Consider the following 57,671-nt stretch of genomic DNA (forward strand, 5'->3'; position numbering starts at 1 on the left):
CAGGGGCCAGCGCGGGCCCTTGGCCGGCATCGTGGGGACGCCGGGCTGCGGTACCGGGTAGACCAGGCGCATGCCGTCCGCCGCGGCGAAGACGACGCCTTCGCCGTCGATCTGGAGGCACTCGTCCAGGGTGGAGATCCAGGCCGGGCCGAAACAGACGCCACCGCGGTAGGAGGACAGGTGCGTGCGCGTGAACTCCACAGGCAGGCTGCCCGGCAGGGACAGGTCCGTCTGCGTCATCAGCATGGCGCCGGTCGCCACGTCGATCGGCTCGCCCACACACGGAGTGCGCTCGGCGTTGCGGGCGGCCGGACCCAGCTCGACCAGGTCGGGGCGGAGCGAGGGCGGGCGCAGCAGCAGCGGGGTGGTGTCGGTCAGGCCGCCTTCCACGCTCGCCTTGAGCAGGCCGCCGCCCGCGCCCAGCGCACCGCCGAAGATCATGCCGTCCTTGGCGGCCTGGTTCACCTCGTCCAGGCTGAAGCCGTGTTGCAGGCCGGTCGCCATCTTCAGCGGCTGAGCCACGGCGAGGTCGACAGCGACCGACTCGACCCCGCCGAACGCTGCGGCGACCAGGGTGCCGGCGGCGATCTCGGCCACCGTCGTGGTGACCGCGACGCCCATGGTGGCGCCGAACTCGATGACCGCGTCCGCCGCCGCGACCGCGGCCCCGGAGGCCAGACCCGCGGTGAAGAAGGCCAGCGCCACCCCGCCCGCGATCACGGCCGCGTCGATACCGATCTGCGTCCACAGCTTGTTGACCGCGTCGTCGATGGCGTCGGCGAACTTCTCCAGCGCCTTGGCCATCTCCCGCGAGGACTTCGCCAGGTCGCTCAGCCAGCCGCCGTCCTGGTCCTTGGCGTAGCGGCCCCAGAACTTCTCGAACGCCTCGATCGACTCACCGGTGTTGTTGTGGATGATCGACGACGCGCTGCGGTGCACCGGAGCACGGACGCCGTCCACCGAGTCGGCGAAGACGGTCCACGCCTTCGCCGCCTCCCGCAGCTTCCCGGGATCGGCCTCCGGCCACCACAAGCCCAGCTTCAGCAGGATGTGCCGGGCCTTGTCCTCAACGCTCACCGGCACCGTCGCTCTGCTTGTCGGACTTCACCTTCGTGAACATCCCGGCGATGAGCTGGTCGTTGTCCACGTGCCCGTCCGAAAGGTCCACCATGGCCTCGTGGATGCTGGTCAGACCGAGCACCAGGATGCCCGCCGCGCTCTCCATCTTCTTCTGCCGCGGCTTGTAGGCACCGGCGAACTGCTCACCCTGCTCGTCATGGCCCCAGGGCTCGCCGAGCCCGTCCAGGGTGGTGACGAGAGCGGTCAGCGCCTTGCTCAGATCGATGGCCCCCTGGTGGAAGGCCGGTGCCGCCGCCTTGATGTCGGCGGTCTTGATGTCCAGCACCTTGCCGGGGACCTTGCCGTCACCCATCGCCGCCGTCTCCCCCCGGTCCGCAACCACGGGTTCCGACCCTAGGGGAGACGGTTAATCGAAATGCCATGTCAAGGCCACGCACAGGTAATGCACTGGCACTGGGGAAGTCAACCGGCGAGGGCCAGTTCGCGGCTTCACAGATTGGCAGGAGCGGCGGATGTGGAAATCGAGGAAGACGACCGGCCCCGCCTTCTCCTCCCCGCTCTCCGCCCTGCCGTCCTTCCCTTGGCGGCGTCAGCTCACCGCGCACGCGGCCCCGTTGAGGGTGAAGGCGGACGGTGTGCGGTTCGCGTCGCGCCAGGAGCCGATGAACCCGAAGGTCACGGTGCCGTGCGCGGCCACGGTTCTGTTGTAGTCGGCGGCGGTGGCCGTGACGCGGGAGCCGTCCTGGTGGACGGTGGCGTCCCACATGTTGCCGACCTGCTGGCCGTCGCGGAAGGACCAGGAGACCCGCCAGCCGGTGAGGGCCCGGTCGGTGGCGACGGTCACGGTGGCCTGGAAGCCGTCGGGCCACTGGCCGACGAGGTGGTAGGCGATCCGGCAGCCGGTGGTCCGCGGGGTGGCGGGGGCGCTCGTGCGGCGGGGCCGGGGGGTGGCGGAGGAGGTGCCCTGGGGTTCGGGGCCGGGTTCCTCCGGGGCGGGCGCGGTCGCGGTGCCGGCCCGGGAGGGAGGGGCGGACGGTGTGGCGGACGGCGGCACGGTCGTGGCCGGGCGGGCGGTGGTGTGGGGGGCGGTGGTGTGGGGGGCGCCGCGGTCGGCGGCCGGCTGCCGGTTGTCACGGGCTTCGGCGACGCCGTCGCCGGAGCCGCCGAACGGCATCATCGACACGCCGAGCGCGAGCGCCGACAGCAGGACCGCGGCGGCGAGCAGGCCGCCGCGCAGGACGCGGCTGCGGCCCGCGCCCTCCTCGGCGTCCCCCGTGCCGGGCCGGGGCGGCCCGGGGCGGCCCGCGCCGAGGCGGACCTCGGCGGCGCGGCGGCGGCGTTCCAGGTAGGCGAGGCCGCCCCAGCCGATCACCCCGCCGGCCAGCGCGGCGGGCAGGCCGCCGCCGTGCAGGCGCAGGCAGGCGGCGGCCTCGGCGCACTGCACGCAGGTCGCGAGGTGCCGGGAGAGGTCGGCGGGGGTCTCGGCGGCGGCCGAACGGGTGACCGCGTCCAGCAGGCGGGCGTAGGAGCGGCACTCCGCGTCCGTCAGGGAGTCGAGGTGGGCGCGGTGGCAGCGGTCCCGGAACAGGGTGCGGACCTGGTCGAGTTCGTCGGCGGCGGTGGCCGGGTCCAGGCCGAGCCGGCGGGCCACGGTGGGCAGGGGCAGCGCCTCCACCTCGGCCAGCCACAGCAGCGCGGCGTCGGCCTCCTGCATGTCCCGCAGGCCGCGCAGCGCGACCGGGCGGTGCGGCGGCGGTCCCGAGAAGCGGGCTGCGCCGGGCGAGTTGAGCCACAGTCTCAGGTCGGGGTCGAGCCGGTGTCCCTGGCCGCCCGCCTCCCAGGCCGCCGCGGTGTCGCGCACGGCGGTGAGCAGCGCCGGGATCGTGGGCAGCCGGGCGGTGCGGCGGCCGGCGCCGCGCACGTGGGGGGCGGCGGCGGCGCGGACCTCGCGCATGCCGAGCGTGAACGCCTCGGTCGCCAGCTGGTGGGCCGTCAATGACCCGGAGGTGCACAGGTCCGCGTACGAGAGCACCGCGTCCCAGCACTCCGCGAACAGCGCGGCCTCGGTGTCGTCCTGGGGGGTCGGCAGGTCGGGCATGGGACTCCTGCATCCACGTGCGAGTCAACTCACCAGAGGGGGAATGGAGTTGTAGGGGACCTCGCGGGAGGACACCGAGCCTTTCACGGCCTCGACACAACTGACAAGCTGCCTGTTCACATCCGGTTACCGAAGGTCATGACCCGGACGCGTGGCACGACGGCCCGTGGCTCCCGCCTCCGGTACGGACGCGGACGCGGCCCCGTTCACCGGCCACGCCCGCGCATCGCGGAACCCTCGTCCGCCGGGGTCAGACCCCGGCCGGCGTCTCCGTCTCCTCCGCCGGTTCCCGCGCGGGCAGGCTGTCCATGAAGGAGCTGACGGAGAACACCGCGCGGCCCGGTCCGGGCGGGCCGTAGCCGGGCGGGGAGGACAGGCCGAAGTCGTCCATCGTCTGCCGGTAGGCCTGGAGCAGCCGGATGTGGTACTCCAGCGGCGCGCCCTGCGGGTTGGCCTTGCCGAGCGGGGTGGTGGGTTCCGGGCACCAGGTGGTGAAGCGGGGCGTGATGCCGTGCGACATGAAGAACCGCAGGCCCTCGGTGGTGGAGGCGATCGCCTCGTCGACGGTGGTGAAGCCGAAGGGTTCGGCCATCTCCACCCCGGCCACGAAGTTGGGGATGACGTTGCGGGCGCCGAAGACGTCGGCGGAGTCGAGGATCCGCCGGTGCCACTCGTCGCGGCCGACGTAGCGCTCCTTGCCGGGGCAGTACAGCTCGAACAGCCGGCGGTCCCACACCTCGAAGTTGGGGTGGTAGATCTGCACGCCGTAGTCCTTGAACCGCTGCACGTCGTCCTTCGGCAGCGCCTGCGCCACGACCTTGCCGATCCACCGGCCCGGGAAGCGCTCCTCGATGGCCTTGGCGTAGTGGCCGTAGAAGTCGGCCTCGTCCCGGCCCGCCACGGTCCTGGTGATCGCGCCGCCGGTGAGGGTGTACGCGGTGGACGTCTTCTGGGTGTCGTACCGGTCGATGATCTCCAGCGCCTCGAGGACCTCCTCGACGTCCTTGACCCCGGTGTACGGCCGGCCGGCGGCCTTGTGCTGGCGCCAGTTGTGGTTGATGTCGCAGTACTGACACTCCTCCTTGGCGCCGAAGTACTGGCACACCCGGAAGACGGTCAGATAGATCAGATAGCCCCACTGGATGGTCGGGGCGACCTCCATCACGGACTTCCCGCTGGACAGGGTGTGCCGGTAGTACTCGGGCATCGGCGGCACGCCCACGTCGGCGATACGCCTGCCGTCCAGGTACAGCCCCAGCAGCCCTTCCTCGTCGGAGGCGACCCGGTAGGGGGAGGCGGGGTTCACCCGTACGGAGACGACCGTACGCCTGAGGTCGTAGGGGCCGCCCGTCAGGATGATCTCCTCCGGGGGCCGGCGCAGCGCGGCCTCGCCCAGCTCGGGCAGGGTGCCGTGGTCGAAGGAGAAGATGAAGTACGACTTCGGCTTGACGTCCCCGTCCTCGTTGTCGCTGAGGGCGGACGCGTCGAAGGCGACACCGCCCCGGAGCAGGTCCTCCTTGAAGACGGCCTCCCGGGGCACGTGCGGGAAGCGCTCCATCAGATCCTCGACCAGCGCGGTACGACTGCCCATGCGTCTGTCTCCTCCCGGCTCCGGCGTACATCCCTCACCGTATGCCCCCGCCTCCGGCCTCCCCGTGCCGGGTCCCCGCCGGACGCGCGCCGTGTCCCGGCCCGGACCGTCCGCGGCCCGCGCCGGTCAGGCCGTCCGCTCCAGCGCCGCCCGGTCGACGGCATGCAGGAGGCCGGCGCCCGACACCAGCCGCTCGGCCTCCTCCACGACCGTGCGGCCGAGACGGGCCACCTCGTTGCCCTGGGAGCCGGCCAGGTGCGGGGTGACGAAGGCGTTCGGCAGGTCGTACAGCGCGGAGCCGGCGGGCAGCGGTTCGGGATCGGTGACGTCCAGGACGGCACGGAGGCGTCCGGCGCACAGCTCCCCGACCAGTGCCTCGTGGTCGACCAGGGCGCCGCGCGCGGTGTTGATCAGCACCGCTCCCGTGGGCATGAGGGCGAGTTCCCGGGCGCCGATCAGATGACGGGTCTCGGCGGTCTCGGGGGCGTGCAGGGTGACGATGTCGCAGGTGCGCAGCAGCTCGTCCAGGGGCAGCAGCGGTACACCGAGGCGGCCGGCCTCCGCCGCGTCCACGTAGGGGTCGGCGAGCGCGACCCTGAGATCGTGCGGGCGGAGCAGTTCGATCAGGCGGCGGCCGACACGGGAGGCGCCGACGATCCCGACCCGCCGGCCGTGGTTGCCGATGCCGGGGACGATGCCCTCGTAGGGGAAGGCGCGCCGGGTGCGCAGCCGGTCGCGGAAGCCGAGGACGTCCTTGCCGGCGAGCAGGATCATGGCGAGCGTGTACTCGGCGACGGGCAGGGCGTTGGCGGCGGCGGCCGAGGAGACTTGGATGCCCCGCCGCCAGACCTCGGGGGTGGCGAACCCCTTGACCGAGCCGGCCGCGTGCAGCACCGCGCGCAGTCGTGGGGCGGCGTCCAGGGCGGCCGCGTCCAGGCGGGGGCAGCCCCAGCCGGTGACGAGGATCTCGGTGCGGGCCAGGACCCGGCGCACCCGCGGTCGGGTGAGGTCGTGCGCCACCAGGGCGGGATCGATCGCCACGCACGCCCGCAGCCGGGCGAGCAGCTCGGGCGGGAAGAGGTGCGGCAGGTTCTCGGCGGCCATCGCGAACAGTGCCTGGGGACGCTCGGGCACAAAAGTGACCTTCCGGCTCGGTGGCACGCGGACAGCAAGCGTTCTCTACGGTAGGTCGCGGCGGACAAGAGGGTCAACGGACACGCGAGTTCCCCGGAGGGACACGGAGATGACGGAGAGCGCAGGGGCGGCGGAACCGGCGACGGCGGGCGTGGGGGCGGGGACCGTGTCGCCGGGCCGGCGCGAGGACGCGCACGGGGTCACCAACTGGGCGCGCACCGTGCGGTACGCGGCGCGGGAGTTCCACCGGCCGCGCACGCCGGAGGAGCTTGCGGCGCTGGTGGCGGGCAGTACCCGGGTGCGGGTGCTGGGCAGCGGGCACTCCTTCAACCGGATCGCCGACCCGGGCCCGGACGGCGTCCTGCTGTCCACCGCCGGGCTGCCGCCGGTGACGGAGGTGGACACGGCGGCCCGTACGGTCCGGGTGTCCGGCGGCGTCCGGTACGCCGAACTGGCCCGCGCGGTCGCCGCGCACGGTCTGGCCCTGCCCAACATGGCTTCCCTGCCGCACATCTCGGTGGCCGGTTCCGTGGCGACGGGCACGCACGGCTCGGGTGTCGGCAACGGGCCGCTGGCATCGGCGGTCCGGGAGGTGGAGCTGGTCGTCGCGGACGGTACGGCGGTGACGATCGGCCGGGACGACTCCCGTTTCGACGGGGCCGTGACCTCCCTCGGCGCGCTGGGTGTCGTCACCGCGCTGACGCTCGCGCTGGAGCCGGCCTACGAGGTGGAGCAGCGGGTCTACACCGAACTGCCTCTGACGGGCCTGGACTTCGAGGCCGTGGCGGCGGCCGGGTACAGCGTGAGCCTGTTCACGGACTGGCGGGAGCCGGGGTTCCGGCAGGTGTGGGTCAAGCGGCGCACGGACCGGCCGGCGGTGGACTTCCCGTGGGCGGCGCCCGCGTCCGTGCCGCTCCACCCGGTGCCGGGGATGCCCGCGGCCCACTGCACCGGGCAGCTGGGCGTGCCGGGGCCGTGGCACGAGCGGCTGCCGCACTTCCGGGCGGAGTTCACGCCGAGCAGCGGGGAGGAGATCCAGTCGGAGTACCTGCTGCCGCGGTCGGCGGCGCTCGACGCGCTGCACGCGGTCGACGGGATACGGGGCACGGTCGCCGGTGTGCTCCAGGTCTGCGAGGTGCGTACGGTCGCCGCCGACCCGCAGTGGCTCAGCCCCGCCCACGGCCGGGACTCGGTGGCGCTGCACTTCACCTGGGTGCGTGACGAGGCGGCGGTCCTGCCGGTGGTGCGCCGGCTGGAGGAGGTGCTGGACCCGTTCGATCCGCGTCCGCACTGGGGCAAGGTGTACGAGATGCCGCCGGCCGTGGTCCGCCGGCGGTACGCGCGTCTGCCCGGCTTCCGGGCCCTGGTCCGTTCCCTGGACCCCGGCGGCACCTTCGGCAACGCCTTCGTACGGGACCTCCTCGACGACTGACCGGCCCCGCGGGAGCCGCCCGTCTCCCCCGCGGCCGCCTCCCTGCGCGGCCACCGGCAGCCTCTTCCCCGGGCCCTTGTCGGACGTCCGCCCCAGCCCATAGCCTGACGGCCGCGCCGGTGCCGATGCCGCACCGGCCCGGCCGGCACCGGAAGGACAGCCGCGTGAAGCCCACCTCACGTGACCTCCGTACCGCGCACCGCGACGAGGCGCCGCGCCGGATCACCGCCGGGACCCCCGCCTCCCGGCGGCCCCCGTGACCGCCCCGTCCCCGGTACGACGACGCAGGACGCACGTGTCCGGACCGCAACGAGGGCTGAGCCAGGAGACCGATGTCTTTGCGCACCCGCACCGTCGACCACGTCGAGGACGTCTCACCGGGTTCCGGGGCGCTGCCGCCCCGCGCCTGGTACGCCGCCTCGGACGCCAAGTCCCTCTCCCTGAACGGAAACTGGCGCTTCCGGCTGTCGCCGACGGCCGACGCCGAGGACGACTCCTTCGCGGCGCCGGGGTACGACGCCGGTGACTGGGCGGAGATCTCCGTCCCCGGCCACTGGGTGCTCCAGGGCCACGGCTCCCCCGTCTACACCAACCACCGCTACCCGTTCCCGGTGGACCCGCCCCGGGTGCCGACCGAGAACCCGACCGGCGACCACCTGCGCGTCTTCGACCTCCCGGCGGACTGGCCGGCACCGTCCGACGGCGGTGCCGTGCTGCGCTTCGACGGGGTGGAGTCCTGCGCCCGGGTCTGGCTGAACGGCACGGACCTCGGCGACTTCAAGGGCTCCCGGCTGCCGCACGAGTTCCCGGTCGGCCCCCTGCTGAGGGCCGCGGGGAACGTCCTGGCGGTCCGCGTCCACCAGTGGTCGGCCGGCTCCTACCTGGAGGACCAGGACCAGTGGTGGCTGCCGGGCGTCTTCCGTGACGTCACCCTGCTGCACCGGCCGGCCGGCGGTGTCGTGGACTTCTTCGTGCACGCCTCCTACGACCACACGGCCGGCGCGGGCACCCTGCGCGTCGACTCCGACGTGGCGGGCCGGGTGACCGTCCCGGAGCTGGACATCGACATCGCGACGGGCGAGCCGGCGACCGTGCCCGTCGCACCGTGGTCCGCCGAGTCACCCCGGCTCTACGACGGCGTCCTGGCCACCGCGGGCGAGCGGGTGCCGCTGCGTGTCGGCTTCCGCACCGTGGAGCTGTCGAACGGCCTGATCGAGGTCAACGGCCGCCCGCTGCTCTTCAAGGGCGTCAACCGGCACGAGTGGCATCCGGAGCGGGGCCGCGCCCTGGACCTGGAGACCATGCGTGCGGACGTGCTGCTGATGAAGCGGCACAACATCAACGCCGTCCGCACCTCCCACTACCCGCCGCACCCGGCGTTCCTCGACCTGTGCGACACGTACGGCCTGTGGGTGATCGACGAGTGCGACCTGGAGACGCACGGCTTCACCGAACAGGGCTGGCGGGACAACCCCGTCGACGACGACCGCTGGACCCCGGCGCTGCTCGACCGGGCGGCCCGCATGGTGGAGCGGGACAAGAACCATCCGTCGGTCGTCATCTGGTCGCTCGGCAACGAGGCGGGCACCGGCCGGGGCCTGACGGCGATGGCCGCGTGGATCCGGGCCCGGGACAGCTCCCGCCCCATCCACTACGAGGGTGACCACGACTGCCGGGACACGGACGTGTACGCACGGATGTACGTCGGCCACGCCGAGGTTGAGCGGATCGGCCGCGGCCTGGACGGCGGCCCCCGCAGGCGCCGCGCGCTCCCCTTCCTGCTCTGCGAGTACGCGCACGCCATGGGCAACGGCCCCGGCGGACTCGCCGACTACCAGCGGCTGTTCGAGGCCCACGGCCGGCTCCAGGGCGGTTTCGTCTGGGAGTGGATCGACCACGGCATCGCCCACCCCGAGCTGGGCTACGCGTACGGCGGTGACTTCGGCGAGGAGCTGCACGACGGCAACTTCGTCTGCGACGGCCTGCTGTTCCCCGACCGCCGCCCCTCCCCCGGCCTGGCCGAGTACAAGAAGGTGATCGAGCCGGTAGCCATCACCGCGTCACCCCCGCGCGAGCGGAGCCGGCGGCCCGGGACGGACGCGCACGGCACGGTGCGCATCACCAACCGGTACGACGTCACCGACCTGTCGGCGCTGGCGTTCACCTGGGCGTACGACGTGGAGGGCGCGACGGTGCGGTCCGGCACCCTGCCCGTGCCCGCGCTGGCCCCCGGGGAGAGTGCCGAGGTCGAGCTGCCCGCCGTGCCGGCCGGCGCACCGGCCGGAGAGGCCCACTGGACCGTCCGTGCGGTGCTCGCGTCCGGCACTGCGTGGGCGCCGCCCGGCCACGTCGTCGCGTGGGGCCAGATCCCGGCCTCGGCGCGCCGGGTCCCGTACGTCGCCGCGACCGCCCGGCCGGCGTACGGGGACGGCCTCCTCACTCTCGGCCCCGGTGTCTTCGACGCCCGCACCGGGGCGCCGCGGACGATCGGCGGGGTGGCCCTCACCGGTCTGCGCCTGGACGTGTGGCGGGCGACCACCGACAACGACGACGGCGCCGCCTGGCAGGGCGACCCGCGCCACGGGCCGCTGTGGCGCGGGCTCGGCCTGCACCGGATGCGGCACCGCCTGGACGCGGTCGAGGCCGGCGGCGACGCGCTGACGGTCCGTACCCGGGTGGCGCCGGCCGGCGGGGAGCTGGGCCTGTCGGCGGTGTACCGCTGGACGTCCGACGGGGACCGGCTACGGCTGACCGTGTCCACGGTCCCGGAGGGGCACTGGACCGTCCCGCTGCCCCGTCTCGGCATCCGCTTCGGACTGTCCGGGGCCGACCGAGTGCGCTGGTACGGCGGCGGCCCCGGCGAGGCGTACCCGGACACCAGGACGGCGTCCGCGGCCGGCCGCTGGGAGTCGGCCGTGGACGACATGCAGACCCCGTACGTCCGCCCCCAGGAGAACGGCGCGCGCATCGACGTCCGCTGGGCGGAGCTGGGCGGTCTGCGGGTGGAGGGTGACCCGGCGTTCTTCCTCACCGTGCGCCGCTGGACGACCGAGCAGCTGGACGCCGCCGCCCACCGCACCGACCTGGTCCCCGGCGGCACGGTCTGGGTCAACCTCGACCACGGCCAGCACGGCATCGGCTCCCAGTCCTGCGGCCCGGGCCCGTTGCCCCGCTACCACCTGCGCGCCGAACCGGCGGAGTTCTCCTTCGTCTTCTCCCCGCGGCCCTTCTCCCCGCCGCCCGGCACCCGCGCCTGAACCCGCCCCACCCGGCCTTCCGACTCCCTAGAGCCTCTAGGATGGCTCCTAGTAGACCAAGGGGAGGTGGGCGGATGGCCCGGGTGGGGCTCACCGCCGAACGGCTGGTGGCAGCCGCCGCGGACCTGGCGGACGAGGTCGGCTTCGAACACGTCGGCATCTCCGCGCTGGCCCGTCGTTTCGGCGTCAGGGACGCCAGCCTGTACTCGCACGTCCGCAACCTCCAGGACCTGCGGACACGGCTCGCGCTGCACGCGGGCGGCGAGCTGATCGACCGGATCGCGGTGGCCGTCGCCGGCCGCGCGGGCAAGGAGGCGCTGACCGCGTTCGCCGGCGCCTACCGGGCCTACGCCCTGGAGCACCCCGGCCGGTACGCGGCCACCCAGATCCAGCTCGACCAGACGCTGGTCGCGGGCTCTCCGGCGCTGCGCCGCACCACCGAGATCACCTACGGCATGCTGCGGGCCTACGGCCTGGACGAGCCCGACCTGACGGACGCGGTACGGCTGTTGCGCAGCACCTTCCACGGCTACTGCGTCCTGGAGGCGGCCGGGGGGTTCGGCGCGGCACGGCCCGTCGCCCGGTCCTGGGACAAGGCGGTCGACGCCCTGCACCTCACCCTCGAGCACTGGCCCCGGGAGCGGAAGAGCGATGGCTGACCGCCCGCACCACGACGTCACCGGCCGCGGCCCCGTCCTGCTGCTGATGCCGGGCGGGGCCGGGCACCCGATGGGTCTCGGCCCGCTGACCGGGCGGCTGGCGCGGCGTTTCACCGTGGTGACGTACGACCCGCTCGGCCTCGCCCACGGCCGGCTCGGGCTGCCGGTCGCCGAGCAGCGGGTGGCCGACTGGAGCGAAGGGGCGCACCGGGTGCTGGAGGAGGTCCTGCCGCCCGGCGGGCGGGCGTACGCCTTCGGGACCAGTTCGGGCGGCATCGCGGTCCTCGACCTGCTCGCCCGGCACCCGGAGCGGCTGGCGCACGTGGTCGCGCACGAACCGCCGTGCGTGACCCTGCTGCCGGACGGGGCGCGGCGCCGCCAGGAGCTGATCGACGGCCTCGACGGTCCCGGCCGGCCACCCGCCGAGGGGGAGTCGGCGACACCGATGGGCGTGTTCCTGGCCCACGTCCTGCGCCCGTTCACCGCCTGGACGCCCCGGTTCACGACCGACCGCCTCACGGTGGCCGCGGGAACCGCCTCGCGCGGTCAGCTCCTCCACGACACCGCCCGCCGCGTGGCCGAACACCTCGACAGCCCGTTCGTGGAGTACCCGGGCGGTCACCTGGGCGCCCTGGACCATCCCGACGCCCACGCCGCCCTGCTCGGCGACACGTTCCTCCCCGGCACCGCACGTCCCGGCCTCACTCCCCCACGCTGACGACCGCACCGGCGGCGTCCAGCCGTACCCGCAGCTGCGCCGGGGTGCCCGTGGCCCAGTGGACTTCCAGGGTGCCGGTGCCGTCCGCCCGTACGGTGACCAGGTCCGCGAGTGGCGCCGGGTCCGGCTCGGCGGTCAGTCTGGCCAGTGCGGCGAAGAGGGTGGGGCCCTCGCCGGTGGTGCCGGTGAGGGTGCCGGACAGGCCCACGGCGGGCAGGAGTTCGGCTCGTCGGCCGTTCCCGGCCGCCCATCCGGTGAGCCGTACCGGTGTGCCCGGTGCGGCACCGTCGACCAGGTGGCCGCGGACCTCCACCGCCCCGCGCGCCAGCACGACACTCGTCACCCGGGTTCCCCCGCCGCCCGTGTGCCGTGAGGCCGCCCAGCCGTCACCGACGCCCAGCGGTTCGATACCGGTACGGCTCGGATCCCCGCCGACGATCACGCTGTTGTCGTACGACGGTGCGGGCGCCGTCGCCGTCGAGTAGGCGAGCCGGGTGTAGTACGGGTCGTAGCGGACGTCCTCGCTGCCGTGATTGTGCAGCCGGACCAGCCCGTCCGAACGGGTGCTCTGGAGGAGCCAGTTGGGGGCGGACAGGGGGCGCACCACGTCCGCGCGGTCGGCCGGGGCGGGTTCCTCGCGTGCCGTCCACGCCTCGTGTGCGGGTGGCAGCAGCAGGCCCAGGAAGCCCTTGCTCGCCCAGTACGGGGAGGCGGGGCCCGAATACGCCTGGGCGAGCGACTCGTCGCGGCCGAGCCAGCCGAGCGGCAGCAGGCCCCGCCGGTCGACCGCGCCGCCGTCGAGGAAGTACCGCAGTGCGCCCGAGGCCAGGCGCCGGGTCTCGCCCGGGGGCAGGGGGGTGTGCCCGGTCAGGGCGCCGAGCCAGAGCGGGGCCGCCGTCGCGAAGCGGTAGGTCAGGGAGCGGCCCTGGTGCAGCGGGGCGCCGTCACCGCCGAACAGGTGGGCGTAGTCGGCGAGATGGCGTGACAGCCGGCCGCCGTACAGGGACAGCAGGGCGCGGTCGTCCGCCAGCCAGGCGTGCAGGACCGGGTACAGATGCAGGGCCCAGCCGTTGTAGTAGTCGAACTTCCGGCCGTCGCCGTCGGTGTACCAGCCGTCGCCGGCGTACCAGCCCTCGATCCGCTCCAGCCCCCGGTCGATCACCCTGCGCGCCGCCTGCTCCCGGTGGCCGGTCTCCGCGAGGAAACCGGCGACGGTGACCGGGAACAGCTCCCAGTTGCACGGCCAGGGTTGTGCGGTGAGCGCGTCCGAGAGCCAGGCGGCGGTCCGCTGGCGCACCGGGTCGTCCAGGCGGTCCCACAGCAGCGGCCGGGTCAGCCGCAGGGCGAGCGCGACGGACGCGGCCTCGACCAGCGGCTGGCTGCGGTCGGTGATCGCCGGCCAGACCCCGCCGGGTCCGGCCGCGAGGCCCTCGGCGTACCGGCCGAGCACGTTCTCGTCCCGCCGGAAGGCGGCCAGCAGCAGGGTGCGGGCGTACCCTTCGAGGCCGTCGGAGAGCCGGCCGGCGTGGCTCACATGGCCGCCGGGCAGCTGGTAGAGGGCGCGGCCGGCGGTGCCGTAGGGCTCGACGGCGGCGAGCAGGGCGTCGGCGGCGGCTTCCCAGTGGGCGCGGGTAAAGCCGGTGTACGGGCTCGACGCGCGGTCGTCGGCGGGCAGGTCCAGCACGGCGGTGACCTTCCTTCCTGGCGGGACCCGGAACGCCCCGGTTCCGGTCGGGGCGCCCCGGGAGTTCGTCTCATCCGTACCCAGCGGACGGGAGTCCCGGTTCGCCTGATCACGTACCGCGTGTCCAGTGCTGGTCGGTGCTCCCGGTGCACGGGTAGGTGATGACCGCGGCGGAGCCGGCGAGGTGCTCACTCCCTGGACACCGGGGGCCGCGCGGATTGCGCTGGACTAGCGTCGTGACATGACCAGCGACCTCTCCCCCGGCCTCGCCGACGCCCTCGCCGACGGCGGCACGGTCGTGCTCGACGGCGGCATGTCCAACCAGCTGGAATCGGCCGGGCACGACCTGAGCGACGAGCTGTGGTCGGCTCGGCTGCTCGCCGAACGGCCGGAGGCGGTGACCGAGGCCCACCTCGCCTACTTCCTCGCGGGCGCCGACGTCGCCATCACCGCCAGCTACCAGGCCACCTTCGAGGGCTTCGCGCAGCGCGGCACCGGTCAAGAGGAGGCCGCGCGGCTGCTCGCGCTCAGCGTGGAGCTGGCCCGTACGGCGGCCCGGCGGGCGGCGGGCACGGGCATCCGCCGGCCGCTGTGGGTGGCGGCGTCGGTCGGGCCGTACGGGGCGATGCGGGCGGACGGCTCCGAGTACCGGGGCCGGTACGGGCTGAGCGTGGCCGAACTGGAGCGGTTCCACCGGCCGCGGATCGAGGTGCTCGCCGCCGCCGCGCCCGACGTCCTGGCGCTGGAGACCGTCCCGGACGCCGACGAGGCCGCCGCCCTGCTGCGGGCGGTCCGCGGGCTGGGGGTGCCGGCGTGGCTGTCGTACACGGTCGACGGCCGGCGGACACGGGCCGGCCAGCCCCTGGAGGAGGCGTTCGCGCTCGCCGCCGACGCCGACGAGGTGATCGCGGTCGGCGTCAACTGCTGCGCGCCGCGGGACGTGGGACCCGCGGCGGAGATCGCGGCCCGCGTCACCGGCAAACCGGTCGTGGTCTACCCCAACAGCGGCGAGGCCTGGGACGCCGGGGCCCGCGCCTGGACAGGCCGTACGACGTTCACCGCCGAGCAGGTCACGGGGTGGCGGGAGGCCGGGGCGCGGCTGATCGGCGGGTGCTGCCGGGTGGGCCCGGACACGATCACGTCGATCGGGCGGGCGCTGGAGAGGGCGTGAGGTGACCACGCGGCACACCGAGCAAGACCCGGGCCGGCCGGCCGGCCGAACGCCGGGCACGCGGGCTCGGCACCCGGCGACCTCGGCACGGCCCGCACCGGGACGCCGCCCGCACCCGCCGCCGCGTCGAGGGCGGCGCCGGGCGGGGCGGTGACCACCCCGGAGGGCGTGAGCCGCATCAGCGGCGCAGCGTGTTCACCGAGCGGCGCAGGCGGCGCACGGTGGCGGCGAGTTCGGCGCCGGGGGGCGCGGGACGGCGGTCCGCGGGGGCTCCGGGTCGCTGTGCGCGGTCGGCCACAGGCCGATCTCCGCGTCCCGCGGCCCGTATGCCGTGTACGGCACCCCGTCACCGAAGACCCGTACGGGATGCGTGGCGTCCCACGCCGGCCACCCGGGATCGCCGCCCGCCACGAACCTGACCCACGCCCCGTGCATCGCGTCGCACAGTTCCCGCGGCGCGTCCTCGCCGACCAGCCGCTTCGACTCGGGCGCGTCCCCGGTGTCGAACACGAAGCCCAGTTCCAGCGCGTGGCAGGCCCCGAGGCCGGGGAGGCGGGACGGCCAGGCGAACTCGTAGAGGTACGAGGCGCCGGGGCGGGCGTCGGCGACGCGGTGCAGCGGGACGCGCAGCAGGTGGTCGGTGACCATCTGGCCGACGATCTCCGCGGTCCCGGTGCCGGGACGCAGGGTGCGGTAGCCGCGCGGCACCTCGTGGCCGGTGCGGCAGCGGGCCATGGCCCCGGCCAGGGCGACCGACCCGAGCCGGTCGACGCGTTCCCCCAGTCGGCCGGGCACGAACCACAGCCGGTACTCGTCCCGGGTCCAGCCCATCAGCAGCTCCACGCCGGGGGCGGCACCGGCGCCGGCCAGCGCCTTCAGCGGGTCCCGGGGCACCAGGTCGCCGTCCATGACGATGCCGAACGCGGGGCCGCCCAGCACCGGGCTGCTGAGCCGGCCGGCCTCGGCCTGGGTACGCAGCAGCAGGTCACGGTCGACGGCGGCGAACGCCTCGGCGGTCGCCGGGATCTTCAGCCGGGTGGCCATGCGGCGCACCATCCGCCGTACCTTGTCCCGGTCGCAGACCTCGGGCGCGCCGCTCTGGAGCACGGCCCGCCGGATGAGGCCCCGGGTCGCGGGTGCGGCCAGCAGGACGCCGGCACTGATCGCGCCGGCCGACTGCCCGCACAGCGTGATCCGGTCCGGGTCGCCGCCGAACGCCCCGATCGTCTCGTGCACCCAGCGCAGGGCGGCGAACTGGTCGCGCAGCCCGGGGTTCGGGGGCGCGTCCGGGAAGAGTCCGTAGCCCTCCACGCCCAGCCGGTAGTTGACCGAGACGCAGACGACCCCGTCCCGGGCGAAGGCGGTGCCGTCGTACACCGGCACGGCCGAGGAACCCCTGGTCAGGGCCCCGCCGTGGAGCCAGACCAGCACCGGGAGCCGGGCGCCGGGACCGGGTTCCGGGGTCCATACGTTCAGGTTGAGGCAGTCGTCCCCGGGGATCACCGGGTCGGACAGGTACGGGGTGAACGTTTCGGAGTACGGCGGTTTCGGCGCGGTCGGCCCGAAGGCTCCGGCGTCGCGCACCCCGTCCCAGGGCTCGGGCGGCGCGGGTGGGCGGAACCGCAGGGGGCCGAAGGGCGGGGCGGCGTACGGGATGCCCCGGAACACCGCGACTCCCCGCTCGTACCGGCCGCGTACGGCACCGTGAGGGGTCATGGCCACGGGGTCCGCCGGGTCTGCCGTCATCGCCCACCAGCCTTTCGCCGTCCCGCACCGGGCAGCGGCACGTGTGCGTCGTCCACCTCAGAGCATCACAGCACGCGAAAGCATTCCGCCGCACAGGCCCTGTGCTGGGCCGTTCGGCGTACGCCCGGCCGTGCCGGCGTACGTCCGCGTGCCGGAACCGGTCCGGTGCGGATCCGCGCACGCCCGTCGTCCTCCCGCCCTGGTCGCGGCACATCCCGGACAGCAGCACGTCACCACCGTGGCCTCGCCCACCGGCGCGCACGGACCGGAGGAGGACGCCGAGGTGGACGGGAACGGCCGCCCCGACCTCACGGAGGACCGAGCGCCTCCACCACGGCACCACCGGGAACGGTCACGGCCGGGCATCTCCCGCACGGGATGCCCGGCCGTCACCTGTGTCGCGTCGTCCCTCGGCGCAGCGCCTCCGAGGCGCCTTCGGCTCGGCTCGGCGGCTCAGTCCGATGGGTGGGCGCCGGTGCCGAAGAGGGCCTCCACCACGTCCACGGCGCTGCCGTCGTGGTCGCTGCCCGCGGTGCCGCTGCCGGTCTGGAGGTTGGCCGTGCGGTCGACCTCCAGGATCGAGTCGGCGTGGGAGTTGTCGATCACGGTGATCAGGCCCCCGGTCCCGGCGGCGACCACGGTGCCGGGACCGGCGCCGAGGAGTGCGGCGGCGACCGCCGCGATCGCGCCGAGCCGGGGTACGGCACCGGTCACACGCCCACTCCTTCGGGGGTGAGCCGCTCCGGGGCGATGTTGCGTTCCAGCAGGCTGGTGGCGGCCCGAACACCGACGCCGCTCGCGGGGTCCACCTCCGGCAGCCGGCCGTCGGCCGCCTTCAGACCGGAGAGCGCGGAGTCCACGGCCTCGTGCGCGGCGAACAGGCACGGGGTGCTGTAGATGGCCACGTCGACGCCCAGGTCGGACAGTTCACCGAGGGACAGCCGCGGCGACTTGCCGCCGGCGATCTGGTTGAACAGCAGCGGCTTGTCCCCGACGACCTCCCGGATCCGCCGGATCCACGCGACGCTGCGCACCCCGTCCACCAGGACCACGTCCGCGTCGGTGGCCGCCAGCCGCTCGGCACGGTGCAGGATGTCGTGCTCGTCGGTGGCGTCGGTGCGGGCGACGACTACCAGGTCCTTGCGGGTCTCCAGGACCCGGTGCAGCTTCTCCAGATACTCCTCCAGCGGCAGCACCTGCTTGCCGTCGGCGTGGCCGCAGCGGCGGGGCCGCTTCTGGTCCTCGAGGATCACACCGGAGGCGCCGATGCGTTCCAGGCCCTCGACGACGTGACAGGCGACCTCGGGGTCGACGTACCCGTCGTCGATGTCGACCAGCAGGTGATGATGGGGGAACGCGCCCCGCAGCCGCTGGACGAAGGCCACCATGTCGGGCCACGCGATGAAACCGATGTCCGGCAGCCCGTAGTACGAGGCCGCGAAGCCGAAGCCCGAGACGAACATCCCGTCGTAGTGCTTGGCCGCGATCGATGCGGAGTACATGTCATACACGCCGATCAGCGGGGTGGTCCCGGGCCCGGCGATGCGCTCGCGCAGCTTCTTACCGTAAGTCAAGGTCCGGCTCCTTGTGTGGGTGGGTGACGCGGGACGGGGAGGGCCGCCGCGTCTCTACGCCCTTTGCCAAGACAAGAGCATCTCTAGGAACTCACCTGACCTTCCGCCTACACGAGCTTTACTCACCCCGATGGCGGTACGGGTTCACCGCAGAAACGTCACTCGGCGAGCCGCCCCGCCCAGGTGAGCCCGCCGATGAGGTGGGCGAGGAAGACCGGGTCGCCGTAGGCCTCGGCCGTGTGACCGAGCGCCGTGTAGAACATGCGTCCGCCTGCCGGGTCCTGTTCCCGGCACCAGGCCAGCGGATGGTCCGCGCCCATCCCGCCGCCGTCGTACGAGGTCTCGTCGGCGCGCAGCAGCACCCGGGTCCGGCCGCGCGGCGGGTGGTCGAAGTCGTACCACTCGTCGGTGAACTCCCAGACGGGCGGCAGCCGCCGGGTCGCCGGGTGGCGGTGGTCCGCGACGAGGACGCGGCCGGGCTGGCAGGCGGGGTGCCGGGTGAAGCGCGCGCCGAGGAGTCCGCCGAACCACGGCCACCCGTACTCGGTGCAGGCCGCCGCGTGCACCCCGGCGAAGCCGCCGCCCGCCGCGACGTACCCCCGCAGCCGCTCGCGCCCGTCCGGAGTCAGCACATCACCGCTGGTGGAGAGGAAGACGACGGCCGCGAACCCGTCCAGCGGCCGTTCCAGGTCCGCGGGCTCCTCGGTGTGCTCGACCGCGAAAGGGCCGTGGGCCCGGACGGCGGCGACGGCGTACGGGATGGAGTCGTGGCGGTAGTCGGTGGTGCGGGTGCAGAGGAGGAGGCGGGGGGTCATCGGCCCATGGTGCCGCAGGGCTTCCCCGCCCCCGGTGGCCGGACGGTCAGTGGTCCCGGCGCGGGGTGTCGCCGTTGGTCCTGTGGACGTGGTGGGGGTTCTTGGCGTGGGTACGCAGGCGGGCCGTCACGTCCTCCGGGGGGAGGAAGCGGGACCAGCGCTCGGGGAACTCGGAGGGCATGTCGGGGTCGTCCGGGTCGGCGTCCAGGGCCGCCGCGGCGCGGGCGACGTACTCGGCGACCTGCGCCTCCCGCACCCGGTCGTTGGCCTCGCGGGCGGCGGCCGTGGCCGCGGCGGGCCAGACCCGGTCGATGGCCGCGTTCACGGCCGCGCCGACCAGTACGGCGAAGGCGGACACGCCGATCCACAGCAGGACGGCGACGGCGGCGGCCAGGGAGCCGTAGATCGTGGCGCCCTCGATGGTGCTGGTGAGGTAGATGCGCAGCAGGAAACTGCCGAGGACCCACATCGCGAGGGCGACCAGCGCGCCGGGCACGTCCTCGATCCACGGCGAACGGACCGGCACCGACACGTGGTAGAGGGTCGTCAGGAAGACGATGGAGAGGACGATCACGACCGGCCAGTACAGGACCTGCACGACCGTCGCCGACCAGGGCACGATCCGGACCACCGCGTCCGGTCCCGCCACCATCAGCGGCAGCGCCACCGAGCCGATCAGCAGCGCCACGACGAACAGCAGGAAGGCCATGATCCGGGTCTTGACGATGCCGCGGACGCCGTCGAGGCCGTACATGACGGTGATGGTGTCGATGAAGACGTTCACGGCGCGCGAGCCCGACCACAGGGCGAACAGGAACCCTATGGAGATGACGTCGGGCCGGCCGCCCCGCATCACGTCGTGCAGGATCGGCTGGGCGATCTCCTTGACGCCCTTGTCGGACAGCACCGTGCGGGAGGCCTCCAGGAGGTTGTTCTCCAGGCTGTGGATGGTGTCGGCGCCGGTCCAGTCGTCGACGTAGCCGAGCAGCCCGATGAGGCTCAGCAGCAGCGGCGGCACCGACAGCAGCGTGAAGAACGCCGCCTCGGCCGCGAGCCCCAGGATGCGGTACTCCATGCAGGAGTTGACGGTGTCCTTGAGCAACAGCCAGGCGGTCCTGCGCTTGGAGACGTTCCGGTAGAGGGCTCTGGCCCGGTGGAGCCGGCCGGCGGGCCGCTCGGGGGGTTCACTTGCTGGCTGCACGTCCTAACGGTATCCGCCGAGCCGGGCCCGCCTCACCTTTCGGGGGCGGTCACCGGTCCGGCGCACCGGGTTTCCGTTCCCGCGGTCCCGTTTTCCGCTCCGCCGGGCCGGTTCTCCCGCTCCGCCGGGCCGGCCCTCCGGCTCCAGTACGCCGGGCTTCCCGTTCCAGTACGCCGGGCTTCCCGGTCCGGCGCCCCGCGTCTCCGGCCCGGCGCGCCCCCTCTCCGTCGTCGTGCCCGGTTTCCGGCGACGTGCCACGGCGGGGGCCATCACGGCCGCCGTCCCGGGTAGGTTCCCGTCATGGCAGGCACCCCCACGCACACCGTGACGAACCAGCCGCCCCCGCTGGTCGGCTACGACCTCTTCACCGCCGACCGGGCCCTCGCCGAGGCCGTCGGCCGCCACACCGCCCCGGACCTCCTGGACGAGGTGCGCGCCGAGCTGACCGCGCTGGGCCGGGCCGCCGGCTCGGCCCAGCTCCAGGAGTGGGCCGTGCAGGCGAACGAGCAGCCGCCGCGGCTGCGCACGCACGACCGCTACGGTCACCGGATCGACGAGGTCGAGTTCCATCCGGCCTGGCACCGGCTGCTCGGCAAGGGCGTGTCGGCCGGGCTGACCGGTGCCTGGACGCGGCCGGCCGGGCACGTGCGCAGGGCGGCCGGGTTCCTGATCTGGACGCAGGTCGAGGCCGGCACCTGCTGCCCGCTGTCGATGACCCACGCGGCCGTGCCCGCGCTGCGCGCCGACCCCGCGCTGGCCGCCGAGTGGGAGCCGCGGCTGACGTCCACGGTCTACGACCGGGCGCTGCGGGCCCCCGGGGAGAAACCCGGCGCACTGTTCGGCATGGCCTTGACGGAGAAGCAGGGCGGGAGCGACGTCCGCGCGAACACCACGGAGGCCCGGCCCCTCGCGGAGGCGGGGACGTACCTGCTGACGGGGCACACGTGGTTCTGCTCGGCGCCCATGTCGGACGCCTTCCTGGTGCTCGCCGGGGCCCCGGGCGGGCTGACCTGCTTCCTGGTGCCGCGGGTCCTGCCCGACGGCAGCCGCAACGTCTTCCTGATCCAGCGGCTGAAGGACAAGCTGGGCAACCGCGCGAACGCCTCCGCCGAGATCGAGTTCGCCGGTACGTGGGCGCGCCGGGTCGGTGAGGAGGGCAACGGGGTGCGGACCGTGACCGGGATGGTCGCCGCGACCCGGCTGGACTGCGCGGTCGGCTCGGCGGGCCTGATACGGCAGGCGGTCGCGCAGGCCGTGCACCACTGCACCCACCGGGAGGCCTTCGGCGGGAAGCTGGCCGACAAGCCGCTGATGCGCAACGTCCTCGCCGATCTGGCGCTGGAGTCGGAGGCCGCGACCGCACTCGCGCTGCGGCTGGCCGCCGCCTGCGACGACGGCGGCGAGCGGGAGCGTGCCCTTCTGCGGATCGCGGTGCCGGCCGCGAAGTACTGGATCACCAAGCGGTGCGCGCCGGTGGCCGTGGAGGCCGCCGAGTGCCTGGGCGGCAACGGGTACGTCGAGGAGTCCGGCCTGCCCCGGCTGGTGCGCGAGTCACCGCTGAACTCCCTCTGGGAGCGCGCCGGGAACGTGCAGGCGCTGGACGTGCTCAGGGTGCTGAGCCGGGAGCCGGAGGCCCTGGACGCCTGTCTCACCGAGATCGGCCGGGCGCACGGCGCCGATCATCGCCTGGACCGGGCGGTGAAGGACCTGTTCACCGAACTCGCCGATCTGGAGGGCGTGGAGGGGCGGGCGCGGCGGCTGGTGGAGCGGCTGGCGCTGGTGCTCCAGGGTTCGCTGCTGGTGCGGCACGCGCCGCCGGAGGTGGCCGACGCGTTCTGCGCCTCCCGTCTCGGCGGCGATCACGGCGCGTCCTTCGGCACCCTGCCGGCCGGCCTGGACCTGAGGCCGGTGGTGGAACGGGCCCGCCCGGCCTGACCCGGCTGCACGGGCCGCCGCAGCACCGCCGGGGTGCCCACCCCGTTGGTGCGCGATCTGAGTCCCCGGCACGCCGAGTTGCTGTACCTGCCGGCCGGGCACGCGGCGGGCGCGGGGCGGCGGAGCCGGCCGAAGACCTGTTCGGGGACGCCTCCAGGACGGTGACCGTGCGGGCCGAGACATCCAGGATCCGGCGGTGTCCCGGGGAGTTCCTCCGGCATCAGCCGTACCGTTCCCACGCGGATGCGGACGTCGAGGTGCTGCTCCCCGCCGACTCCCGTGACCTGCTCCCCCGGTCCGCCGCTCCGGCAGTGGCCCGGAAACGGAACGCCGTGGAGAACGGCCCGGCCGGCCCGCCCCGTCGGCACGCTCCGCGGGCCCGGACGGTGACCCCGTGAACGCGTCTTCCGTCCATGTGCGCGGTCTTTGCCCTACGGGGCCCGTTCCTGCCGTAGCATCCCGTACGGGCCTCCCCATCTGCTCCTCGCGTCAACGTACGGACCATCAGGCGCAGTTGGCCCGCCTTCTGGAGGAGAGATGAAGCATCGCGGCAGACACCGCCGGCGCAGGCGGGGCGCGGCACTGCGCGGCGTGCTGGCCGGGACCGCACTGGCGCTGACCGCCGCCGCGACCCTGATCAGCGCGTCACAGGCCCAGGTCACCGAGAATCCCGGCGCGCTCAAGCCGTTGACCTCCCCGGCGGACACCGGCCCGCTCCGGCTCCGGGAGCACCTGGTGCCCGCCCGCACCCTGGACCGGCTCGCCGCCGGGATGGGCCGCCCGGTCGGTGTGGACGCCGTCCTGCGCGGCGCCGACCACGCTCTGCGCGAGGCCGGCGACTGCTCCTCCGACGACCGCGCCTCCCTGCCCGTCGCCCCGGCCGCCGCCCGCGCCTACTGCTGGGACCCGGCCGACACCGCCTCCGGCGCCTGGCGGCCGGCCTCGGTGACCACCTCCGGGGACGCCGACGACGACGGCGTCTGGGGCACCCACCGGGTCGTCCTGGCCGGCTGGACCCACCGCACCGGCACCGGCCGCCCCGCCGAACGGGGCCTGGCCCGCGTCGCCTTCGTCGACGCCGACGATCCCGCCCACCTCGCCTACCGCTGGGTGCTGCTGGTCGTGCCGGCGCACGGCGGCCGGGACTACCGGCCGCTGGCCTCCGGGATCTCCGGCATGGTCTGGTACGAGAACAAGCTCCTGGTCACCACCAGGGCGGGCAGCGCCGACGCGCTCTACGTCTACGACCTCGACCGCATCCAGCGCACCACGGTCGACGGGCCCGCGATCGGCCGGGTGCCGGGCGGCTGGTCCGCCGACGGGTACCGCTACGTACTGCCCGCGGTCGGCTCCTACCGGTTCGCCTCCGGCCGCTGTGCCGCCTCCGGACCGCCGTGTCCGGGCGCGCTCGCCCTCGACCGCGGTACGGCGCCCGACAGCCTGGTCGCCGCGGAGTGGACCGCGCCCGGCGGCGACCGGCACACCCGTCTGTGGCGGTACGCGTTCAGCACCGACCCGGCGCGTACGGGGCTGCTCGCCACGGATGCCGCGGGACGCGCGGACCCGGTGGAGGCCTACCGGACCCGGGCGACCGGCGTCCGAGGCGTGCTGTCGTACCGGAAGGCCGGGGCGGACCGCCCGTCCTGGTATGTGGGACGTCTGCCCGGCTCGCAGGACGGACACGGCGGGCTGTGGCGGCAGGACACCGACGGCGCCCAGGGGGCCCGGTGCGGTTCCGACATCTCGCACCGCTGCTGGGCGCGGGACGCGGGCTCCCTCTCCTACTGGCAGGAGACCGGCGAGGTGTGGTCGCTGTCCGACCGGATGCTGTTCGCCCTGCCCCTGGCCGGTCTCGACCGCTCCCTGCACTGACCGGGGCCGATCGACAGACCGGGCGGCGGGATGATTCCCTGACCCGCATGAGCAGCGTCCCTGTCACCACGTGGTCCCTGGAGCAGACCTCCCCGGCCGACCTCCTGCCCGCCGCCGCCCCCGACGGCGAGGTCCGGATCGTCCGCGCCGAGGTGCCCTCCCCCGAGCTCAGCCGGTTCCTGTACGCGTCGGTCGGCGGCGACATCCGCTGGACCGACCGGCTGGGCTGGACGTACGCGCGGTGGCAGGAGTACCTGGGCCGGCCCGGCATGGAGACCTGGGTGGCCTACGACCGGGGCACCCCGGCCGGTTACGTGGAACTGGACCCGCAGGACGGGGGCGTGGTCGAGATCGCCTACTTCGGGCTGCTCCCCGCCTTCCGCGGCCGGCGCATCGGCGGCCATCTGCTGGCGTACGGCACGGCCCGCGCCTGGGACCTGGCCGAGCGGTGGCCGCAGCGGACGCCGACGAAGCGGGTGTGGCTGCACACGTGCAGCAAGGACGGCGAGTTCGCGATGGACAACTACCAGCGGCGGGGCTTCAAGCTGTTCGACACCAAGGTGGAGCTGGAACCGGAAGGTGCGACACCGGGTCCGTGGCCCGGCGCATACCCCGCCTGACCTGCCGGGACAAGACTCCGCGCGACGCATGTGAGCGATGACACCCTCGTCCCACGATCCGGGACAAGGATGTCCGGATGATGGACGAAGCTGGACTGTGTCCAGATCGCCGTGACACGCTTCCGTCATGTCCGGAACTGGAGTTGCCTTGGTGAGTCGGCGGCACGTCGACCTCGGCCGCATGTCCAGCGCCATCTGTCCGGCGAGCTGACCGCTTCAGCACCGCCGACCCCCCTCGCACCGATTCCTGCCGCGCAAGGACGCGCGCGCCTGCCCGCATGCGCACGTACGCGCAGGTCAGAGCCGATTTCCGCCTGTCCCGAAGGACGTAGAACCATGGCCGCCACCCCACAGGACCCCGCCGCCTCCGCGCCCCGCCGCAAGGTGAGCCGTCACCGCGGCGAGGGTCAGTGGGCCATGGGTCACTTCACGCCGCTCAACGGCAACGAGCAGTTCAAGAAGGACGACGACGGTCTCAACGTGCGGACACGCATTGAGACGATCTACTCCAAGCGCGGCTTCGACTCGATCGACCCCAACGACCTGCGCGGCCGGATGCGCTGGTGGGGGCTCTACACCCAGCGCAAGCCCGGGATCGACGGTGGCAAGACCGCGATCCTGGAGCCGGAGGAGCTGGACGACGAGTACTTCATGCTCCGCGTCCGCATCGACGGTGGCGCGCTCACCACGCGGCAGCTGCGGGTGATCGGCGAGGTCTCCCAGGAGTTCGCGCGCGGCACCGCCGACATCACGGACCGGCAGAACGTGCAGTACCACTGGATCCGGATCGAGGACGTGCCCGCGATCTGGGAACGGCTGGAGGGCGTCGGCCTGTCCACCGTCACCGCCTGCGGCGACACCCCGCGCGTGATGATCGCCTCCCCGGTGGCGGGCATCGCCGAGGACGAGATCATCGACGCCACGCCGGCGCTGGAGGAGATGAAGCGCCGCGTCCTGAACAACCCGGCCTACTCGAACCTGCCGCGGAAGTTCAAGACGGCCATCTCGGGCTCGCCGCTGCTGGACGTCGTGCACGAGATCAACGACGTGGCCTTCGTCGGCGTACGGCACCCCGAGCACGGGCCGGGCTTCGACGTGTGGGTGGGCGGCGGCCTGTCGACCAACCCCAAGCTGGGCGTGCGCCTGGGCACCTGGGTGCCGATCGACGAGGTGCCGGACGTCTACGAGAGCGTCATCTCCATCTTCCGTGACTACGGCTACCGCCGGCTGCGCACGCGTGCCCGCCTGAAGTTCCTGGTCGCCGACTGGGGCGCGGAGAAGTTCCGGCAGGTGCTGGAGGACGAGTACCTGCACCGCAAGCTGGCCGACGGCCCCGCTCCCGAGCAGCCCGTGCAGCAGTGGCGCGACCACATCGGCGTGCACCGGCAGCAGGACGGCCGGTTCTACGTCGGGTTCGCCCCGCGCGTCGGCCGGGTGGACGGTGCCACGCTGACGAAGATCGCCGACCTCGCGGAGGCACACGGCTCGGGCCGGGTGCGGACCACGGTCGAGCAGAAGATGATCGTCCTCGATGTCGAGCAGGACCGGGTCGAGTCGCTGGTCGAGGGCCTTGAGGCGCTGGACCTCACCGCCCGGCCGTCCTCCTTCCGGCGCGGCACCATGGCCTGCACCGGCATCGAGTTCTGCAAGCTCGCCATCGTCGAGACCAAGCAGCGCGGCTCCCAGCTGATCGACGAACTGGAGCGCCGGCTGCCGGACTTCGACGAGCCGATCACCATCAACCTCAACGGCTGCCCGAACGCGTGCGCCCGTATCCAGGTCGCGGACATCGGTCTCAAGGGCCAGCTGGTCCTCGACGGCCAGGGGCGGCAGGTCGAGGGCTACCAGGTGCACCTCGGCGGCGCGCTCGGCCTGGAGGCGGGCTTCGGCCGCAAGGTGCGCGGCCTGAAGGTCACCGCGGAGGAACTGCCCGACTACGTCGAGCGGGTGCTGAAGCGGTTCCAGGCGGAGCGCGAGGCCGGCGAGCGGTTCGCGGCCTGGGCGGCGCGAGCGTCCGAGGAGGCACTGTCGTGAGCGAGCGGGCCGCGCCCTTCTACTGCCCCTACTGCGGCGACGAGGACCTGCGTCCGGGCGACGAGGGTCACGGCGCCTGGGAATGCGGGGCGTGCAACCGCGCCTTCCGGCTGAAGTTCCTCGGGCTGCTGGCCCGGGGGCTCCAGCGAGCCGACCACGAAGGGGACGAGCGCATATGACGACGGCTCAGGAAGGCCGTACCGACGAGGAGTCGAAGGCACTCGCCGAGCAGGCGGGCCGGGATCTGGAGGACGCCAGCGCACTGGAGATCCTCCGGTGGGCCGTGGACACCTTCGGAGACGAGTTCTGCGTCACCTCCTCCATGGAGGACGCCGTGGTCGCCCATCTCGCCTCGCGCGTGCTGAAGGGCGTGGACGTCGTCTTCCTCGACACCGGCTACCACTTCCCGGAGACCATCGGCACCCGGGACGCCGTGGAGGCCGTGATGGACGTCAACGTCATCACCCTCACGCCGAGGCAGACGGTCGCCGAGCAGGACGCGGAGTACGGCCCGAAGCTGCACGACCGCGACCCCGACCTGTGCTGCGCCCTGCGCAAGGTGCGCCCCCTCGACGAGGGCCTGAGGAACTACCGGGCGTGGGCGACCGGCCTGCGCCGCGACGAGTCCCCGACGCGGGCGAACACCCCGGTCGTCGGCTGGGACGAGAAGCGGCGCAAGGTCAAGGTCTCGCCGATCGCCCGCTGGACCCAGGACGACGTGGACGCGTACATCGCCGAACACGGCGTGCTCGCCAACCCGTTGCTGACGGACGGCTACACCTCCGTCGGTTGCGCCCCGTGCACCCGCCGGGTCCTGGAGGGCGGGGACGCGCGCGCCGGCCGCTGGGCGGGCAGCGGCAAGACCGAGTGCGGACTGCACGGATGACGAACGACCAGATTCAGGAGACCCACGTGACGACCGGAGCCACCGTCTGGCTCACGGGCCTGCCGAGCGCCGGCAAGACCACCATCGCGTACGAGCTGGCCGGCCGGCTGCGTGCCGGCGGCCGGCGCGTCGAGGTGCTCGACGGCGACGAGATCCGCGAGTTCATCTCGGCGGGCCTCGGCTTCTCCCGGGAGGACCGGCACACCAATGTGCAGCGCATCGGCTTCGTCGCCGAACTGCTCGCCCGCAACGGCGTCACGGCGCTGGTGCCGGTGATCGCGCCGTACGCGGACAGCCGGGACGCGGTGCGCAAGCGGCACGAGGAGAACGGGACGCCGTACCTGGAGATCCATGTGGCGACCCCGGTCGAGGTGTGCAGCGAGCGCGATGTGAAGGGGCTGTACGCCAAGCAGGCCGCGGGCGAGCTGACCGGGCTGACCGGCGTGGACGACCCGTACGAGGAGCCGGTCGGACCCGACCTGCGGATCGAGTCGCAGCACCAGACGGTGCAGGAGTCCGCGGCGTCGGTGTACGCGCTGCTGAGCGAGAGGGGATGGGCATGACCGCGGTCGTCACGGTGGAAGAGGGCACGCACAGCCCGTACGCCCTGTCGCATCTGGACGCCCTCGAGTCCGAGGCCGTGCACATCTTCCGCGAGGTGGCGGGCGAGTTCGAGAATCCGGTGATCCTGTTCTCCGGCGGCAAGGACTCCATCGTCATGCTCCACCTGGCGCTGAAGGCGTTCGCCCCGGCCCCGGTCCCGTTCTCCCTGCTCCATGTGGACACCGGACACAACTTCCCGGAGGTTCTCGAGTACCGGGACCGTGTGGTCGCCGCACATGGGCTGCGCCTCCATGTGGCCTCCGTCCAGGAGTACATCGACCGCGGTGTGCTCAAGGAACGGCCCGACGGCACCCGCAACCCGCTCCAGACCCTTCCCCTCACCGAGAAGATCCAGAGCGAGCGGTTCGACGCCGTGTTCGGCGGCGGACGCCGGGACGAGGAGAAGGCCCGTGCCAAGGAGCGCGTCTTCTCCCTGCGCGACGAGTTCTCCCAGTGGGACCCCCGCCGCCAGCGCCCCGAGCTGTGGAACCTGTACAACGGCCGGCACGCCCCCGGCGAGCACGTCCGGGTGTTCCCGCTGTCGAACTGGACCGAGCTGGACGTCTGGCAGTACATCGCCCGGGAGGGCATCGAGCTGCCGCAGATCTACTTCGCGCACGAGCGCGAGGTGTTCCGGCGCGCCGGCATGTGGCTGACGGCCGGCGAGTGGGGCGGCCCAAAGGACGCCGAGACCGTCGAGCTGCGGCAGGTGCGCTACCGCACCGTCGGTGACATGTCGTGCACCGGCGCCGTCGACTCCGACGCCACCACGCTCGAAGCCGTGATCACCGAGATCGCCGCCTCCCGGCTCACCGAGCGGGGCGCGACCCGCGCCGACGACAAGATGTCCGAGGCCGCGATGGAAGACCGCAAGCGCGAGGGATACTTCTGACGATGAGCACGACCACGACCGAGGTCCTCCGCGAGACCACCCTGCTGCGGTTCGCCACGGCCGGTTCCGTGGACGACGGCAAGTCCACGCTCGTCGGGCGGCTGCTGCACGACTCCAAGTCGGTCCTCACCGACCAGCTGGAGGCCGTGGAGCGCGTCTCCGCGAGCCGCGGCCAGGAGGGCCCGGACCTGGCGCTGCTCACCGACGGCCTGCGCGCCGAGCGGGAGCAGGGCATCACCATCGACGTCGCCTACCGCTACTTCGCGACCCCGCGCCGCCGGTTCATCCTGGCCGACACGCCGGGCCACGTGCAGTACACCCGCAACATGGTCACGGGCGCCTCCACCGCCGAGCTGACGGTGGTCCTGGTCGACGCCCGCAACGGCGTGGTCGAACAGACCCGCCGGCACGCGGCCATCGCCGCCCTGCTCCGGGTCCCGCACGTCGTCCTGGCCGTGAACAAGATGGACCTCGTCGGGTACGCGGAACCGGTGTTCGCCGCGATCGCCGAGGAGTTCACGGCGTACGCGATCGAGCTGGGCGTCCCCGAGGTCACCACCATCCCGATCTCGGCGCTCGCCGGGGACAACGTGGTGGAGCCGTCCGCGAACATGGACTGGTACGGCGGTCCCACCGTGCTGGAGCACCTGGAGACCGTGCCGGTCAGCCACGACCTGGCACACTGCCACGCGCGGCTGCCCGTGCAGTACGTGATCCGGCCGCAGTCCGCCGAGCACCCGGACTACCGGGGGTACGCGGGCCAGATCGCGGCCGGCACGTTCCGGGTCGGCGAGGCCGTCACGGTCCTGCCGTCCGGCCGGACCACGCGGATCGCCGGGATCGACCTGCTGGGCGAGCCGGTCGACGCGGCCTGGACGACGCAGTCGGTGACGGTCCTGCTGGAGGACGACATCGACGTCTCGCGCGGCGACCTGATCGTCCCGACCGAGGACGCCCCGGCCACCACGCAGGACGTGGAGGCGACCGTCTGCCATGTCGCCGACGCCCCACTGACCGTCGGCCACCGGGTACTGCTCAAGCACGGCACCCGCACGGTCAAGGCGGTCGTGAAGGACATCCCGTCCCGGCTCACCCTCGACGACCTGTCCCTGCACCCGCACCCGGGACAGCTCGTCGCCAACGACATCGGCCGGGTGAAGATCCGTACAGCCGAGCCGCTGCCGCTGGACTCCTACGCCGACTCGCGCCGCACGGGCTCCTTCATCCTGATCGACCCCGCCGACGGCACCACGCTCACCGCGGGCATGGTCGGCGAGTCGTTCGCGTCCCCCGAACCGGTCAAGGACGAGACCGACGACGGGTGGGACTTCTGACCATGACGACGACCGATTTCTATGCGACGTTCGCGAAGGAGGGCGGCCGCGTCGGCAGCGGCGCCCTCGGCAGCGGACAGGGCGGGGTAGCCCGATGTGTGTGATGACGTACGCGCACCGCCTGCGCGCCCCGTCCCCCCACCCTCCCGCACATGCTCGACTTCGCTCGCAGGCGGGGGGACCCCCGCCCCGGAAGCGAAGACCGAACGCCGATCTCCCGGCCACGATCTGAGAGACCGTGACCGCCGGGCCAACGAGAGGAACGCCTCCCGTGCCTGTCAACCGCTCCACCCTCCTCCGCCGCGGCATAGCCGCCTTCGCCGCTCTCCCCCTGCTCACCCTGGCCGCCTGCGGCTACGGGTCCGAGTCCAAGAACGACACCACCACCAAGGTCGCCGCCGGGGCGAAGAAGACCGACGGGCTCGACTCCGTCAAGATCGGCTACTTCGGCAACCTGACCCACGCGACCGCCCTGGTCGGCATGCAGAAGGGCTTCTTCCAGAAGGCGCTGGGCGCCACCGCGGTCAAGCCCGCGATCTTCAACGCCGGCCCGTCCGAGATCGAGGCCCTCAACTCCGGCTCCATCGACATCGGCTGGATCGGCCCCTCCCCGGCGATCAACGGCTACACCAAGTCCGGCGGACAGAGCCTGAAGATCGTCGGCGGTTCGGCGTCCGGCGGGGTGAAGCTGGTCGTCGACCCGAAGAAGATCAAGTCCCTGAAGGACGTCAGGGGCAAGCGGATCGCCACGCCGCAGCTGGGCAACACGCAGGACGTGGCGTTCCTGAACTGGGCCGCGGACCAGGGCTGGAAGGTCGACGCGCAGAGCGGCAAGGGTGACGTCACGGTCGTCCGCACCGACAACAAGGTGACGCCGGACGCCTACAGGTCCGGCTCCATCGACGGCGCCTGGGTGCCGGAACCGACCGCGTCCAAGCTGGTCGCCGAGGGCGGCAAGGTGCTGCTGGACGAGTCGGCGCTGTGGCCCGACAAGAAGTTCGTGATCACGAACATCATCGTGTCGCAGAAGTTCCTCAAGGCGCACCCGAAGGCCGTCGAGGCGGTCCTGAAGGCCTCCGTCGAGACCAACAAGTGGATCAACGCCAACCCGGACGAGGCGAAGGCCGCGGCGAACAAGCAGCTGGAGACGGACTCCGGCAAGGCGCTCCCGGCCGCGGTCCTGGACCCGGCGTGGAAGTCCATCCAGATCACGGACGACCCGCTGGCCGCGACCCTGCACACCGAGGCGGAGCACGCGGTCCGGGCCGGTCTGCTGGAGAAGCCGGACCTCAAGGGCATCTACGACCTGACGATCCTCAACAAGGTCCTCAAGGCCGCGGGCGGGAGCCCGGTCGACGCCGCCGGTCTCGGCGCCAGCTGACGCCGGTCCCCGATGACTTCCCAGGAGGTGACGACCATGGCCACGACCCTCACCAAGGCCGACCAGGCGGTCGAGTACGCGGCACGCCTCGAGCACGTCTCGAAGTCCTTCGCGACACCGGGCGGGCAGCAGCTCGTCCTGGACGACATCAGCATCGATGTCGCGCCGGGCGAGTTCGTCACCCTCCTGGGGGCCTCGGGCTGCGGCAAGTCCACGCTGCTGAACCTGGTGGCCGGTCTCGACCGGCCGTCCGCCGGAGCCATCCGCACGGACGGCCGGCCGGCCCTGATGTTCCAGGAACACGCCCTCTTCCCGTGGCTGACCGCGGGGAAGAACATAGAACTCGCCCTGAAACTGAGGGGGGTTCCCAAGCCCGAACGCCGTCCCAAGGCCGAGGAACTGCTCGAACTGGTCCGGCTGAAGGGCGCGTACGGCAAACGCGTGCACGAGCTGTCCGGTGGAATGCGCCAGCGCGTCGCGCTGGCCCGCGCGCTGGCGCAGGAGAGCGGTCTGCTGCTGATGGACGAGCCGTTCGCGGCTCTCGACGCCATCACCCGGGACGTGCTGCACGACGAACTGACCCGCATCTGGCAGGAGACGGGCCTGTCCGTGCTGTTCGTGACGCACAACGTGCGCGAGGCGGTCCGGCTCGCCCAGCGGGTCGTCCTGCTGTCCTCCCGCCCGGGCCGGGTGGCCCGCGAGTGGAGGGTCGACATTCCGCAGCCGCGCCGCATCGAGGACGCGCCCGTGGCGGAACTGTCTCTCGAGATCACCGAAGTTCTGCGTGGGGAGATCCGCCGCCATGGCCAGCACTGAGACGACACCGGTCAAGGACGCCGGGAGCGTCGAGGCCGGCCTCGACGCCCTGGAGACCTCCGCCACCAGCCGCCCCTCCCTGCGGCGGACCCTCGTCGACAAGGTCCTGCCGCCGGTCAGCGCGATCATCGTGGTCCTGCTGGTCTGGCAGGGTCTGATCACCCTGGGGATCGCCGACGATCCGACCAAGCTGCCGTCCCCCTCGGCGGTCTGGCACGCGGTCCAGAACGACTGGTTGCAGGGCAAGCTGCTCGACTACATCTGGACCAGCGTCTCCCGCGGCCTGCTCGGCTTCTTCTTCGCCCTGCTGATCGGGACCCCGCTGGGACTCGTCGTCGCGCGCGTCAAGTTCGTGCGCGCCGCCATCGGCCCGATCCTGTCCGGTCTCCAGTCGCTGCCGTCGGTGGCGTGGGTGCCCCCGGCCCTGATCTGGCTGGGCCTGAACAACAAGATGATGTACGCGGTCATCCTGCTCGGCGCGGTCCCGTCCATCGCCAACGGCCTGGTGTCCGGCGTCGACCAGGTGCCGCCGCTGTTCCTGCGGGCGGGGCGGACGATGGGCGCGACCGGGCTGAAGGGCGTCTGGCACATCACCCTGCCCGCGGCACTGCCCGGCTACGTGGCGGGCCTGAAGCAGGGCTGGGCCTTCTCCTGGCGCTCGCTGATGGCCGCGGAGATCATCGCCTCCTTCCCCGACCTGGGCGTGGGCCTCGGCCAGCTGCTGGAGAACGCGCGCACCGCCAGCGACATGGCCATGGTGTTCGAGGCGATCCTGCTCATCCTGTTCGTCGGTATCGCGATCGACCTGCTGATCTTCAGTCCGCTGGAGCGGTGGGTGCTGCGCAGCCGCGGTCTGCTGGTGAAGAGCTGACGTCCCGTGCGCAGTGAGCCGGTCCTCCTCGTCATCGCCCACGGCAGCCGCGATCCGCGGCACGCCGCGACCGTGCACGCCCTCGTGGAGCGGGTACGGTCGCTGCGGCCGGGCCTGCGCGTGGAGACCGGCTTCCTCGACTTCAACGTGCCGTCCGCTCCCGGGGTGCTGGAGTCGCTGGCGGCGGAGGGGGTGCGGGACGTGGTGGCGCTGCCGCTGCTGCTCACCCGGGCCTTCCACGCCAAGGCCGACATCCCCGCGGTGCTGCGGGACGCGCCGGCGCGGCTGCGGATCCGGCAGGCGGACGTGCTCGGCCCGTCCCCGCTGCTGCTGTCCGCGCTGGAACGGCGGCTGTACGAGGCGGGGCTGACGCCCGCCGACAAGGCCTCGACCGGGGTCGTGCTGGCCTCGGCGGGGTCCTCCGACCCGGAGGCGATCGCGGTGATCGCCTCCCTCGCGCGGGACTGGTGGCGCACCGGCTGGTGCGCCGTGATGCCCGCGTTCGCCTCCGCGTCCCTGCCACGCACCGAGGACGCCGTACGGGACCTGCGGGCCCTCGGCTCCGCACGGGTCGCCGTCGCGCCGTACGTCCTGGCCCCCGGCTTCCTGCCGGACCGCATCGCCCGCGGCGCGGCCGGTGCGGACGTACTGGCCGATGTGCTCGGTGCGGCGCCGGAGGTGGCGCGGGTGCTGCTGGCACGGTACGACGCGGCCCGCCGCCCGGCCGTGGCGGCGCTCGGCGCGTGACGGCCGGCGCGGCGAGCGGGGTACCCGACGCCCGGGGCCCCGTGGCGGCGGGACCCCGGGCGCTCACAGACCGAGGGCGTCGGTCAGCTGCTGGGTGAAGGTGAGGCTGGCGGTGCCGGCCGCCGCGCCGATGGCGACGTTCTCCAGGGCGGTGCGGATCCGGCCCCGGTTGGGCGGCAGACCGTCCTCCGCGGACTGTGCCAGTTCCCGCTGGACGACCTCGCCGTTGCTCACCAGCTGCGGGTACTCGGCGCGCAGCGCCTCGGTGAACCGGTCGGCGACATCCATGAGCGGGGGCAGGTCCGGGGTGACGTAGGGGGTGCGGGTCCGGCCGCGGTCATCGAGGTCGGCCGGGCCGTGGTCGGGTCCGAAGTGGTAGGTGCTCATGTCCTGTCCTCGCTTCTGGGGCGGCGGCTCGGGTCCGGGCCGCAGGAGCCGTCGGATGGCTGGGGATCGCGACTTCGGTGCGCCGCCCGTCCGGGAGGACCGTCCCCTGCGCGGCTGAAGGTGCCGGGACGGCCGACGTCACCGATGCCGCGGGTCCGCGGGTGGCCGGGAACGTCCCGCGCGACCGCGGGGCGCCGAGAGGGCCGAAAACAGCCACCCGTCCGGGTGACAGGTGCGTGTTGACCGGCCCCCGGAAGCCGGCACGGCGGTGACCGGAGGCGCCGCCGCGAGCGGCCACGCGCGCGTCCCGGGCGCCGGACGGCGCCGGGCACACCGGCTCGCGGGCGGGGCTCCGCCCCTGCGTGTCGCCTGGTGGTGCGTCCGTCACCGTCATCCGTCCCCTCCACGCGTTTCACCCTAGGGACGGTGCGCGGGGACTGTCGCGAGGTTCGGTGAGCCGGCCCGCCCTCAGGCGGATGTGTGCTATCGGCCGCCGCGGTCCGGCGTTCCCCTGTGACGTCGGACCGCGGTGGCTCTTTGTTCTGCGTCGGGCCCGGCGTCCGCGTCACAGGGCTGCCGGAGCCGACGCGCGTCAGGGGCGGTTATCGGCCAACTCGCCCTGCGGGTCAGTCGAAGCGGAGGGCGCCGGTACGGGTGCGCTTCAGTTCGAAGAGGTCGGGATGCCGGGCCAGTACCCGGAAGCTGTCGAAGAGTTCGGCCGCTTCGGCACCGCGGGGAACGGCGCGCAGCACGGGCCCGAACCACACCGTGCCGTCGAGGTGGAGGGTGGGGGTGCCGACGTAGCCGCCGGTCTCCGCTTCGGCACCGGCCGTGTGGCTGCGGCGGACCGCCTCGTCGTACGACGGGTCGTGGGCGGCGGCCGACAGCTCGGCGGGGAGCCCGAGTTCGGCCAGTGACTCCTCGATCACCTTGTCGAAGTCCTTGCCGCCCTGTGCGTGGATGCGGGTCCCGAACGCGGTGTACAGGTCGCGCAGCACCGTCTCGCCGTGGCGCTCGGCGGCGGCCACCGCGACCCGCACCGGGCCGATCGAGCGGTCCACCAGGTCCCGGTACCAGTCGGGGAGTTCGTTGCCGGTGTTGTGCAGGTACAGGCTCATCACCCGGAACCGGAGGTCGACCGGGCGCAGCCGCTCGACCTCCAGGAGCCAGCGGGAGGTGATCCAGGCGAAGGGGCAGGCCGGGTCGAAGAAGAAGTCGATCCGGGTGGGGGAGGTGGTGGCGTCGGGAGCGGTTCCGGTGCTGCTGTGCGTCATACCGCCGACGCTAGAGGGCCGTTGGGCCGAAGTCCCGGCCCAATCGACGCCCCTTTCCCTGGTCCACTCGACTCCCACAGGACGCCTCCCCGCCGCCCGCCCCGACGCGTCTCGGGCGGGGCGGCAGGCGTCAACTGCCCTGCTGTGCCGCCTCGTCGGCCAGCCGGACCAGTTCGGTGACCGGCAGGGACCCGGCCGGCCGGCGTTCGCGCGCGAACCGGTTCGCGAGGCGTTGCAGCAGGGCGTTCAGCGGCGTCGGCACGCCGTGCAGCCGGCCCAGCAGGACGATCTCGCCGTTGAGGTGGTCCGCCTCGATGGTGCCGGTGCCCCGGGCCAGGGACTGCCAGGAGGAACCGCCGCCGCGCGGGGCGCCGTCCAGCGGGACGAGGGTGACCTTGTCGCCGCGTGCCGCGCGCTGTTCCTCCGCGCTGGCGTACCCGATCCCGGCGGCGTCGAGCACGGCCTCGCCCTCGGCCCGCACGCGCGCGTAGAGGCCCTCGGCGTCCTCGCCGGTCACGGGCCCGCTGAGCGCTTCCAGGGCGTTGCCGAGGTTGGCGAGCAGTTTGGCGTACTGCCAGCGGGCCACGTCGGGCACGACCGGCGCCTCGAACCGGGCGTCCGCCAGGTCGGCGGCGATCCGCCGGGCGGTGTCATCGGTGCCGTGCGGGACGCGGCCGAGGTGGAGGATGCCGGTCAGCGGGGTGCCGGCGGCGGAGACGACACCGGGTTCCACGAACGTCGAGGGCAGCCAGACGCAGACGCCGTGGACGTGCTGGAAGCGGCGCAGCGCCAGCCGTCCGCCTTCGACGCCGTTCTGGAGGCAGACCAGCGGCAGCCGTTCGGCCGCCGTGCCGCCCCCGGCGACGGGTACGTCTGCCCAGGCGTCCAGGGCGGCCACGGTGTCCTGCGTCTTGACGGCGAGGACGAGGACGTCGTCGGCGCGCAGCTCGCCGAGCGGGCCCGGCCCGTCGACGGCGGGCAGCCGGTAGGTCGACTCGCCTTCGGGGACGCGCAGTCGCAGTCCGTGGGCGCGCAGGGCCGCCAGGTGCCGGCCGCGGGCGACGAGGACGACCTCGCGCCCGGCCTGGGCCAGCCGCCCGCCGACGGTGCCGCCGACGGCTCCCGCTCCGATGATGAGGTAGCGCATGCCGCAGAGCCTGGCACACGCGCCGTCGCACCCCGCCGTGCGGGTGGCCCGACCGGCATGCCACGCCTCACCCTTGCCGGCCGCCGGCGGGGTGGGCGGAGGGGAGGCGTCACGCACCCCTGACGGACGTGCGTCACGGGCGGCGGCCCGGGAGTTCGGCCTCGATGAGGTCCGCCGCCCGCCGGGTGCCGCCCTCCCGGGCCGTCTCCGCCCGGATCTCGTCCAGCCGGCGGGCGACCTCCGGATCGTCCACGAGGGCGAGCGCGGCCTCGCGGAGCCGCTCGGCGGTGGCCCGCTCGGCCGGCAGGTGCCGCGCGACGCCGAGGCCCTGGAGCATGTCGGCGTTGCCGAACTGGTCGACGGCCTGCGGTACGGCGATCATCGGCGTGGCGGTGACCAGGCCCTCCTGGCTGCCGCCGGCGCCCGCATGGGTGACGAACAGGTCGGCCTGCCGCAGGATCGCCAGCTGGGGCACCCAGCTGTGGACCTCCACATCGGCCGGTACGTCGCCCAGCTCGGCGCGGGTCACGTGCGGGCCGGTCTGGAGGACGAGGTGCCAGCCGGGCAGGTCGGCGAAGGCGCGCACGCACGCGCGGTAGAACGCGGGCTGCTTGGTGAACGCCGAGCCGAGGGAGACGAGCACGACCTTCTCCGCGCCGGCGGGCCGCTGCCAGTCGTCCTGGCCGGCGAGGTCGCCCTGGCAGGCGCCGACGAACGTGTGGACGCTTTCGTCGACCCGGTCGGCGTGCGGCTGGAGCGCCTTCGGGATGAGCACCAGGGAGCGTGCCGGGCGGCCGACGAAGAAGTCCGGGTGCCGGGTGATGCCGTTCTCGGCCAGCCACGCCTCGAACCGGGCGTAGTACGCCTGTCCGCGCTCGGTCCGCCGCGGTTCGCGCCACATCGGCTCGGCGACCTCCTCCTCGTAACCCTCCCAGGCGACGAGGTTCGGGGAGAGCGAGATCGCGGGGACGCCCCAGCGGTGGGCGAGGACGCGGGCCGGGTAGGAGGCGATGTCGTGCAGGACGAGGTCGGGCGTGTCACCGGCGTAGGCGGCGGTGAGCTGCGGGAGCGCCTGGACGGCGTCGTCCAGGAAGGGTTCCACGTTGTCCAGCAGGGTGCTGCCCCACGCGTCGGGGTCGGCGTCGGGGCCGGGCAGGATGGAGGTGTAGGGCACGGGCTCGGCGCCGGTGGCGGCCACCTTGTCGGCGAGGACCGGTGGGATGGCGTACGTGACCCGGTGGCCGCGGGCGACGAGTTCGCGGACGACCTCCAGGCTGGGGTTCACATGGCCGTGCGCGGCGATGGAGAACATGGCGATGTGGGCGGGTGCGGTCACTGGTGTCATGCCGAGGACCCTATGCGAGACGAAACGTCTCGTCTAACAGGTTTTCCGTGTTCGCTGCTTCCGGCGCTCCCGCGCCCGCTCGGACCGGCGTGCTCGTGTGCGTCGAGGCCCGACACCTCGTCAGAAGGACCGCGCCCACGTGCCCACCTGGCCGAATGGGAGACTGGCCGGGTACGGGCCCCCCGTCCGGCACACGCGGTGGGCCCATGGACCGCGCGGAAGACAGCACGGAGGCACGACGATGGACGAGGCACGGGCACGGGACGTACTGGCCCGGGCGGGAGTGCTGCCGGGCCCGGCCCGGGACGCGCGGCTCCTGGCCCTCGGCGAGAACGCGGTGTTCGCCGCCGGCGGCCTGGTGGTGAAGGTGGGCCGCGACGCCGAACTGCTGGAGCGGGCCGGGCGCGAGCTGGCCGTCGCCGGCTGGCTGGCCGGGGCGGGCGTCCCGGCCGTGCGGGCGGCCGAGCCCGAGCCGCTGCTGGTGGACGGCCATCCGGTGACCGTGTGGCACCGGATGGCGGATGCCGTGCGGCCCGCCGAACCGCGGGACCTGGCCGGGCTGCTGCGGATCGTGCACGCCCTCCCCTCGCCCCCCTTCGCCCTGCCGCCCCGCGATCTGCTGGGCGGTGTGGAGCGCTGGCTGCGGCTCGCCGGCGACGCGATCGACCCCGAGGACGCCGCCTGGCTGCGTGCGCGCCGTGACGGCTTCGCGGCCCGGGCGGCGGCGCTGACCCCGCGGCTGACCCCGGGCCCGGTCCACGGTGACGCGCTGCCCCGCAACGTGCACATCGGGCCGGACGGTCCGGTCCTGGTCGACCTGGAGACCTTCTCGGCCGATCTGCGCGAGCACGACCTGGTGGTCATGGCCCTCTCCCGCGACCGGTACGGACTGCCCGCCGAGGCCTACGACTCCTTCACCTCGGCGTACGGCTGGGACGTGCGGGAGTGGGAGGGCTGCGCGGTGCTGCGGGGCGCCCGGGAGACGGCCAGCTGCGCCTGGGTGGCCCAGCACGCGCCGGGCAACCCGAAGGCGCTGGCCGAGTTCCGGCGCCGGGTGGCCTCCCTGCGCGACGGCGACGAGACGGTGCGCTGGTATCCGTTCTGAGCCGGCAACCGCCCGCTCAGACCCGCTCGTCCACCGGCTCCCGCAGCGGCCACACCCCGTCCACCACGGCCCCCGCGTCCCCCTTGCGGCGCAGGAACGCCTGGAAGTCCGCCGCCCAGGCCGCGTACCACTCGATCTGACGGTGGTGCAGTTCGGCCGGGCCGAGGTCGGCGATCTTCGGGTGGCGGGCGGCTATCGCGGCGGCGAGGCGGGCCGCGGCCAGGGCGTCGGCGGAGGCGTCGTGCGCGGCGCCGAGGACTATGCCGTACTCGGCGCAGACCGCTTCCAGGTTCCGCTTGCCGCGGCGGTAGCGGTCGACCCGGCGGTCGATGGTGTAGGGGTCGATGACCGGGGCGGGCCGCATGCCGCCCAGCCGGTCGGAGAGGGACGGCAGGCCGTACCGGCGCAGTTCCGCCGAGAGCAGGCTGAGGTCGAAGGCCGCGTTGTAGGCGACGACCGGGACGCCCGCCGTCCAGTAGGACACCAGGGCGTCCGCGACGGCGTCGGCGACCAGGTCGGCCGGGCGCCCCTCGGCCGTCGCGCGTTCGTTGGTGATGCCGTGCACGGCGACCGCGTCGGCCGGGATCTCCACGCCCGGATCGGCCAGCCACTCCCGGTGCCCCATGGGCTCGCCGGCCCGCACCTCGATCACGGCAGCCGTGACGATGCGCGCCTCGCGCGGATCGGTCCCGGTCGTCTCCAGGTCGAAGCCGATCAGCAGCTCCTGGTGCCAGCCCATGGGCGGCCCCCCTTCTTGGTGGTGCTTTCCCCCAGTGGCTTTCACCCTCGCACGCGCCACTGACAATCGGGGGACCGCGTTCCGCTCGGCCGCGCGGACCGTTCAGGACACGGGGCGCGAATCCGCCCAGGCCAGCTCGAACTCCTCGCGGTATGTCGGGAAGAGCCCGGCTTCTCCCGACCGGTCCGGTCTGACCACCCGGCTGCCGTTGCGCAGCACCAGCACCGGCGACTCCATGCCCCGCGCCCCGCGCAGATAGGACTGCACCACGGCCACGCCGTCGGCGCCGTCGCCGTCCACCAGGTACGCGGTGAAGCGGGGCGTCTCGTCGTACACCTGGATCTCGAAGGCGCCCGGGTCGCGCAGCCTCGACCGCACCCGGCGCATGTGCAGGATGTTCATCTCCACGGAGCGGCCCAGTTCACCCCGTTTCATCCCCAGTTCGCGTTCGCGGCGTTTGACCGAGCTGGAGGCCGGATTGAGGAAGAGCAGCCGCACCCGGCAGCCGGACTCCGCGAGCCGGAGCAGGCGCCGCCCGGAGAAGTTCTGCACCAGCAGGTTGAGCCCGATGCCGATGGCGTCGAGCCGGCGGGCGCCGTCGAAGATGTCCTCGGCCGGGAACTGGCGCAGCAGCCGCACCCGGTCGGAGTGGACGGCGACGACGTCGGCGTACCGGTCGCCGACCAGGTCCTCGACCGCGTCGACGGGCAGTCGGCGCGCCGAGGGGACGTCCCCGCCCGCGCCGAGCATCTCCAGCAGCCGCGCCGAGGCCCGCTCCGCCTGGCCGAGGACCGCCTCCGACAGGGCCCGGTTGCGGGAGACGACGTTGCGGGTCACCTCCAGCTCGTCCAGGGCGAGTTCGAGGTCTCGGCGTTCGTCGAAGTAGGGCTCGAAGCACGGCCAGTGCTGCACCACCAGCTCGCGCAGCTGCGGCAGTGTGAGGAAGCTGAGCACGTTGTCGTCGGCCGGGTCGAGCAGATAGCCCTTGCGACGGCTGACCTCGCGTACGGCGACCGCGCGCTGCACCCATTCCTGCCCGGCCGGGCCGGCCGCGGCGACCACCCACTCGTCGCCGTGGACGGGTTCGTAGACGGGCCGCAGCACGGCGGCCACGACCGTGCGCAGCCGTTGTTCGACGAGGTTCAGCCAGATGTAGGCCCGGCCGGCCCGCTGCGCGCGGGTGTGCACCTCGCGCCAGGCGTCGGCGTCCCAGTCCAGCTCCGGCCCGATGGATCCCGCGTCCATCGGCCGGGCCAGGGACACCGCGCCGGGCGGGACGTCTGCGGAGTTCCCCTCGTGACCCTCGTCACCAGAAGGCAGCTCCAGCCCTCCCGAGCCCACCCGCGCACCGCCTTCCGCTCCCCCGGGCCTTTCCCGTCTCAACGATCAAGGAAGGGTACTCCGCGAGGGGTCGGCGGTGCAGCCGGACGGTCAGGTCGGTTTCCCGTCCGCCGCGCTCAACTACGCCATCGCCAGTGACCGTTCTGCCATGCCAGGTCCTTCGGAGTGAGCGGATTCATAGCCGTGACGTCCCGGGGGGCGATGGAGAAGCCCTGCCAGTGCACGGGCATGGGCTGCTGGTCCTCGTCCCGCGCGATGTGGTGGAAGCCGACGTTCATCCAGACCACCGGGTGGCTGAGGGTCTGGCCGTCGACCCACTTGTCGACGGACTGCGGGTGTCCGGCGGCGCACCCGGGGTTGTTGCTGGCGAACAGCTCGCACGGGTCGTACTCGGTGACGTACATGTCGTGCCGGGTGAAGCTGCGGCCGGGATACCGGGTGGTGGGCCCGGGGACCAGCTCGTAGGAGCGGGCGTGGCCGTCCTTGTTCCGGCCGGTCGCGCTGACCACCCGCCACCAGCGGTAGGTCCGGTAGTCGGCGGCGAGTTCCCTGGTGACCTTGGTGCGGGTGGTCCTGGCGGACGGGCCCTCCTGCCGGCCGGAGGGGGCGCTGACGGTCGAGTCGTACTGCTCGACCTTCGTGCGGGAGGAGCCGTCGAGGCCGAAGTCCAGCCGCCAGAAGACGTTGTGGCTGTGGCTGGTGGAGTAGTCCTTGGCGCCCTTGCCGATGGGCCAGCCCCGACCGTCCTGGGCGTTGTAGTCCTCCCAGGAGAGGCTGCCGGTCGCGCCGACGTTCATGTCGATCGTGCCGTCGTCCCGGAACCGCCACTCGGTGATGTACTCGTACCAGCCGACCTGGTTGACCGTGTAGACCAGCAGGTCCTTGCCCTGGGCCTGGTGGACCCGGCCGGTGGGGAGGTCGGCCATCCGGTAGGCGTGGCCACGCGAACGGGTGGTCGTGCACAGGCCCTTGACGTCCGGGTGCCGCGGATCCCCGTCCGGCACCCTGACCGACTTGATGGTGCCGCCGGGGCATTCGCCGGGCGCCAGCTCCATCAGCCCCTGGGCGAAGCCCTGGCCCGTCAGGTCGTCGTACTCGTGCTTGCCGTCGTCGTAGGGGACGTGGATCTGGCCGAGTCTGGCGCTGTTGAGGACCTTGATCGGCTTGGTCTCGCCCTTGGGCTGGTAGGAGATGTTCTCCAGGACGAGGCCGGCCTTGCTGTCGTAGCGCCGGCACATACGCCAGGTCGTGCCGGTGGACAGCTTCTGTTCGATTCGGTAGGCGGTGCTGCATCCGGCGGCCGGCGCGGCCGCGGTCTGCGGGCGGGCCGCGGCCGGGCCGGCGGCCGTGGTGGCGCCGGCGGCCAGCGCGGCGAGGGAGAAGGCGACGGCCGCTCCCTTGCGGACACGGCCGGCGGCTCGGGCCCGGACGCCGCCGGGCAGGTGCTGTGCGGGCATGACGAGGTGACTCCCTTGCCGGAGGTCGGGTGGGTGAGGCGGGCGGAGGCCGGTCAGCCCCGGTCGAGGGCGGCGGCCTTGCGGGTGCTGAGGTCGATCACCAGGTCCCGGGTGTCGATCCAGGGGCCGTTCCGGGCCTTGGAGAACAGCCGCACGCAGCGCTGCACCCCGCAGTCGTCGAGCACCGCGGGCTGGGCGCCCGGTGCCGCCCGGTAGACGCCGCCGCTCAGCTCCAGCTGGTCCGGGGAGGTCAGCTCCCTGCCGGTGGCGTCCTTGTAGTCCTCCCGCAGACCCGCGCCGAGCGGGGAGGCGATGAGGATCCGGGCCGCCTCGGCGTTCTCGGCGCGGCTCGGCGGCGGCTGGACGCCGCGCCGGGTGCCGGTCCGCTCGGCCTTCCCGGTCCGCAGGTCGACGGTCGTGGTGACGAGGGTGTCGGTCCGGTAGTCGTAGAGGGTCACGTCGGCCCGGCGCGGCGCGTCCGGGTCGTCGGCCTCGCCGGGCCCGGGTTCGGCGAGGTCGACGGCGAGGCGCTGCGGTCCGCGGCCTCCGCCGGCGTCGCGGCCCGTGACCGACAGCCGCCCGGTCACGGCGGCCTTCTCGACGCGCCGGATCTCGTCGTCGGTCAGCGGGTCACGGCCCGTGCCCTGTTCCCGCTGGGCGGGCGCCCGCTCCACGACGCCCGGCCGGACGCCGTCCGGCCCCTCAGCGGCCCGCCCCGCGGCCCGGGGGCCGCCGCCTCCGCCGCCCCGGGCGCCCCCGGAGTCGTCCGCGCCCGCCGTGCCCGGCAGGGTGACCGCGACCATCGCGGCGGTCCCCGCCACCGCTAGGGCCGTGCCGGCCAGTAATTTCCCCAGATGGCGGTGGACTGTCTCGCGCACATCTTCCCCTTGCTGCCCGTGGTCGTCGGGAGTACGTGTTTGCCCCCGCTGGTTCGGCGCAGGGCGGGTACCAGAACCGCCATGCGCACTGGTCGGTGGGTAAGAGGGACGTAAGTCGCGGAGGGTTCCGCCACTTTCGGGCACATTCGGGGGTCAACACGGCTCCCGGCGGCAGCACACCTGGGAGAGTCGTATCCATGCAGGTCTGGCCTGGCGAGGCGTATCCGCTCGGCGCCACCTATGACGGCGCCGGTACCAACTTCGCGGTCTTCACGGAGGCCGCGGACCGAGTAGAACTGTGTCTGCTGCACGACGACGGCTCGGAGACGGCCGTGGAACTGCGCGAGAGCGACGCATTCGTGCGGCACGCGTACCTTCCGGGCGTGATGCCGGGACAACGGTACGGGTTCCGGGTGCACGGCCCGTACGACCCCGCGCGCGGGCTGCGCTGCAACTCGGCGAAGCTGCTGCTCGACCCGTACGCGAAGGCGGTCAGCGGATCGATCCGGTGGGGCGAGGAGGTGTACGGCTACCACTTCGACGACCCGGAACGGCGCAACGACCTGGACTCGGCTCCGCACACCATGGCGTCGGTGGTCATCAACCCCTACTTCGACTGGGGCGACGACCGGCCGCCCCGCACCGAGTACCACCGCACGGTGATCTACGAGGCCCACGTCAAGGGCCTGACCATGCGGCACCCCGGGCTCCCGGAGGAACTGCGGGGCACCTACGCGGGGCTCGCCCATCCGGCGGTCATCGAACACCTGACCAAGCTCGGCGTGACGGCGCTCGAACTGATGCCCGTCCACCAGTTCGTGAACGACCACCGGCTGGTCGACATGGGCCTGAACAACTACTGGGGATACAACACCCTCGGCTTCTTCGCCCCGCACAACGCGTACGCCTCCTGGGGCGACCGCGGCCAGCAGGTGCTGGAGTTCAAGTCGGCGGTCCGGGCCCTGCACGAGGCCGGGATCGAGGTGATCCTGGACGTCGTCTACAACCACACCGCCGAGGGCAACCATCTGGGCCCGACGCTGTCCTTCAAGGGCATCGACAACCCGTCGTACTACCGCCTGACCGAGGATCCCCGCTACTACATGGACACCACGGGCACCGGCAACTCGCTGCTCATGCGGTCCCCGCACGTACTCCAGCTGATCATGGACTCGCTGCGCTACTGGGTCACCGAGATGCACGTCGACGGCTTCCGCTTCGACCTCGCGGCCACCCTGGCCCGGCAGTTCCACGAGGTGGACCGGCTGTCGTCGTTCTTCGACCTGGTGCAGCAGGACCCGGTGGTCTCCCAGGTGAAGCTGATCGCCGAACCGTGGGACGTCGGCGAGGGCGGCTACCAGGTGGGCAACTTCCCGCCCATGTGGACCGAGTGGAACGGAAAGTACCGGGACACCGTGCGGGACCTGTGGCGGGGCGAGTCGCGCGCGCTGGCGGAGTTCGCCTCCCGGCTCACCGGCTCCTCGGACCTCTACCAGGACGACGGCCGCCGTCCGCTGGCCTCCATCAACTTCGTCACCTGCCACGACGGCTTCACGCTGCACGACCTCGTCGCGTACAACGACAAGCACAACGACGCCAACGGCGAGGACAACCGGGACGGCGAGAGCCACAACCGGTCCTGGAACTGCGGGGCGGAGGGCGACACCGACGACCCCGAGGTGCTGGGGCTGCGCGCCCGGCAGATGCGGAACTTCATCGCCACGCTCATGCTCTCCCAGGGCGTGCCGATGATCAGCCACGGCGACGAGTTCGCCCGCACCCAGGGCGGCAACAACAACGCCTACTGCCAGGACAACGAGCTGTCGTGGGTGGGCTGGCCGGACTCCCTGGAGAGCGACCTGCTGGAGTTCGTCCGCTCGATGGTGTGGCTGCGCCGGGACCACCCGGTCTTCCGCCGGCGCCGCTTCTTCCACGGCCGCCCGGTGGAGGGCCCGCACGACGAGCTGTCCGACATCGCCTGGTTCACCCCCGACGGCGGCGAGATGACCCAGCAGGACTGGGACTCGGCGCCGGCGTCCGCGCTGACGGTGTTCCTGAACGGCAACGCGATCTCGGAACCCGGCCCGCGCGGGGAGCACATCGCCGACGACTCCTTCCTGCTGATGTTCAACGCCTCGCCCGAGCCGCTGGACTTCCTGGTGCCGGCCGACCTCGGCCGGCAGTGGCAGGTGGTGGTCGACACGGCCCGCCCGGACGGGGTGCCGCCGAACACGGGCGAGAAGGTCGCGGCCGGCGACCGGATCACCCTGCCGGACCGCAGCCTGACGGTGCTGCAACGCCCCGCGTGAGCGCCGGCCCGCCGGGGACGGGGCGCTGCCGGGAACACCCGGAGCGCCCGCTTCCCGGCGGGCCGGACCGCGGCGTGACGGCGCCGTGACGGCGGCCTGACCACGGCCTGGAGGCGGCCTTGCCGCGGGCTTCGGGCGGGCTTGGGGCGGGCTTGGGGCGGGCTTGGGGCGGATTTTCGGCGCAGGCTCTCCTGGGGGCCGGTGGGGCGGCCGGCCGGCGGTCCGTAGGCCGTCCGGCCCAGCGCGTGCGCCCCGCCGGGCAGCCCCCTGCCGGACCGGGCACACTCCTCCGGACGGCCGGCGGCACCCGCCCCGGGCCGGACGGCACCGCCGGCAGCCGCCGTCGTCCCCGTCGTTCCCCCCGTCCGGAGCCGGGCACGCGCGCGTGGATCGGCGCGGGGGTGACACGAATCCCGGTGAGCTGGGTACGTAGGTTCCCATGACTTCTGCGCGCCCCGGACCGGAGGTGCCCACGGCCACCTACCGGCTCCAGCTCCAGCCCGCGTTCCCGTTCGCGGCCGCCGCGGCGGCCGTCCCCTACCTGGCGTCGCTCGGCGTCTCCCATCTGCATCTGTCCCCGGTCCTGGAGGCCGTCCCCGGCTCGGCGCACGGCTACGACGTGGTGGACCACACGCGTGTACGCGAGGAACTGGGCGGCGAGGACGGCCTGCGCGCCCTGGCGCACACCGCGCGGGAGCACGGCCTCGGCCTGGTGGCGGACATCGTGCCCAACCACATGGCGATGGCGCCCCGGCACAACCACGCCCTGTGGGAGGTGCTGCGCGAAGGACCCGGCTCGCCCTACGCGCGCTGGTTCGACATCGACTGGGACGCGCAGGGCGGGCGGGTGCTGCTGCCCGTGCTCGGCGGCCCGGTCGGCGCGGAGCTGGCACACCTGCGGGTCGACGGTGACGTACTGCGCTACCACGACCACGCCTTCCCGCTCCGCCCCGGCACCGCGCCCCTGCCGCTGCCCCAGCTGCTGGACGCCCAGTGGTACCGCCCGGTGTGGTGGCGGCTGGCCCGCACCGAACTGAACTACCGGCGTTTCTTCAGCATCTCGGAGCTCATCGGGCTGCGGGTGGAGGACCCGGAGGTCTTCGACGCCACCCACGCCAAGATCCTCCAGCTGCTGGCGGAGGGCGTGCTCGACGGGCTGCGCGTCGACCACCCCGACGGACTCGCCGACCCCGACGGCTACCTGGCGCGGCTGCACGAGGCGACCGGCGGGCGCTGGACGGTCGTGGAGAAGATCCTGGCCGACGGCGAGCACCTGCCGGCCGCCTGGCCCGTCGCGGGCACCACGGGCTACGACGCCCTGCGCCACGTCGACGGTTTGTTCACGGACCCCACCGGGGCGTACGGGCTCCTGGGCCGGTACCGGGCCTTCGCGGCGCCGCAGACGGACCGGGGCGGCAACTGGGAGGCCACGGTCCGGCGGGCCGCCTACAAGGTGCTCACCCACGAACTGGCCGCCGAGACCGACCGGCTCACCCGGGTCGCCACCCGGCTGTGCGCCGTCTCGCCCGACCTGTCGCTGCGCGACCGGGCGCCCTGGGCGCTGCGCACGGCCGTGGAGGAGCTGCTCGTCCGGATGCGGGTCTACCGGCCCTACGCCTCCGGTGACGCCGCCGCCGTGGTCACCGAGGAGGCCGCCGAGGAGGCCCGGCTGGCCTTCGTGGTGCCGGAGGAGGCCGAGGCCGTCGACGTCGTGCGCCGGCTGCTGGTGGAGCCGTCCGGCGACCCGTCGGCGCCGGACCACGCCGACCGGGTGGAGTTCCGCACCCGGTTCGCGCAGACCGCGTCGGCGCTGCGCGCCAAGGCGGTGGAGGACACCGCCTTCTACCGCTTCGTGCCGCTGCTGTCGGCCACCGAGGTGGGCGGCGACCCGGGCAGCCCGGGTGTCTCCCCGGACGACTTCCACGCGTACTGCGCGCGCGTGCAGCGCGACTGGCCGCTCACCGGCACGGTCGTCACCACGCACGACACCAAGCGCAGCGCCGACGTGCGCGCGGCGCTGGCCGTGCTCACCGAGTGCCCGGACCGCTGGGCGGAGCTGCTCGCCGAGGTGACCCGGGCCGAGGAGGGGGTGCCGGACGGGCAGCTGGCCTGGGCCGCCTGGCAGACGGTGTTCGGGCTGGGTCCGGCCGAGGAGGAGCGGGTCCGGGAGGCGCTGCTCAAGCACGTGCGCGAGGCGGGCATGTACACCAGCTGGACGGAGCAGGAGCCGCCGTACGAGGAGGCGGTGACCGCCTTCGTGGCCGCGGGGCCCTGCGGGCCGCCCGGCGAGCGCGTGGCCGCGTTCCGCAAGGCGCTGGAGCCGCACGTGCGGGCCAACGTCCTCGGTACCGCGCTGGTCCACCTGACGATGCCGGGGGTGCCGGACGTGTACCAGGGCACGGAGGGCGAGTACCGGGCGCTGGTGGACCCGGACAACCGGCGGCCCGTGGCCTTCCCGCCGGAGGGACCCGGCGAGAAGGACGCGCTGACCGCGGCGGCGGTGCGGCTGCGCGCCCGGCGGCCGGGCGCGTTCGGCGCGGGCGCGTCGTACGAGCCGCTGGCCGCCGAGGGCCCGGCGGCCGGGCACTGCCTGGCGTTCGCACGCTCCGGCGAGGTGGTGACGGCGGTGACCCGGCTGTCGCTGCGGCTCGCGGAGGCGGGCGGCTGGCAGGACACCCGGCTGGCGCTGCCGCCCGGGCGCTGGGCGGACGTCCTGGCCCCGGAACGGGAGTTCACCGGTCACGCGCGCGTGGCGGACCTCTTCGACCGGTCGCCGGTGGTGCTGCTGGAGCGGGCCGGGGAGGACTGAGCGGGCGCAGCCGGCTCAGCGGGCGCCACGCGGTCCTCGGACGGACCGGTGGCGCCCGGGGCCGGCCCGGGTGGCCCGCAGGAGCTCCACGAGGGCGCCGGCGGCCCCGGCCGGGCGGCACACGCGCGTAGACGCTCACGGGCCGCTTCCAGGCCCGTCCCGCGATGAGGACCACTCAGTCCGCACCGACGGCGCCGCGCACCGGATGAGCGGGCGCGGTGCACGCCCCGCCGCCGCGGCCATGCGTACGGCCGTCGAGGCAGGCATGTGCACCCGCATCCCCCGCTGTAGGAGGCGGTGGGCGAGGTGACCCCGACGCTCGTGGGGTGCGGTCCGCACCAGCAGTGAGCCCACGGCACACAGCCGGCCGGGGAACCGCCGGGGAACCGCCCCCGGGCGCCGGGGGCAACGCCTGCCGCCTGCTTGACAGTTCCTCCCTCCCGTGCGGGACTGAGAGGGCGAAGCCGGGCGGAACCAGTCGGGGGTGAGTCTTCTGCCGGAGCTGCGCTATCCCAGCGTTCCCGAACTCATCGCCTGCGCGCGGACGCTGGCCGCTCGCGAACCCGGGCTGTGCGCGCTGCGCGAGGTGGGTGTCTCGCGCGCGGGAAGACCCCTGCACCTGCTGTCGGTGGGGCATGCCCGGCGGGCGGTGCTGGTCGTGGCGGGTGCCCACGCCAACGAGCCCGCGGGCGGTTCCACCCTGCGGGTGCTGGCCGAAAGAGTGCTGTCGGAACGGGAGCTGCGGGGGGACACCTCCTGGCACTTCCTGCTGTGCGCGGACCCCGACGGGGCGAGCCTGCACGTGACCCCGGCGCCGCGCAGCCTGCTCGACTACCACCTCGGGTTCTACCGGCCGACGGGCGCGGAGCAGCCGGAGTGGTCGCCGTCCGTGCTGCCCCCGGACCGGCTGCCGCCGGAGACGCGGACGCTGACCGGGGTCATCGACGAACTGCGCCCGTATCTCCAGGTGACGCTGCACGGCACCGATCTGGGCGGCAGCTGGGTGCAGCTGACGAAGGACGTGCCGGGGCTGGCCGAGCCGTTCGCCAAGTCCGCCGCGGAGCTGCACATCCCGGTGGAGACGGGGGCCTCGGACGCGGCGCTCTGGCCGGCCTCCGGTCCCGGGGTGCATGTGATGCCCGGCCCGGAGACGGGCGTGGCCTACCCGAGCATGCCGGACGACGCCCGGCACAGCACCTGGTACCACGCGCACCGGTACGGCGGGCTGACGGCCGTGGTGGAGGTGCCGATGTGGGCCAGCGACCTGGTGGGCGACCCGGCGCCGCACCCGGCACCGGCCGCGGCCATACAGCGTCTGGCGGCGCGGCTGCTGCGGGACGCGCGGGAGGTGGAGCGGGTCCTCGCCGAGGCGCTGCCCCGGCTGGACGGCCGGGACGGACCGCTGCTGCGGGCCGCGCGGTGGGCGCTGGAGCTGGTTCCGGGCCTGGCCGAGGACTGGGTCCACACACCCCCGGCGGGCACCACGATGGCGTACGTCGGCAGTGTGGACGCCTTCGGGCGGCGGCTGCCGCTGCGGGCTGCGTCGATGCTGCTCCGGGTGCTGCGGGAGGCGGACGACCGGGCGGCGCCCCGGCTGCAAGAGCTGGTCGCCACCTGGTGCGACGCCTTCGCGGAGCGTTTCGGCGCCCGCTGGGTGCCGTTGGAGCACCAGGTGGAGCACCAGTCACGGACGGTGCTGGTGGCGGCGCAGCAGGCACGCGACGGGGTGGCGTGAGCCGCTGCCGGCCCACACCGCCCGGTCACCGTGCGCCGGTCAGCCGTCCAGGGCGAAGACGGACCCCGTCCGCGCGTTCATCACGCACACACTGGTGTACGTCTGCTGGAAGTCGACCGCCCGGCCGTTCCAGTACCCGCGTGCGTGGGTGGTCACCGGGGCGTAGATCATCGGGCAGAAAACCTCTTTGGCGGGGATGCGGCCGATGTCGCCGTCGGCGGCGTCCAGTTCGGCGCACGCGTCGGCCGCGTGGGGGTGCCCCTGGGGCGGGTCGCACAGCAGTACGGTGTCCCGCGTGTCGCTCGACCGGGCGTCACCCCTGCTGATCGTCAGGTAGAGCCAGTTGTCCGGGCGGATGTCGCGGGAGGCGGCGTGGGCCGGGCCGGCGGTGAGGAGGCCGGCGGCGGCCAGCAGGGCGCCGGCCGCCGCTGCCGCTCTGGTGAGGTAGGTCATGTACGTTGCATCGGCACGGCGGGCCGTCTTCCGCAGTCCGGCTCACCCGATCGGTGCGGTACCCGCGCACCGGCGGACGTCAGTTCGAACGTGTCCTGCCAGGAGGAGTCAGCCCGTCGCGAGGCGGTACGCGATCCTGCCGAAGGCGACCTGGTCGCCCTCGCGGACGACGACCGACCCGATGACCCGGCGGCCGTTGACGGTGGTGCCGTTGGTGGACCCCAGGTCCCTGAGGATCCACAGGCCGCCCCGGTGGCGGAGCTCGGCGTGCACGCGGGAGACGGTCTCGTGGTTCAGGCGCAGCCCGTTCGCGGGATCGCGGCCGATGCGCAGCGGATGGGTGTGCGCCGGGTGCGGCAGCAGCAGCTTGGGCAGCCGCTCGGCCTGCCAGGCCCGGCGCAGCCGTACGGTGAACCCGGAGACGGCCTCCACGGAGCCGAGGACCGCGCGGGAGAAGCGGTTCTCCCGGGGCAGGTCGGCGACCAGCACGGCCAGTTCGTCGGACCGGCGGGCCACGAGCGCCAGTTCCATGCGGCGCACGAACGTGTCGTGCGAGAGCCGGCCCATGGCGACGCCGTCACGCAGCACCTGGAGCGCCTTGTCACGCTCCGCGTCGGACGGACGCGCCGGGTAGGTGGAGAACTCGAAGGACGACGTCACGAGGGTGATTGTCGGGCAGTGGACCCCGGGTGTCCAGAAAACGCGGGATCGGTGCCCGGGGCGGGGTACTTGCACGACACCCGCCGGGAAACGGAGGATTCGCAGGCGGAAAGGTCATGCGGAACGGCACGATGGGAACGCGGGACATCACGGTGGGCAGACGCACCGACACAGGTAGACGAAGGGGAACCGTCCGTGCAGTTCGAGGTGTGGGCACCGCAGGCAGACCGAGTGACGCTCCATTGCGAGGGCGTCACGCGCGCGTTGACGCGTGACCCCGGGCGGGCCGGCTGGTGGACGGGTGCGGCGGAGGCCGGGGACGGCGCGCGGTACGGCTTCGCGCTGGACGACGGCCCCGTGCTGCCGGACCCGCGTTCCCGCCGCCAGCCCGACGGCCCGGACGGGCTGAGCGCGGTCGTGGACCACGGTCGGTACGCGTGGCGGACGGAGTGGGCGGGGCGCGGGCTGCCGGGTGCGGTCCTGTACGAGCTGCACGTGGGCACGTACACCCGCGAGGGCACGCTGGACGCCGCCGCCGAGCGGCTGGAGCACCTGGTGGAACTCGGCGTGACGCACGTGGAGTTGATGCCCCTGTGCCCGTTCCCCGGGCGGCACGGCTGGGGGTACGAGGGGGTGTCGCTGTGGGCGGTGCACGAGCCGTACGGCGGCCCGGAGGCCCTGAAGCGGTTCGTCGACCGCGCGCACTCCCTCGGACTGGGCGTCGTCCTGGACGTCGTGCACAACCACCTGGGTCCGTCGGGCAATTATCTGCCGCTGTTCGGGCCGTACTTCACGGACACGCACACCACACCGTGGGGCTCGGCGGTGAACCTGGACGCACCCGGCTCGGACGAGGTGCGCGCGTTCCTCCTGGGCAGCGCACTGGCCTGGCTGCGGGACTACCGGCTCGACGGGCTGCGGCTGGACGCCGTGCACGCCCTGTACGACACGCGCGCGAGCCACTTCCTCGAGGAGCTGTCGGCGGCCGTCGACGGACTCGCCGGGGAGCTGGGCCGGCCGCTGTTCCTGGTCGCCGAGTCCGACCTGAACGACCCGCGGTTCATCACCCCGCGCACGGAACACGGCCTCGGGCTGCACGCGCAGTGGAACGACGACTTCCACCACGCCCTGCACACCACGCTGACCGGCGAGTCCCAGGGGTACTACGCCGACTTCGCGCGTGAACCGTTCGCCGCGCTCGCCAAGACGCTCACCGGGGGCTACTTCCACGACGGGACGTACTCCAGCTTCCGGGGCCGTCACCACGGCCGCCCGCTGGACCGCGCGCGCGTGGGCGGGCACCGGCTGCTCGGCTACAGCCAGACCCACGACCAGGTCGGCAACCGCGCCCAGGGCGACCGGCTCGCCGCCCACCTCTCCCCCGGCCTGCTGGCCTGCGCGGCCACGCTCACGCTGACCGCACCGTTCACCCCGATGCTGTTCATGGGCGAGGAGTGGGCGGCGGGCACACCCTGGCAGTTCTTCACCGACCACACCGACCCGGAGCTGGCCGAGGCGGTACGGCGGGGCAGGCGACGCGAGTTCGCGGAGCACGGCTGGGCCGAGGAGGACGTACCCGACCCGCAGGACCCGGCGACCCGGGAGCGGTCCTGCCTGGACTGGTCGGAGCCGGAACGCGAGCCCCACGCGCGCGTGCTGGCCTGGTACCGGAAGCTGATCGCGCTGCGCCGTGCCCAGCCCGACCTCACCGACCCGGATCTCGCCGACACCAAGGTGGCCTACGACACGGAGGCCCGCTGGCTCGCCTTCCGGCGCGGAGACGTACGGGTGGCGGTGAACCTGGGCAAGGAGCCGGCGGCGATCCCGCTGGGCACCGGCCGGGTGGAGGTCCTCGCGGCCTGGGGCCGGGTCGAGGAGCCGGGGCCGGACGGACTGCTCCAGGTGCCCGGGGAGTCCTGCGTGGTGCTGACACAGCCCTGAGCGGGCACCGGCGGCTCCCTCAGAGCTCCGTCCCGTCCTCCTGGAGGTCGGTCACCCGCTCCAGCAGGATCGGCTCCCAGACACGCCCCAGCTGCATCCGCAGCAGGGGCAGGGAGCCTTCCGTGCGGCCCGCCAGGCGGCCGGCGAGGCGCAGGACGGTGTCGCAGCGGGCGAGCCACAGGCCGCGCAGGCAGGGGCGGGCGCCGTAACCGGCCAGGGTGGCGGCGCGGACGGCCGCCGGGGAGCCCACGGCGAGGGCGAGTCCGGCGATGTCCTCGGCGGGGTCGCCCACGGTGGCCGCGGTCCAGTCCAGGATGCCGCGCACCCGGCCGTCGGCGCTGACGAGCACGTGCGCGCCGGTCAGCCCGTGGTGGGTGAGGACGGCGGTGCCGGCCTGCGCGGCGAGCTGGGCCGCGCCGGCCGGGGTGAGCTGGTGCAGCCGGGCGGCGTCGAACTCGTCGGCCGCGGCGAGCCGTTCGGCCGCGTGCACGGCCATCCGGCGCAGCGCCTCCAGCGAGCGCGGCGCGGTCCGCGGCACCCCCTGTGCCTCCGCCTGGCGCACGGGGACCGCGCGCAGTCCGCCGAGCAGCCCGGCGAGGTCGGCCTCGCCGACGGCGGAGACGTCGTACGCGTCGGCGGTGCCGCCGGGCAGCCTGGTGTCGAGGGTGTAGGCGAGGCCGGGCGCCCAGTCGCCGTGGGCGACGCCGGCCGGGACGGCGACGGGCAGGTGCGGCCGGACCAGGTCGCGCAGCCGCAGCTCCCGGCGGCGGCGCACGGAGGCCTCACGGTCGGGCGCGAGCCGCAGCACATGCCGGCCGCCGACCCACCAGGTGTACTCCCGGTCCTCCGACACGGGCCGCACCTCGGGTCCCCCGGTGCCGTCACCGCCGTCCTCGAGCAGCGAGCGGACCAGTCGGCGGACGGTGTCCGCGGTGGGTGTCGGTGCCTGGGTCATGGATCGCGCGTCGCCGTTCCGGGTGGGGTCGAGGGGTCTCCAGGTGCTCTCAGTCCACTATGACCATCTCACGCGTGGTGTTGTTGAGACGGCGGCCGCCGTCCTCGGTGACCGTGACGATGTCCTCGATGCGCACCCCGAAGCGGCCGGGCAGGTAGATGCCGGGCTCCACGGAGAAGCACATGCCGGGTACCAGGGGCCGTTCCTCGCCCTCGATCATGTACGGCGGCTCGTGTGTGGTGACGCCGATGCCGTGCCCCGTGCGGTGGATGAAGTACGCGCCGTACCCGGCGTCGGTGATCACCGCGCGGGCGGCGCGGTCGACGTCCTGGCAGGCCGCGCCCGGGCGTACGGCCCGGAAGCCGGCCTCCTGGGCGGCGCGCACGACGTCGTGGACTCGGCGTTCCTCCCCGGTCGGCTCGCCGACGTGCACCGTGCGGGTGGTGTCGGAGCCGTAGCCGTCCTTCAGGCCGCCGAAGTCGAGGACGACCATGTCGCCGTCGCGGATCACGCGGTCGCCGACCTCGTGGTGCGGGTTGGCGCCGTTGGGACCGGAGCCGACGATGGTGAAGTCGACCTGGGAGTGGCCGAAGCGGCGCAGCAGGTCGGCGAGGTCCCGGCCGACGTCCGACTCGCGGCGGCCGGCGAAGGGGACCTTGCGGATCTCCTCGAACGTCGCGTCGGCGGCGGCGCCCGCGGCGGCCAGGAGTTCCAGCTCGGCCGCGTCCTTGACGGCGCGCAGCATGGGCAGGGCGTCGGTGAGGGAGGCGTACGAGGTGCCGGGGAGCGTCCGTTGGAAGCCCAGCAGGTGCATCGCCCAGGTGTTGTCGCTGATGCCGAACCGGCCGTCGCCGTCGAGGAGGGCGGCGGTGACGGCATAGGGGTCCGTGCCGTCGGTCCAGTCGCGCAGGGTCAGCGCGCCGGCGCCCGCCGCGTGCTCGGCGTCCGGGGCCTCCAGGGTGGGCACGACGAGCACGGGGTCCCGGCCGGGGGCGAGGACCAGCACGGTGAGCCGTTCGGTGACCGCGGTGGGCGTGTAGCCGGTGAGCCACACCATGTCCGGTCCCGGGGCCACCAGCAGCCCCGCGAGGCCGGCGTCGGCGGCGGAGCGCACGGCACGCTCCATGCGGGCCGTGTGGTCGGCGGCGGTGAAGGGCGCGGGCGTGGTACCGGTCATCCGGGCCTCCGGGCGTCGGCGGGGAAACGGGGCGTGGGCATCTCGGTGAGCATCCTGCCCGCCCGGACGGACCCACGCGAGCCGGTCACGGGGACCGGCACCCCGAGGGAGCCACCCCGACCGGGCACGCGGACCGGCACCCCGACGGAACCACCCCAACCGGCACCCCGATGGGGCCACCCCGGCCGGGCCCGGAGACCGGTGTCCCGCCGGGCGTGGCCGGGCTCGGTCCGGAGCCGTCGTGGCCGGTGGGGCGGGAGGCGTCCTGGGGTTCCCGGTGCGGGTGAGGCAGCCGCCGGCCCGGGCCGGTCAGGTCACCACCGCGGGGACCACCGTCAGCTGCTGGTAGCCGCCGCTGCCGTGGCGCACGGTGAGGAGCACCGCCTTCCCGGGGCCGGCCCGGACGACCGCCCGGGCGAGGTCGGCGGCGCTGTCGACGCGGTCCGTGCCGAAGCGGAGCACGACATCCCCGCGGATCAGACCCGCCGAGTAGCCGGGGCCGGGCACGTGCACGCCCACCACCATGGCACCCGGCTTCCGGGTGTCCACGGCCTCCACGCCGAGGGATGCCGCGGCCGGCGCGGGACCGGGGCCCGGGCCGGCCGCGGAAGTGGCCGTGGCCGTGGCCGAAGGGGCATGCGGCCGGGTATCGCCCTGTACCTGGGCGAGTCTGCTCGTCCCGGTCACCGTGGCGCCGACCGTGCCGAGGCCGACCCCGGCCAGTACCAGCAGGGTGCCGGCGCCGAGGCTCAGCAGCAGAGGCCACAGCCGCCGTCCCCGCCGGCACGCGGCATGCGGGCGGCGGGTGGCGCCGGACGTGCCGCCCACGCGCCCGGCCTGGCCCGGCATGGGCTTGGGACGCAACACAGTCTGTTCCATGGTTCGCTCGCCTCCGGCTGATGCTCTACCCGCATCGCCGGGCCGCGACGAGACACGAACGAGTGAGACTGGCCGGAGGGTGGCGGAGGGTAGCCGTGGTGGCCACCCTCCGCGCGTGTTCCTCAGCCCGTGTGACCCTCCCCGTGGCCGCCGTGGGCCCCGCCGTGGTCGAACTTCATCACCTCGGGCGGCATGACGACGAAGGGCCGCATCATGCCCATGTCCTCGTGCTCCAGCAGATGGCAGTGGTACATGAACCGGCCGTACGCGCCGTCGAAGCGGCCCATGACCCGGAGCATCTGGGCACCCGGGACCCGGAAGACGTCCTTGTGGCCCCGCTCGTTGGGCGCGAGCGGGATCGTCCGGCCCGTGTCGTAGCGGAGCGGGCTGCGGGTGCCGCCCACCGCCGGGTCGAAGCCCGACACGTCGTAGGCGTCCCGGCCCAGCAGTTGGAAGTCGGCCAGGTGGATGTGCATGGGATGCACGATGGGCGCGAGGTTGAGGAAGCTCCACTGCTCGTAGCTGCCCTCGGCGACGGTGAAGCCGAGTCCGTCGTTGAACGTCCGGGCGGTACGCCGGTACGTCTTCGTGGTGCCGTCCGGGCCGGTGACCTGGACGATGCCCTCGGCCGGGAGCCGCAGGCCGGCCGTGCTCGGGACCTCGGTCATCTCCCAGATCTCCGGGTGGCCGCCGGCGCCCTTGGTGGCGGGCGGCGTGAGCAGGATCAGGCGGTGGCCGTGCGGGATGTCGTGGCCGAGGCGGCGGAAGGAGCCGGAGAGCACCTCGGGCAGTTGGAAGGTGTCCTCCTCGCAGCTCTCCCGGACCCGGAACTCCAGCACGGCCGGGAAAGGCACGTCTCCGGCCGGGTCGGGCACGCCGGCCGGCCGGTTGGCGCCCTTGTTCACCAGGCGCAGGGTCCGGCCGGCCAG

General features: G+C 73.7%; 49 protein-coding genes and 1 pseudogene (1 of these 50 running past the window's edge). 25 read left to right on the plus strand and 25 right to left on the minus strand.

The features are described 5' to 3' along the window. The 5 genes from AB0F03_RS23325 to AB0F03_RS23345 form a co-directional block, all read right to left on the minus strand. The coding region (locus tag AB0F03_RS23325) for a DUF6531 domain-containing protein (RefSeq protein WP_361995144.1) at positions 1–1,077 on the minus strand (1,077 nt) is incomplete at its 3' end. Continuing rightward, a complete protein-coding gene (locus AB0F03_RS23330) occupies positions 1,067–1,432 on the minus strand; it encodes a hypothetical protein (protein WP_361995146.1) in 366 nt (121 codons plus the stop codon). The genes AB0F03_RS23325 and AB0F03_RS23330, both read right to left, overlap by 11 nt. A gap of 237 nt (positions 1,433–1,669) precedes the next feature. Then, positions 1,670–3,178 (minus strand): cellulose-binding domain-containing protein, encoded by a 1,509-nt coding sequence (locus AB0F03_RS23335; protein WP_361995148.1) that lies wholly within the window; start codon positions 3,176–3,178, stop codon positions 1,670–1,672. A 250-nt stretch (positions 3,179–3,428) separates the two neighbouring features. Further along, on the minus strand, positions 3,429–4,769 hold the full coding sequence (locus AB0F03_RS23340; protein WP_361995150.1) for a radical SAM protein: 1,341 nt from the start codon (positions 4,767–4,769) through the stop codon (positions 3,429–3,431). Between the two features lie 126 nt (positions 4,770–4,895). Beyond that, positions 4,896–5,903 (minus strand): hydroxyacid dehydrogenase, encoded by a 1,008-nt coding sequence (locus AB0F03_RS23345; RefSeq protein WP_361995152.1) that lies wholly within the window; start codon positions 5,901–5,903, stop codon positions 4,896–4,898. Between the two features lie 109 nt (positions 5,904–6,012). Here AB0F03_RS23345 and AB0F03_RS23350 point away from each other — a divergent pair, with 109 nt between their 5' ends. From AB0F03_RS23350 to AB0F03_RS23365, 4 genes are all read left to right on the plus strand, one after another. After that, positions 6,013–7,335 carry an FAD-binding protein gene (locus tag AB0F03_RS23350; RefSeq protein ID WP_361995154.1) on the plus strand — a complete coding sequence of 441 codons (1,323 nt, stop codon included), beginning with the start codon at positions 6,013–6,015 and terminating at the stop codon, positions 7,333–7,335. A 332-nt stretch (positions 7,336–7,667) separates the two neighbouring features. Continuing rightward, positions 7,668–10,592 carry a glycoside hydrolase family 2 TIM barrel-domain containing protein gene (locus AB0F03_RS23355; RefSeq protein ID WP_361995156.1) on the plus strand — a complete coding sequence of 975 codons (2,925 nt, stop codon included), beginning with the start codon at positions 7,668–7,670 and terminating at the stop codon, positions 10,590–10,592. A 74-nt stretch (positions 10,593–10,666) separates the two neighbouring features. Further along, complete coding sequence (locus AB0F03_RS23360; RefSeq protein WP_361995158.1) at positions 10,667–11,251, plus strand: TetR-like C-terminal domain-containing protein; 585 nt, start codon at positions 10,667–10,669, stop codon at positions 11,249–11,251. Beyond that, the gene (locus AB0F03_RS23365) at positions 11,244–11,969 is read left to right on the plus strand and encodes an alpha/beta hydrolase (RefSeq protein WP_361995160.1); all 726 of its coding nucleotides are present in this window, start codon (positions 11,244–11,246) and stop codon (positions 11,967–11,969) included. Before AB0F03_RS23360 ends, AB0F03_RS23365 begins: the two co-directional genes overlap by 8 nt. On the opposite strand, the gene AB0F03_RS23370 is transcribed toward AB0F03_RS23365, so the two are convergent. Further along, a complete protein-coding gene (locus tag AB0F03_RS23370; RefSeq protein WP_361995400.1) occupies positions 11,953–13,650 on the minus strand; it encodes a DUF2264 domain-containing protein in 1,698 nt (565 codons plus the stop codon). The two genes, AB0F03_RS23365 and AB0F03_RS23370, sit on opposite strands and share 17 nt — an antisense overlap. Positions 13,651–13,894: 244 nt before the next feature. Here AB0F03_RS23370 and mmuM point away from each other — a divergent pair, with 244 nt between their 5' ends. Beyond that, the gene (mmuM, locus tag AB0F03_RS23375) at positions 13,895–14,824 is read left to right on the plus strand and encodes a homocysteine S-methyltransferase (protein WP_361995162.1); all 930 of its coding nucleotides are present in this window, start codon (positions 13,895–13,897) and stop codon (positions 14,822–14,824) included. 195 nt (positions 14,825–15,019) lie between these two features. On the opposite strand, the gene AB0F03_RS23380 is transcribed toward mmuM, so the two are convergent. From AB0F03_RS23380 to AB0F03_RS23400, 5 genes are all read right to left on the minus strand, one after another. Continuing rightward, positions 15,020–16,540, minus strand: coding sequence for a carboxylesterase family protein (locus AB0F03_RS23380; RefSeq protein ID WP_361995164.1), 1,521 nt, complete (start codon positions 16,538–16,540; stop codon positions 15,020–15,022). A 483-nt stretch (positions 16,541–17,023) separates the two neighbouring features. Next, positions 17,024–17,284: a hypothetical protein gene (locus tag AB0F03_RS23385; RefSeq protein WP_361995166.1), complete on the minus strand. Its 261-nt coding sequence runs from the start codon at positions 17,282–17,284 to the stop codon at positions 17,024–17,026. Next, positions 17,281–18,144 carry an isocitrate lyase/PEP mutase family protein gene (locus AB0F03_RS23390; protein WP_361995168.1) on the minus strand — a complete coding sequence of 288 codons (864 nt, stop codon included), beginning with the start codon at positions 18,142–18,144 and terminating at the stop codon, positions 17,281–17,283. Before AB0F03_RS23390 ends, AB0F03_RS23385 begins: the two co-directional genes overlap by 4 nt. A 158-nt stretch (positions 18,145–18,302) precedes the next feature. Continuing rightward, positions 18,303–18,959 (minus strand): ThuA domain-containing protein, encoded by a 657-nt coding sequence (locus AB0F03_RS23395; RefSeq protein ID WP_361995170.1) that lies wholly within the window; start codon positions 18,957–18,959, stop codon positions 18,303–18,305. Between the two features lie 46 nt (positions 18,960–19,005). Next, positions 19,006–20,160 carry a YihY/virulence factor BrkB family protein gene (locus tag AB0F03_RS23400; RefSeq protein WP_361995172.1) on the minus strand — a complete coding sequence of 385 codons (1,155 nt, stop codon included), beginning with the start codon at positions 20,158–20,160 and terminating at the stop codon, positions 19,006–19,008. A gap of 300 nt (positions 20,161–20,460) precedes the next feature. On the opposite strand from AB0F03_RS23400, the gene AB0F03_RS23405 reads away from it, so the two are divergent. The 15 genes and pseudogenes from AB0F03_RS23405 (at position 20,461) to AB0F03_RS23475 (ending at position 34,151) form a co-directional block, all read left to right on the plus strand. After that, positions 20,461–22,095 (plus strand): acyl-CoA dehydrogenase family protein, encoded by a 1,635-nt coding sequence (locus AB0F03_RS23405; protein ID WP_361995174.1) that lies wholly within the window; start codon positions 20,461–20,463, stop codon positions 22,093–22,095. Positions 22,096–22,146: 51 nt separating this feature from the next. Continuing rightward, positions 22,147–22,493: pseudogene (locus tag AB0F03_RS23410) on the plus strand (transcriptional regulator); the annotation flags it as partial. Between the two features lie 139 nt (positions 22,494–22,632). Beyond that, the gene (locus tag AB0F03_RS23415) at positions 22,633–23,967 is read left to right on the plus strand and encodes a hypothetical protein (RefSeq protein ID WP_361995176.1); all 1,335 of its coding nucleotides are present in this window, start codon (positions 22,633–22,635) and stop codon (positions 23,965–23,967) included. 47 nt (positions 23,968–24,014) lie between these two features. After that, positions 24,015–24,587, plus strand: a complete 573-nt coding sequence (locus tag AB0F03_RS23420) for a GNAT family N-acetyltransferase (RefSeq protein ID WP_361995178.1) — start codon at positions 24,015–24,017, stop codon at positions 24,585–24,587. Positions 24,588–24,714: 127 nt separating this feature from the next. Further along, positions 24,715–24,798: a putative leader peptide gene (locus AB0F03_RS23425; protein ID WP_345942706.1), complete on the plus strand. Its 84-nt coding sequence runs from the start codon at positions 24,715–24,717 to the stop codon at positions 24,796–24,798. A 125-nt stretch (positions 24,799–24,923) separates the two neighbouring features. Next, positions 24,924–26,621 (plus strand): nitrite/sulfite reductase, encoded by a 1,698-nt coding sequence (locus AB0F03_RS23430; RefSeq protein ID WP_361995180.1) that lies wholly within the window; start codon positions 24,924–24,926, stop codon positions 26,619–26,621. Further along, positions 26,618–26,800, plus strand: a complete 183-nt coding sequence (locus AB0F03_RS23435) for a hypothetical protein (RefSeq protein ID WP_356816929.1) — start codon at positions 26,618–26,620, stop codon at positions 26,798–26,800. Before AB0F03_RS23430 ends, AB0F03_RS23435 begins: the two co-directional genes overlap by 4 nt. Further along, a complete protein-coding gene (locus AB0F03_RS23440) occupies positions 26,797–27,507 on the plus strand; it encodes a phosphoadenylyl-sulfate reductase (protein WP_361995183.1) in 711 nt (236 codons plus the stop codon). Before AB0F03_RS23435 ends, AB0F03_RS23440 begins: the two co-directional genes overlap by 4 nt. A gap of 26 nt (positions 27,508–27,533) precedes the next feature. Then, on the plus strand, positions 27,534–28,070 hold the full coding sequence (cysC, locus tag AB0F03_RS23445; protein ID WP_356816933.1) for an adenylyl-sulfate kinase: 537 nt from the start codon (positions 27,534–27,536) through the stop codon (positions 28,068–28,070). Then, positions 28,067–29,002 carry a sulfate adenylyltransferase subunit CysD gene (gene cysD / locus AB0F03_RS23450; RefSeq protein ID WP_361995185.1) on the plus strand — a complete coding sequence of 312 codons (936 nt, stop codon included), beginning with the start codon at positions 28,067–28,069 and terminating at the stop codon, positions 29,000–29,002. The genes cysC and cysD overlap by 4 nt, the downstream gene beginning before the upstream one ends. Before the next feature lie 2 nt (positions 29,003–29,004). Continuing rightward, positions 29,005–30,336, plus strand: coding sequence for a GTP-binding protein (locus AB0F03_RS23455; RefSeq protein WP_361995187.1), 1,332 nt, complete (start codon positions 29,005–29,007; stop codon positions 30,334–30,336). 271 nt (positions 30,337–30,607) lie between these two features. Continuing rightward, positions 30,608–31,717 carry an aliphatic sulfonate ABC transporter substrate-binding protein gene (locus AB0F03_RS23460; RefSeq protein WP_361995189.1) on the plus strand — a complete coding sequence of 370 codons (1,110 nt, stop codon included), beginning with the start codon at positions 30,608–30,610 and terminating at the stop codon, positions 31,715–31,717. 36 nt (positions 31,718–31,753) lie between these two features. Continuing rightward, entirely contained in the window at positions 31,754–32,533 is a 780-nt protein-coding gene (locus AB0F03_RS23465; protein ID WP_361995191.1) for an ABC transporter ATP-binding protein, read from the plus strand. Beyond that, the gene (locus AB0F03_RS23470) at positions 32,520–33,404 is read left to right on the plus strand and encodes an ABC transporter permease (protein ID WP_361995193.1); all 885 of its coding nucleotides are present in this window, start codon (positions 32,520–32,522) and stop codon (positions 33,402–33,404) included. Before AB0F03_RS23465 ends, AB0F03_RS23470 begins: the two co-directional genes overlap by 14 nt. 6 nt (positions 33,405–33,410) lie before the next feature. Next, the gene (locus AB0F03_RS23475; protein WP_361995195.1) at positions 33,411–34,151 is read left to right on the plus strand and encodes a sirohydrochlorin chelatase; all 741 of its coding nucleotides are present in this window, start codon (positions 33,411–33,413) and stop codon (positions 34,149–34,151) included. Between the two features lie 63 nt (positions 34,152–34,214). Here the strand turns inward: AB0F03_RS23475 and AB0F03_RS23480 are convergent, their stop codons facing one another. From AB0F03_RS23480 to mgt, 4 genes are all read right to left on the minus strand, one after another. After that, the gene (locus AB0F03_RS23480; protein ID WP_361995197.1) at positions 34,215–34,538 is read right to left on the minus strand and encodes a hypothetical protein; all 324 of its coding nucleotides are present in this window, start codon (positions 34,536–34,538) and stop codon (positions 34,215–34,217) included. Between the two features lie 626 nt (positions 34,539–35,164). Further along, positions 35,165–35,812 carry a DsbA family protein gene (locus AB0F03_RS23485; protein WP_361995199.1) on the minus strand — a complete coding sequence of 216 codons (648 nt, stop codon included), beginning with the start codon at positions 35,810–35,812 and terminating at the stop codon, positions 35,165–35,167. Positions 35,813–35,942: 130 nt separating this feature from the next. After that, the gene (locus AB0F03_RS23490; RefSeq protein WP_361995201.1) at positions 35,943–36,959 is read right to left on the minus strand and encodes a 2-dehydropantoate 2-reductase N-terminal domain-containing protein; all 1,017 of its coding nucleotides are present in this window, start codon (positions 36,957–36,959) and stop codon (positions 35,943–35,945) included. Between the two features lie 133 nt (positions 36,960–37,092). Continuing rightward, positions 37,093–38,304, minus strand: coding sequence for a macrolide-inactivating glycosyltransferase (gene mgt / locus AB0F03_RS23495; RefSeq protein ID WP_361995203.1), 1,212 nt, complete (start codon positions 38,302–38,304; stop codon positions 37,093–37,095). Positions 38,305–38,545: 241 nt separating this feature from the next. Here mgt and AB0F03_RS23500 point away from each other — a divergent pair, with 241 nt between their 5' ends. Next, positions 38,546–39,409, plus strand: coding sequence for an aminoglycoside phosphotransferase family protein (locus tag AB0F03_RS23500; protein ID WP_361995205.1), 864 nt, complete (start codon positions 38,546–38,548; stop codon positions 39,407–39,409). A gap of 16 nt (positions 39,410–39,425) precedes the next feature. On the opposite strand, the gene AB0F03_RS23505 is transcribed toward AB0F03_RS23500, so the two are convergent. From AB0F03_RS23505 to AB0F03_RS23520, 4 genes are all read right to left on the minus strand, one after another. Then, positions 39,426–40,148 (minus strand): 3'-5' exonuclease, encoded by a 723-nt coding sequence (locus AB0F03_RS23505; protein ID WP_361995207.1) that lies wholly within the window; start codon positions 40,146–40,148, stop codon positions 39,426–39,428. 102 nt (positions 40,149–40,250) lie between these two features. After that, positions 40,251–41,489 (minus strand): SAV2148 family HEPN domain-containing protein, encoded by a 1,239-nt coding sequence (locus AB0F03_RS23510; RefSeq protein ID WP_361995209.1) that lies wholly within the window; start codon positions 41,487–41,489, stop codon positions 40,251–40,253. Positions 41,490–41,605: 116 nt separating this feature from the next. After that, positions 41,606–42,946 (minus strand): copper amine oxidase, encoded by a 1,341-nt coding sequence (locus AB0F03_RS23515; RefSeq protein ID WP_361995211.1) that lies wholly within the window; start codon positions 42,944–42,946, stop codon positions 41,606–41,608. A gap of 53 nt (positions 42,947–42,999) precedes the next feature. Then, the gene (locus tag AB0F03_RS23520) at positions 43,000–43,824 is read right to left on the minus strand and encodes a Tat pathway signal sequence domain protein (protein WP_361995213.1); all 825 of its coding nucleotides are present in this window, start codon (positions 43,822–43,824) and stop codon (positions 43,000–43,002) included. Between the two features lie 197 nt (positions 43,825–44,021). Between AB0F03_RS23520 and glgX the strand changes: the two genes are divergently transcribed. From glgX to AB0F03_RS23535, 3 genes are all read left to right on the plus strand, one after another. After that, on the plus strand, positions 44,022–46,133 hold the full coding sequence (gene glgX / locus AB0F03_RS23525) for a glycogen debranching protein GlgX (RefSeq protein WP_361995215.1): 2,112 nt from the start codon (positions 44,022–44,024) through the stop codon (positions 46,131–46,133). Between the two features lie 439 nt (positions 46,134–46,572). Beyond that, positions 46,573–48,942 carry a malto-oligosyltrehalose synthase gene (gene treY, locus AB0F03_RS23530; protein ID WP_361995217.1) on the plus strand — a complete coding sequence of 790 codons (2,370 nt, stop codon included), beginning with the start codon at positions 46,573–46,575 and terminating at the stop codon, positions 48,940–48,942. A gap of 484 nt (positions 48,943–49,426) precedes the next feature. Continuing rightward, on the plus strand, positions 49,427–50,677 hold the full coding sequence (locus AB0F03_RS23535; protein WP_361995219.1) for a M14 family zinc carboxypeptidase: 1,251 nt from the start codon (positions 49,427–49,429) through the stop codon (positions 50,675–50,677). A gap of 39 nt (positions 50,678–50,716) precedes the next feature. On the opposite strand, the gene AB0F03_RS23540 is transcribed toward AB0F03_RS23535, so the two are convergent. Both AB0F03_RS23540 and AB0F03_RS23545 read right to left on the minus strand, forming a co-directional pair. Then, the gene (locus AB0F03_RS23540) at positions 50,717–51,130 is read right to left on the minus strand and encodes an SSI family serine proteinase inhibitor (protein ID WP_361995221.1); all 414 of its coding nucleotides are present in this window, start codon (positions 51,128–51,130) and stop codon (positions 50,717–50,719) included. A gap of 108 nt (positions 51,131–51,238) precedes the next feature. Continuing rightward, positions 51,239–51,790, minus strand: a complete 552-nt coding sequence (locus AB0F03_RS23545; RefSeq protein WP_361995223.1) for a DUF1707 and FHA domain-containing protein — start codon at positions 51,788–51,790, stop codon at positions 51,239–51,241. Positions 51,791–51,985: 195 nt separating this feature from the next. Between AB0F03_RS23545 and treZ the strand changes: the two genes are divergently transcribed. Further along, positions 51,986–53,731, plus strand: a complete 1,746-nt coding sequence (gene treZ, locus AB0F03_RS23550; RefSeq protein ID WP_361995225.1) for a malto-oligosyltrehalose trehalohydrolase — start codon at positions 51,986–51,988, stop codon at positions 53,729–53,731. 19 nt (positions 53,732–53,750) lie between these two features. Here the strand turns inward: treZ and AB0F03_RS23555 are convergent, their stop codons facing one another. From AB0F03_RS23555 to phsA, 4 genes are all read right to left on the minus strand, one after another. After that, entirely contained in the window at positions 53,751–54,686 is a 936-nt protein-coding gene (locus AB0F03_RS23555; RefSeq protein ID WP_361995227.1) for an aminoglycoside phosphotransferase family protein, read from the minus strand. Positions 54,687–54,735: 49 nt separating this feature from the next. Next, a complete protein-coding gene (locus tag AB0F03_RS23560) occupies positions 54,736–55,863 on the minus strand; it encodes an aminopeptidase P family protein (protein WP_361995229.1) in 1,128 nt (375 codons plus the stop codon). A gap of 309 nt (positions 55,864–56,172) precedes the next feature. Beyond that, positions 56,173–56,742, minus strand: a complete 570-nt coding sequence (locus tag AB0F03_RS23565; protein WP_361995231.1) for a PDZ domain-containing protein — start codon at positions 56,740–56,742, stop codon at positions 56,173–56,175. 122 nt (positions 56,743–56,864) lie between these two features. Then, positions 56,865–57,671, minus strand: partial view of an O-aminophenol oxidase PhsA gene (phsA, locus tag AB0F03_RS23570; protein ID WP_361995401.1) — the 3' portion only. Its footprint extends 1,059 nt past the window's final position; only the last 807 of its 1,866 coding nucleotides appear in the window; the start codon falls outside the window, past its right edge; its stop codon occupies positions 56,865–56,867.

The sequence above is a fragment of the Streptomyces sp. NPDC028722 genome (assembly GCF_040637655.1).
In the GTDB taxonomy this organism is placed as follows: domain Bacteria; phylum Actinomycetota; class Actinomycetes; order Streptomycetales; family Streptomycetaceae; genus Streptomyces.

Coding starts and splice junctions, on each gene's coding strand:
- AB0F03_RS23330 (WP_361995146.1), bottom strand. CDS start 1,432: ATGGGTGACGGCAAGGTCCCCGGCAAGGTGCTGGACATCAAGACCGCC.
- AB0F03_RS23335 (WP_361995148.1), bottom strand. CDS start 3,178: ATGCCCGACCTGCCGACCCCCCAGGACGACACCGAGGCCGCGCTGTTC.
- AB0F03_RS23340 (WP_361995150.1), bottom strand. CDS start 4,769: ATGGGCAGTCGTACCGCGCTGGTCGAGGATCTGATGGAGCGCTTCCCG.
- AB0F03_RS23350 (WP_361995154.1), top strand. CDS start 6,013: ATGACGGAGAGCGCAGGGGCGGCGGAACCGGCGACGGCGGGCGTGGGG.
- AB0F03_RS23355 (WP_361995156.1), top strand. CDS start 7,668: ATGTCTTTGCGCACCCGCACCGTCGACCACGTCGAGGACGTCTCACCG.
- AB0F03_RS23360 (WP_361995158.1), top strand. CDS start 10,667: ATGGCCCGGGTGGGGCTCACCGCCGAACGGCTGGTGGCAGCCGCCGCG.
- AB0F03_RS23365 (WP_361995160.1), top strand. CDS start 11,244: ATGGCTGACCGCCCGCACCACGACGTCACCGGCCGCGGCCCCGTCCTG.
- mmuM (WP_361995162.1), top strand. CDS start 13,895: ATGACCAGCGACCTCTCCCCCGGCCTCGCCGACGCCCTCGCCGACGGC.
- AB0F03_RS23380 (WP_361995164.1), bottom strand. CDS start 16,540: ATGACCCCTCACGGTGCCGTACGCGGCCGGTACGAGCGGGGAGTCGCG.
- AB0F03_RS23395 (WP_361995170.1), bottom strand. CDS start 18,959: ATGACCCCCCGCCTCCTCCTCTGCACCCGCACCACCGACTACCGCCAC.
- AB0F03_RS23405 (WP_361995174.1), top strand. CDS start 20,461: ATGGCAGGCACCCCCACGCACACCGTGACGAACCAGCCGCCCCCGCTG.
- AB0F03_RS23415 (WP_361995176.1), top strand. CDS start 22,633: ATGAAGCATCGCGGCAGACACCGCCGGCGCAGGCGGGGCGCGGCACTG.
- AB0F03_RS23420 (WP_361995178.1), top strand. CDS start 24,015: ATGAGCAGCGTCCCTGTCACCACGTGGTCCCTGGAGCAGACCTCCCCG.
- AB0F03_RS23425 (WP_345942706.1), top strand. CDS start 24,715: ATGTCCGGAACTGGAGTTGCCTTGGTGAGTCGGCGGCACGTCGACCTC.
- AB0F03_RS23430 (WP_361995180.1), top strand. CDS start 24,924: ATGGCCGCCACCCCACAGGACCCCGCCGCCTCCGCGCCCCGCCGCAAG.
- AB0F03_RS23440 (WP_361995183.1), top strand. CDS start 26,797: ATGACGACGGCTCAGGAAGGCCGTACCGACGAGGAGTCGAAGGCACTC.
- cysD (WP_361995185.1), top strand. CDS start 28,067: ATGACCGCGGTCGTCACGGTGGAAGAGGGCACGCACAGCCCGTACGCC.
- AB0F03_RS23455 (WP_361995187.1), top strand. CDS start 29,005: ATGAGCACGACCACGACCGAGGTCCTCCGCGAGACCACCCTGCTGCGG.
- AB0F03_RS23465 (WP_361995191.1), top strand. CDS start 31,754: ATGGCCACGACCCTCACCAAGGCCGACCAGGCGGTCGAGTACGCGGCA.
- AB0F03_RS23470 (WP_361995193.1), top strand. CDS start 32,520: ATGGCCAGCACTGAGACGACACCGGTCAAGGACGCCGGGAGCGTCGAG.
- AB0F03_RS23480 (WP_361995197.1), bottom strand. CDS start 34,538: ATGAGCACCTACCACTTCGGACCCGACCACGGCCCGGCCGACCTCGAT.
- AB0F03_RS23485 (WP_361995199.1), bottom strand. CDS start 35,812: ATGACGCACAGCAGCACCGGAACCGCTCCCGACGCCACCACCTCCCCC.
- AB0F03_RS23490 (WP_361995201.1), bottom strand. CDS start 36,959: ATGCGCTACCTCATCATCGGAGCGGGAGCCGTCGGCGGCACCGTCGGC.
- mgt (WP_361995203.1), bottom strand. CDS start 38,304: ATGACACCAGTGACCGCACCCGCCCACATCGCCATGTTCTCCATCGCC.
- AB0F03_RS23500 (WP_361995205.1), top strand. CDS start 38,546: ATGGACGAGGCACGGGCACGGGACGTACTGGCCCGGGCGGGAGTGCTG.
- AB0F03_RS23505 (WP_361995207.1), bottom strand. CDS start 40,148: ATGGGCTGGCACCAGGAGCTGCTGATCGGCTTCGACCTGGAGACGACC.
- AB0F03_RS23515 (WP_361995211.1), bottom strand. CDS start 42,946: ATGCCCGCACAGCACCTGCCCGGCGGCGTCCGGGCCCGAGCCGCCGGC.
- glgX (WP_361995215.1), top strand. CDS start 44,022: ATGCAGGTCTGGCCTGGCGAGGCGTATCCGCTCGGCGCCACCTATGAC.
- treY (WP_361995217.1), top strand. CDS start 46,573: ATGACTTCTGCGCGCCCCGGACCGGAGGTGCCCACGGCCACCTACCGG.
- AB0F03_RS23540 (WP_361995221.1), bottom strand. CDS start 51,130: ATGACCTACCTCACCAGAGCGGCAGCGGCGGCCGGCGCCCTGCTGGCC.
- AB0F03_RS23555 (WP_361995227.1), bottom strand. CDS start 54,686: ATGACCCAGGCACCGACACCCACCGCGGACACCGTCCGCCGACTGGTC.
- AB0F03_RS23560 (WP_361995229.1), bottom strand. CDS start 55,863: ATGACCGGTACCACGCCCGCGCCCTTCACCGCCGCCGACCACACGGCC.
- AB0F03_RS23565 (WP_361995231.1), bottom strand. CDS start 56,742: ATGGAACAGACTGTGTTGCGTCCCAAGCCCATGCCGGGCCAGGCCGGG.